Annotated in this window: 50 protein-coding genes, 8 tRNA genes, 1 rRNA gene and 1 riboswitch (2 of these 60 cut by a window edge); of the genes, 8 read left to right on the top strand and 51 right to left on the bottom strand. The window is 44.2% G+C overall.

Features of this window, described 5'->3' with window-relative positions; all coding sequences use genetic code 11:
* From NQ489_RS00685 to NQ489_RS00540, 30 genes are all read right to left on the bottom strand, one after another.
* Nucleotides 1-216: the 5' portion of a single-stranded DNA-binding protein gene (locus tag NQ489_RS00685; RefSeq protein ID WP_015526710.1), read on the bottom strand. The gene continues 195 nt to the left of window position 1, outside the view; only the first 216 of its 411 coding nucleotides appear in the window; it begins with the start codon at nt 214-216; its stop codon lies beyond the left edge, outside the window.
* 687 nt (nt 217-903) lie between these two features.
* A complete protein-coding gene (locus NQ489_RS00680; RefSeq protein ID WP_044961316.1) occupies nt 904-1,146 on the bottom strand; it encodes a hypothetical protein in 243 nt (80 codons plus the stop codon).
* Between the two features lie 71 nt (nt 1,147-1,217).
* Nucleotides 1,218-1,358, bottom strand: a complete 141-nt coding sequence (locus NQ489_RS00675; RefSeq protein WP_015526712.1) for a hypothetical protein — start codon at nt 1,356-1,358, stop codon at nt 1,218-1,220.
* A 198-nt stretch (nt 1,359-1,556) separates the two neighbouring features.
* Nucleotides 1,557-1,940, bottom strand: a complete 384-nt coding sequence (locus tag NQ489_RS00670; RefSeq protein WP_021651155.1) for a hypothetical protein — start codon at nt 1,938-1,940, stop codon at nt 1,557-1,559.
* Nucleotides 1,941-2,231: 291 nt separating this feature from the next.
* A complete protein-coding gene (locus NQ489_RS00665) occupies nt 2,232-5,045 on the bottom strand; it encodes a DNA methyltransferase (RefSeq protein ID WP_015526713.1) in 2,814 nt (937 codons plus the stop codon).
* Between the two features lie 255 nt (nt 5,046-5,300).
* Nucleotides 5,301-5,909: a recombinase family protein gene (locus NQ489_RS00660; protein WP_015526714.1), complete on the bottom strand. Its 609-nt coding sequence runs from the start codon at nt 5,907-5,909 to the stop codon at nt 5,301-5,303.
* Nucleotides 5,910-6,018: 109 nt separating this feature from the next.
* The gene (locus NQ489_RS00655) at nt 6,019-6,318 is read right to left on the bottom strand and encodes a hypothetical protein (RefSeq protein ID WP_021651153.1); all 300 of its coding nucleotides are present in this window, start codon (nt 6,316-6,318) and stop codon (nt 6,019-6,021) included.
* A 45-nt stretch (nt 6,319-6,363) separates the two neighbouring features.
* Entirely contained in the window at nt 6,364-6,747 is a 384-nt protein-coding gene (locus tag NQ489_RS00650; RefSeq protein WP_044961314.1) for a TnpV protein, read from the bottom strand.
* Nucleotides 6,748-6,760: 13 nt separating this feature from the next.
* Complete coding sequence (locus tag NQ489_RS00645; RefSeq protein ID WP_015526718.1) at nt 6,761-6,988, bottom strand: excisionase; 228 nt, start codon at nt 6,986-6,988, stop codon at nt 6,761-6,763.
* On the bottom strand, nt 6,978-7,247 hold the full coding sequence (locus NQ489_RS00640) for a DUF6462 family protein (protein WP_015526719.1): 270 nt from the start codon (nt 7,245-7,247) through the stop codon (nt 6,978-6,980). Before NQ489_RS00640 ends, NQ489_RS00645 begins: the two co-directional genes overlap by 11 nt.
* Nucleotides 7,248-7,492: 245 nt before the next feature.
* Entirely contained in the window at nt 7,493-9,265 is a 1,773-nt protein-coding gene (gene lysS / locus NQ489_RS00635) for a lysine--tRNA ligase (RefSeq protein WP_334303918.1), read from the bottom strand.
* Nucleotides 9,266-9,590: 325 nt separating this feature from the next.
* Nucleotides 9,591-10,076 (bottom strand): transcription elongation factor GreA, encoded by a 486-nt coding sequence (gene greA, locus NQ489_RS00630; RefSeq protein WP_015526720.1) that lies wholly within the window; start codon nt 10,074-10,076, stop codon nt 9,591-9,593.
* A 269-nt stretch (nt 10,077-10,345) separates the two neighbouring features.
* Nucleotides 10,346-11,296 carry a glycosyltransferase family 2 protein gene (locus NQ489_RS00625; protein ID WP_015526721.1) on the bottom strand — a complete coding sequence of 317 codons (951 nt, stop codon included), beginning with the start codon at nt 11,294-11,296 and terminating at the stop codon, nt 10,346-10,348.
* Nucleotides 11,297-11,411: 115 nt separating this feature from the next.
* Nucleotides 11,412-12,380: a tRNA dihydrouridine synthase DusB gene (gene dusB, locus NQ489_RS00620; protein WP_044962163.1), complete on the bottom strand. Its 969-nt coding sequence runs from the start codon at nt 12,378-12,380 to the stop codon at nt 11,412-11,414.
* A gap of 9 nt (nt 12,381-12,389) precedes the next feature.
* Nucleotides 12,390-12,758: a DUF6145 family protein gene (locus NQ489_RS00615; protein ID WP_015526724.1), complete on the bottom strand. Its 369-nt coding sequence runs from the start codon at nt 12,756-12,758 to the stop codon at nt 12,390-12,392.
* A gap of 131 nt (nt 12,759-12,889) precedes the next feature.
* Complete coding sequence (locus NQ489_RS00610) at nt 12,890-13,696, bottom strand: biotin--[acetyl-CoA-carboxylase] ligase (RefSeq protein ID WP_021652593.1); 807 nt, start codon at nt 13,694-13,696, stop codon at nt 12,890-12,892.
* Nucleotides 13,696-14,694: an ornithine carbamoyltransferase gene (gene argF / locus NQ489_RS00605; protein ID WP_021652592.1), complete on the bottom strand. Its 999-nt coding sequence runs from the start codon at nt 14,692-14,694 to the stop codon at nt 13,696-13,698. Before argF ends, NQ489_RS00610 begins: the two co-directional genes overlap by 1 nt.
* Before the next feature lie 26 nt (nt 14,695-14,720).
* Nucleotides 14,721-15,662, bottom strand: a complete 942-nt coding sequence (locus tag NQ489_RS00600; RefSeq protein WP_015526727.1) for an SPFH domain-containing protein — start codon at nt 15,660-15,662, stop codon at nt 14,721-14,723.
* A 3-nt stretch (nt 15,663-15,665) separates the two neighbouring features.
* Nucleotides 15,666-16,106 carry an NfeD family protein gene (locus tag NQ489_RS00595; protein WP_021652591.1) on the bottom strand — a complete coding sequence of 147 codons (441 nt, stop codon included), beginning with the start codon at nt 16,104-16,106 and terminating at the stop codon, nt 15,666-15,668.
* Between the two features lie 15 nt (nt 16,107-16,121).
* A complete protein-coding gene (locus tag NQ489_RS00590) occupies nt 16,122-16,898 on the bottom strand; it encodes a TrmH family RNA methyltransferase (RefSeq protein ID WP_021652590.1) in 777 nt (258 codons plus the stop codon).
* Between the two features lie 36 nt (nt 16,899-16,934).
* The gene (locus NQ489_RS00585; protein WP_015526730.1) at nt 16,935-17,594 is read right to left on the bottom strand and encodes a potassium channel family protein; all 660 of its coding nucleotides are present in this window, start codon (nt 17,592-17,594) and stop codon (nt 16,935-16,937) included.
* 13 nt (nt 17,595-17,607) lie between these two features.
* On the bottom strand, nt 17,608-19,002 hold the full coding sequence (locus NQ489_RS00580; RefSeq protein ID WP_021652589.1) for a TrkH family potassium uptake protein: 1,395 nt from the start codon (nt 19,000-19,002) through the stop codon (nt 17,608-17,610).
* Between the two features lie 8 nt (nt 19,003-19,010).
* A complete protein-coding gene (pfkA, locus tag NQ489_RS00575) occupies nt 19,011-20,000 on the bottom strand; it encodes a 6-phosphofructokinase (protein WP_015526732.1) in 990 nt (329 codons plus the stop codon).
* A 68-nt stretch (nt 20,001-20,068) separates the two neighbouring features.
* Entirely contained in the window at nt 20,069-23,536 is a 3,468-nt protein-coding gene (locus NQ489_RS00570) for a DNA polymerase III subunit alpha (protein WP_021652587.1), read from the bottom strand.
* A 105-nt stretch (nt 23,537-23,641) separates the two neighbouring features.
* Nucleotides 23,642-24,484 carry a CvfB family protein gene (locus NQ489_RS00565; RefSeq protein WP_021652585.1) on the bottom strand — a complete coding sequence of 281 codons (843 nt, stop codon included), beginning with the start codon at nt 24,482-24,484 and terminating at the stop codon, nt 23,642-23,644.
* 178 nt (nt 24,485-24,662) lie between these two features.
* The gene (locus NQ489_RS00560) at nt 24,663-26,249 is read right to left on the bottom strand and encodes a Na+/H+ antiporter NhaC family protein (protein WP_227945657.1); all 1,587 of its coding nucleotides are present in this window, start codon (nt 26,247-26,249) and stop codon (nt 24,663-24,665) included.
* 185 nt (nt 26,250-26,434) lie between these two features.
* Nucleotides 26,435-26,605: riboswitch (Lysine riboswitch) on the bottom strand.
* Between the two features lie 193 nt (nt 26,606-26,798).
* A complete protein-coding gene (locus tag NQ489_RS00555) occupies nt 26,799-27,041 on the bottom strand; it encodes a helix-turn-helix domain-containing protein (protein WP_015526736.1) in 243 nt (80 codons plus the stop codon).
* Nucleotides 27,042-27,245: 204 nt separating this feature from the next.
* Nucleotides 27,246-27,947, bottom strand: coding sequence for an L-ribulose-5-phosphate 4-epimerase (araD, locus tag NQ489_RS00550; protein WP_015526737.1), 702 nt, complete (start codon nt 27,945-27,947; stop codon nt 27,246-27,248).
* Nucleotides 27,948-28,011: 64 nt separating this feature from the next.
* On the bottom strand, nt 28,012-28,719 hold the full coding sequence (locus tag NQ489_RS00545) for an acyl-[acyl-carrier-protein] thioesterase (RefSeq protein ID WP_021652581.1): 708 nt from the start codon (nt 28,717-28,719) through the stop codon (nt 28,012-28,014).
* 146 nt (nt 28,720-28,865) lie between these two features.
* Nucleotides 28,866-28,937 (bottom strand) — tRNA-Gln (locus tag NQ489_RS00540).
* 274 nt (nt 28,938-29,211) lie between these two features.
* Between NQ489_RS00540 and NQ489_RS00535 the strand changes: the two genes are divergently transcribed.
* The gene (locus tag NQ489_RS00535) at nt 29,212-30,672 is read left to right on the top strand and encodes a nicotinate phosphoribosyltransferase (protein ID WP_015526739.1); all 1,461 of its coding nucleotides are present in this window, start codon (nt 29,212-29,214) and stop codon (nt 30,670-30,672) included.
* A 72-nt stretch (nt 30,673-30,744) separates the two neighbouring features.
* Nucleotides 30,745-31,308, top strand: coding sequence for a M15 family metallopeptidase (locus tag NQ489_RS00530; RefSeq protein ID WP_021652578.1), 564 nt, complete (start codon nt 30,745-30,747; stop codon nt 31,306-31,308).
* Nucleotides 31,309-31,383: 75 nt separating this feature from the next.
* Here the strand turns inward: NQ489_RS00530 and NQ489_RS00525 are convergent, their stop codons facing one another.
* Together NQ489_RS00525 and ppk1 are read right to left on the bottom strand one after the other, a co-directional pair.
* Complete coding sequence (locus NQ489_RS00525; protein ID WP_044962160.1) at nt 31,384-31,932, bottom strand: stage V sporulation T C-terminal domain-containing protein; 549 nt, start codon at nt 31,930-31,932, stop codon at nt 31,384-31,386.
* A gap of 113 nt (nt 31,933-32,045) precedes the next feature.
* Nucleotides 32,046-34,109, bottom strand: coding sequence for a polyphosphate kinase 1 (gene ppk1, locus NQ489_RS00520; RefSeq protein WP_044962158.1), 2,064 nt, complete (start codon nt 34,107-34,109; stop codon nt 32,046-32,048).
* A gap of 396 nt (nt 34,110-34,505) precedes the next feature.
* Here ppk1 and trhA point away from each other — a divergent pair, with 396 nt between their 5' ends.
* Nucleotides 34,506-35,171: a PAQR family membrane homeostasis protein TrhA gene (gene trhA / locus NQ489_RS00515; RefSeq protein WP_021652575.1), complete on the top strand. Its 666-nt coding sequence runs from the start codon at nt 34,506-34,508 to the stop codon at nt 35,169-35,171.
* Between the two features lie 350 nt (nt 35,172-35,521).
* Here trhA and NQ489_RS00510 read toward each other — a convergent pair whose 3' ends face one another.
* Both NQ489_RS00510 and NQ489_RS00505 read right to left on the bottom strand, forming a co-directional pair.
* Nucleotides 35,522-36,619, bottom strand: coding sequence for an RNA-guided endonuclease TnpB family protein (locus NQ489_RS00510; RefSeq protein WP_161206354.1), 1,098 nt, complete (start codon nt 36,617-36,619; stop codon nt 35,522-35,524).
* Nucleotides 36,582-36,719 carry a hypothetical protein gene (locus NQ489_RS00505; protein ID WP_199579967.1) on the bottom strand — a complete coding sequence of 46 codons (138 nt, stop codon included), beginning with the start codon at nt 36,717-36,719 and terminating at the stop codon, nt 36,582-36,584. Before NQ489_RS00505 ends, NQ489_RS00510 begins: the two co-directional genes overlap by 38 nt.
* 191 nt (nt 36,720-36,910) lie before the next feature.
* Here NQ489_RS00505 and NQ489_RS00500 point away from each other — a divergent pair, with 191 nt between their 5' ends.
* On the top strand, nt 36,911-37,237 hold the full coding sequence (locus tag NQ489_RS00500; RefSeq protein ID WP_156906943.1) for a hypothetical protein: 327 nt from the start codon (nt 36,911-36,913) through the stop codon (nt 37,235-37,237).
* Nucleotides 37,234-38,052 (top strand): ATP-binding protein, encoded by an 819-nt coding sequence (locus NQ489_RS00495; protein WP_021652893.1) that lies wholly within the window; start codon nt 37,234-37,236, stop codon nt 38,050-38,052. The genes NQ489_RS00500 and NQ489_RS00495 overlap by 4 nt, the downstream gene beginning before the upstream one ends.
* 96 nt (nt 38,053-38,148) lie before the next feature.
* Here NQ489_RS00495 and NQ489_RS00490 read toward each other — a convergent pair whose 3' ends face one another.
* The 6 genes from NQ489_RS00490 to NQ489_RS00465 all read right to left on the bottom strand — a co-directional run bounded on the left by NQ489_RS00490 (nt 38,149) and on the right by NQ489_RS00465 (nt 45,959).
* Complete coding sequence (locus NQ489_RS00490) at nt 38,149-38,391, bottom strand: GIY-YIG nuclease family protein (protein ID WP_044962352.1); 243 nt, start codon at nt 38,389-38,391, stop codon at nt 38,149-38,151.
* 436 nt (nt 38,392-38,827) lie between these two features.
* Nucleotides 38,828-40,255 carry a glycoside hydrolase family 32 protein gene (locus tag NQ489_RS00485; protein ID WP_021652890.1) on the bottom strand — a complete coding sequence of 476 codons (1,428 nt, stop codon included), beginning with the start codon at nt 40,253-40,255 and terminating at the stop codon, nt 38,828-38,830.
* Nucleotide 40,256: 1 nt separating this feature from the next.
* Nucleotides 40,257-42,176 carry a PTS beta-glucoside transporter subunit IIBCA gene (locus tag NQ489_RS00480; RefSeq protein WP_021652889.1) on the bottom strand — a complete coding sequence of 640 codons (1,920 nt, stop codon included), beginning with the start codon at nt 42,174-42,176 and terminating at the stop codon, nt 40,257-40,259.
* Nucleotides 42,177-42,719: 543 nt separating this feature from the next.
* Nucleotides 42,720-43,700: a LacI family DNA-binding transcriptional regulator gene (locus tag NQ489_RS00475; RefSeq protein ID WP_021652887.1), complete on the bottom strand. Its 981-nt coding sequence runs from the start codon at nt 43,698-43,700 to the stop codon at nt 42,720-42,722.
* A gap of 255 nt (nt 43,701-43,955) precedes the next feature.
* The gene (locus NQ489_RS00470; protein WP_084449199.1) at nt 43,956-44,924 is read right to left on the bottom strand and encodes a M23 family metallopeptidase; all 969 of its coding nucleotides are present in this window, start codon (nt 44,922-44,924) and stop codon (nt 43,956-43,958) included.
* Nucleotides 44,925-45,089: 165 nt separating this feature from the next.
* A complete protein-coding gene (locus NQ489_RS00465) occupies nt 45,090-45,959 on the bottom strand; it encodes a SpoIID/LytB domain-containing protein (protein WP_156906942.1) in 870 nt (289 codons plus the stop codon).
* Between the two features lie 246 nt (nt 45,960-46,205).
* On the opposite strand from NQ489_RS00465, the gene NQ489_RS00460 reads away from it, so the two are divergent.
* Nucleotides 46,206-47,351, top strand: coding sequence for a metallophosphoesterase (locus NQ489_RS00460; protein WP_326928999.1), 1,146 nt, complete (start codon nt 46,206-46,208; stop codon nt 47,349-47,351).
* On the opposite strand, the gene NQ489_RS00455 is transcribed toward NQ489_RS00460, so the two are convergent.
* A complete protein-coding gene (locus NQ489_RS00455; RefSeq protein ID WP_021652881.1) occupies nt 47,315-51,328 on the bottom strand; it encodes a carboxypeptidase regulatory-like domain-containing protein in 4,014 nt (1,337 codons plus the stop codon). The genes NQ489_RS00460 and NQ489_RS00455 overlap by 37 nt on opposite strands.
* A 1,267-nt stretch (nt 51,329-52,595) precedes the next feature.
* The gene (locus tag NQ489_RS00450) at nt 52,596-54,533 is read right to left on the bottom strand and encodes an Ig-like domain-containing protein (RefSeq protein ID WP_227945566.1); all 1,938 of its coding nucleotides are present in this window, start codon (nt 54,531-54,533) and stop codon (nt 52,596-52,598) included.
* A 163-nt stretch (nt 54,534-54,696) separates the two neighbouring features.
* On the opposite strand from NQ489_RS00450, the gene NQ489_RS17775 reads away from it, so the two are divergent.
* Nucleotides 54,697-54,900, top strand: coding sequence for a helix-turn-helix domain-containing protein (locus NQ489_RS17775; RefSeq protein ID WP_021652491.1), 204 nt, complete (start codon nt 54,697-54,699; stop codon nt 54,898-54,900).
* Nucleotides 54,901-54,941: 41 nt separating this feature from the next.
* Here the strand turns inward: NQ489_RS17775 and NQ489_RS00440 are convergent, their stop codons facing one another.
* Complete coding sequence (locus NQ489_RS00440; RefSeq protein ID WP_021652490.1) at nt 54,942-55,205, bottom strand: hypothetical protein; 264 nt, start codon at nt 55,203-55,205, stop codon at nt 54,942-54,944.
* Between the two features lie 34 nt (nt 55,206-55,239).
* Between NQ489_RS00440 and NQ489_RS00435 the strand changes: the two genes are divergently transcribed.
* Nucleotides 55,240-55,590, top strand: a complete 351-nt coding sequence (locus NQ489_RS00435) for a tyrosine-type recombinase/integrase (protein WP_021652489.1) — start codon at nt 55,240-55,242, stop codon at nt 55,588-55,590.
* A gap of 155 nt (nt 55,591-55,745) precedes the next feature.
* On the opposite strand, the gene NQ489_RS00430 is transcribed toward NQ489_RS00435, so the two are convergent.
* From NQ489_RS00430 to NQ489_RS00395, 8 genes are all read right to left on the bottom strand, one after another.
* A tRNA-Lys gene (locus NQ489_RS00430) sits at nt 55,746-55,818 on the bottom strand.
* A gap of 45 nt (nt 55,819-55,863) precedes the next feature.
* A tRNA-Phe gene (locus tag NQ489_RS00425) sits at nt 55,864-55,936 on the bottom strand.
* A gap of 5 nt (nt 55,937-55,941) precedes the next feature.
* A tRNA-Met gene (locus tag NQ489_RS00420) sits at nt 55,942-56,015 on the bottom strand.
* Between the two features lie 15 nt (nt 56,016-56,030).
* A tRNA-Thr gene (locus tag NQ489_RS00415) sits at nt 56,031-56,103 on the bottom strand.
* A gap of 7 nt (nt 56,104-56,110) precedes the next feature.
* Nucleotides 56,111-56,192, bottom strand: a tRNA-Tyr gene (locus NQ489_RS00410).
* A gap of 8 nt (nt 56,193-56,200) precedes the next feature.
* A tRNA-Val gene (locus tag NQ489_RS00405) sits at nt 56,201-56,273 on the bottom strand.
* A gap of 29 nt (nt 56,274-56,302) precedes the next feature.
* Nucleotides 56,303-56,376 (bottom strand) — tRNA-Asp (locus NQ489_RS00400).
* An 84-nt stretch (nt 56,377-56,460) separates the two neighbouring features.
* Nucleotides 56,461-57,671: ribosomal RNA gene (locus NQ489_RS00395) — 23S ribosomal RNA — on the bottom strand (it continues 1,676 nt past the right edge of the window).

Below are 57,671 nucleotides of genomic sequence, written 5' to 3'. Positions count from 1 at the left end.
CACAATCCGCATTCCTTTATGAAGATATTTCTGTGCAAACTCTGCACTCTTTCCAAATGTTACACAGGAAATAAAATCTGCTTCCTGTTCCCCATCACGTTTATATCTTCTGTTTACTGCCAGCATGTATCTTGCTACTGCCATATCATTATCTTTCCCGGCATATTTAATTTCCGGATTTTTTGTCAATCTTCCCATTAAAATAACCTTATTCATAGTCATTATCATCCTTTCCAGGCATTTCGCCCTGTGAATATTATTATCAGTTACTTTTTCGCCAGCGGTTTCCGTGCGTTTCCCTGTCACCTGCAGCCATCTCAGACTGCCTCTGCCTGCATATACAGGTCACTGACCATAAGGCTCCGGTCAGCCGCCCATCATCGGGAGTGTCATTATGATCTCGCTCACTTTCAGAAAAGAAAGGTCATGGCAAGACTCCTGGTAGACTTCCAGGGTGCACTTATCAGTTGTCAAGGTTCAACAAAGGAACATTTTCAAAACGTCCTCTAATTACTAAAGTCAAATGACCTGGCACGATGCAAAAAATTCGTGATATTTTTTTGCGTTTTTATTACCTTACCTTTTGTTTTCGTTAGTTCCTTCATATACTCTGTACTGAGGCGTATAAAAACGGACATGATTTTGAAAAATAATTGTTCCTCTACCTATAAAGCTTTAAAAACGGTATTTACCAACCCTCTTTTGCAAGTTTGTTATACATAAATGAAATATTTCTTCACTAATTACCTGTTACATAGAACGTGAGGGCAGATATTTTCTTAGAAAAATCATTTTTCCACTAATCACACGTGGCAGAGGATATAATGTCAGATGATTTTGAAAAAAAGCAAAAAAAATAGGCACTAACCATTTACGGTTAATGCCCTTTGGGATAATCATTATTTATCTGTTTTTATCTGATTGCGAAAGTACACTTGCAGCTAAACTCTTTGTTGTTCCAGAATACTTATTACTGTTCATTACCATAGATGCCTTTGTTTCCATAGCTTTACCAGTAATTTTTCCGGTGTTTCTCTGTGACAATACACTTGCAGCTAATGACTTCTGAATTTGAGAACTATTATTCGATCTCATAATTTTTGAAGCCTGTGTTGATAATTTCTGTCCACTTGATTTTTTATTCATGTTTTGTCTCTCTTTCTTTTTAAGAGAGAATGTGATCATCAAACATTCTCGAACATATTGTTACTTATAATTTATTTATCGTTCTTTTCTTTGGCTTCTTTACGTGGAAAGCAAAATACCTTTTTGCCAACCTGCTTAGCATATAAACGATTTCCATTTCTTAATGTAATATATGCTGTAAAAACCATGTCAGTCTGGTCACATTTTACCATGCAATCTGCCTCCTTTCCAAAAGATTTTTCTCAGACGAATCCGAAAAAGTATGGAAATTGGCAGAAACAAATACTAAAATATATTTGAAAGATATGGTTTTAGTAGATGATCTTTTGTCTCTGCTATTTCCGCCAGAGTTCGTTTGAGGCCCTAATCTCAAATGAACTCTTTTTTTGGAATCAGAAAAGTTGCAAGCCTTATACCATAGTGACTGCTTCATTCAAATCAAACAGCATTAAATTCATTTCTGGAACTAATACGCCATTTACTCGATACGACAACTGACTCAAATCCCAATCACAAATTCTTGCAATCGTGTTAATCAAATCTTTTGTATTCCATCGAACCGACAAAACACCATTTGATTTTTCCTTATAAAACTGTACTGACTTATCATCATGTTCATCACATGCTTGAACCGCAATCTGTTTATCAGATTCGTTTATCAGAAGCTTTACATATGTTGGGTATTTCATCTTCATGATTACAGATTTGTTGAATGTAATACCATTACTTGTAATCGAAATATATGGTACACCCTCGCTAAAGTCAAACGTCTTAAAATTTGATAAATCAATCACTCTGCTCGCCTCCTTTCTGTTTTCTATATGATTATAACATATTCATCCATTCTGTTCAATCCTATTTATTTTCTTGTTTTCTTTTCGTCTTTTATTTGTTTTTTATTCATCTTTTGTTCTTCTATTATTTTATTATTTATTCACTTGTCATTTTGTACATTTGTATTAAAACTCATGCGAATACTTTTTATTTAAAAGAATTTAACTGAAAACAGATACAATTTTTATAGTAGTCAAAACAAAAGGCACTAACCATTTGCGGGTAATGCCTTTTCGGTTAATCATTATTTTCTATTTTTCTTCTGTCAGCTTCTGATACATTTTCATCAATTCTGCCACACAATCGGCTTCCGACATTTTAGTGCTGAATCCATAAGCCTCCATCACAGCTCTGTTGTTTGCGTTATGTGCTTTAAGTAATTCCGGCGGCATAGTCAACGGGTCATAAAGATCTGCAAGACTGCTATTTGGATAAAGTGCTCTGGCATTTAAGATTGCCTGTGCAGTTTTCTTTATCTTTTCTTTTTGTTCATCCGTAGGTGACGGCCATGGGAAATTATTGTAAACAATCGTATTAGAATAACTATAATCACTCTTTAATCTGCCACATACAACTCTTGTCCATGCCATATGAACATTCGACATCAATATACCAAACTCATAGCTTGTTGCAGATGGCATTGTAAAAAGTTTATCACCCGGAATAATTTCACCATCCAGATAATCCATTGGAATATATCTTCTGTTTTGTGATGACACCTTCGGTATCGCTATATACGGAGAATCATATTCAAGTATTGATGCAAATAATCCTGGAGTATCTGCAGCTTTTCTTGTATTATTTCTCGTGCTTGCCATTCTAAATTCACGAACTTTATCAATTCTTTCTCTGACAAGCGGACACCGTTTCAATAATGATGGATCTGCCCCAACCAGCCATATACAATATCTTGGTTTTCTATCAATAAAATCTTTTCCCATCATATAATGTCTGATGAAAGATATTGCCTGTGGCTCTTTAGATATCAATTCTTCTTTTTCTTCTTCCGTAAGTATCAAATATCCGCCATCTATTGCCTGTCCTCCTAATGAAATAGGTGGAACATCTGATAAAGGTTTCATTCTTTTTTCAATTGAAATATTATCTGCATCCAGCAGATAACCATTAATATTTTTTGCTACTATTATATCGTCCTTGGAATATATCTTCTTCTGATACTCTGCACCATTTTTTCTACTAAATCCTATAATGACACAATGTACATGTGCTTTGATTGAAGCCTCACTATCCCATATAAATGTTCTATATGCATAATCAATTTGTATTCCATCTTCAAACAGTGGTTTCCACAAAATGGAAACGCTCTCTCCCTGAGTAATTGAATTAGTCGATACAAGAGCTGCTCTGATATTTATATTTTCCTTCATGTAATCAGATGCCTTTTTATACCAGCAACTTACATAATCGAGATTACCTACACTTTTCCATCCAGCAAATATATCAGCAACATCTTCTTTTTGTTTTTCTCCCATCCACCTTGCACCAACGAAAGGTGGATTCCCCATTATATAAGATAATGACTTAGCCAAAACAACGCTGTTCCAATCTATCTTCAGTGCATTACCTTCTGCAATATTTACATACGTCTTCAACGGAAGGAAATCATCATTGAACCCATATACAATATTTTTTGTTTCCTCCATCATCTGTGATTCTGCAATCCACAAAGCTGTCTTTGCTACTGTCACGGCAAAGTCATTGATCTCAATTCCATAAAATTGTTGAATGGATACTCTGATTGGATTATGAACATCTCCCAACGTCATCTGACCACCAACTTTTTCACGAATGACTTCATTTTCTAACCGTCGAAGTGATAAATATGTTTCCGTCAGAAAATTTCCCGAACCACAAGCCGGATCTAAAAATGTCAGTAAAGCCAGTTTATTCTGAAATTCATCCAGACGTTTTACTTTTGTCCTCTGCACCTGTATTTTCAAAATCTCATGAAATTCCGTCTGCAATTTATCGAGAAACAACGGATCAATCACTTTATGTATATTGGAAATACTTGTATAGTGCATTCCACCGGATCTTCTCGTTTCTGGATTTAACGTTGACTCAAACACTGCCCCAAAAATTGTAGGGGATATATCACTCCAGTCAAAATCTTCAGAAGCTTTGGTCAAAAGTAATTCTTTGATTTCTTCTGTCAACGGCGGAATCTCAATAGTTTCATCTGAAAACAATCCACCATTCACATACGGAAACTGTGCTAAATCTTCTTCTAAATATTCGTCTCTCTCAGAGACAGGTGTATCCAAGACTTTAAACAGTTCCAGTAATGCACGCCTACAGTCTTTCACTTCATATGCTTTCAGATAATCATGGAAAATATTCCGTTTTCCAAAAATCCCAGCATCCTCGGCATAAAGACAGAACACAATTCGAACACATAAAGCATTCAGACTTTTCAGTTTATGCTCTCTTTTCTCTTTTTGTTCAATGGTTTCCTCTTTCGCTTTTACTTCTGGAATCTTATACTGTGTAAGGAATGCTTCATAAAGCAGTCCAACAATATCTCCTGCTTTAATCGATACTTCCATCTCGTGAGAGATTTTCTGCACATCTTTCTTTATTAAAATATCAAGCAACGGATACTTACTCGGTATTTCATCCAATGATATTTTTACTGCCTCCGGTACTCTGGCATTCATATCATAAATCCATATATCAGAGAAATTGCTGGTAATGATCCAACGTGCCTTTTCATCATATGGGAGATTATCATTATATCGTTTTGCTTGATCATACGGCGTCAGTTCTATTGAACCAGAATTCATAATCTTATGGTCCAGTGCTTTACCAAGACTCTTTTGTTCAATCAATACATGCGTTTCTGGAATATACACATCAATTCTTTTTGTATTTCCATCTACCACAACTTTTTTCTCAAATTCCACACGATCTGTCACATTCTCCATTCCAAGAACGTTTGACAGAAAATCAATCCAATATGATCTTCCATCCTCATCTTCTCTTCCTCTCCCCTTCCATTTATTTGCAAATTGGCGGGCAGCTTCCCTCTGTTCTGCATCGGTCATCGTTTTTTTCCTCCTGCGTATCCGTAAGCTCTCATATTCATAATCTATTAACTCAGACAGGTAAAGTACCGATACTTATCATGTATCTGTATATCATCATTCATCTGCAAAAATGTGTACTTTCCTGTAAAATGCTCATTTTTTCTCTACTACTCCATAATATCATAAAACAGCCTATCTTCCAACGATAGAAGTTCGTTGACGATACCTCCAAAGCACTTGTCAAAAAGTACACTTTCATGTAAAACACCCACCTTACAATAATTTGGCTTTTTCGTAAATTTCTGCACGATACCGAAAAGTTGATAAGGGCATATTACATTCTTTCGCAGCAGACGTTCCAGTTATTTTCCCGTTTTTCCACCGCTGATACACATCGTGAAAATTATCTGGCAATCTGCTTGGTGGTCTACCGAACCGCACACCTCTGGCTTTTGCCGCTGCAATACCTTCTGCCTGCCTTTGCCGAATATTTGTTCTTTCGTTTTCTGCTACAAATGACAGTACCTGCAATACAATATCTGACAGAAACGTTCCCATCAAATCTTTTCCCCGGCGAGTGTCAAGTAAAGGCATATCAAGAACCACAATATCAATTCCTTTATCTTTTGTGAGAATTCTCCACTGTTCCAGTATTTCCGCATAGTTACGTCCTAAGCGATCAATACTTTTTATATAAAGAAGATCATCTTTCCGGACACGTCGAATCATTTTTCTGTATTGTGGGCGCTTGAAGTCTTTTCCAGACTGTTTATCAATAAAAATATTCTTTTCTGGGATAGCCAACTCCTTCAATGCAATCAATTGCCGATCTTCGTTTTGATCCCGACTACTGACACGTATATATCCAAATATATTTCCCATCCTTGTTTCCTCCTGCATAGTCTCTGATAGGTGAAAAGCTGTCTTCCCCAAAAGAAAGACAGCTCCCCATGTCTTCTCTGAACTTTTTCACTCTAAACTACTCTCTTATTCAGGACAATGCTTTAAGGATCTGTTTCATGCACTTTTTCAACTTCATCCCATCTTTTAATCCCAGTCGATAAAAGAATTCCTCTGTATCTGCTCCACTGTTGAATATAGCATCACAATATTTCGTAATCGCTTCTTCCTGCTCCGGCGAAAGTGAAACTATTACTTTTTCATATTCTTCCTCGACTTTATCTGGTTCTGTATCTGTTTGCTGTTTTAATTTCCAGTCCGTATATGCCTTTCCCATGTGTTCTGTTATTGCCAGATTTAAAAATTCTTCAATTTCTTTTGTCATTTTCATAGATTCCCACCTGCTCTTTCTCAATCCTGTATCTCATTTGCCCTCCTATACATACACCAATTCGTTCAATACAATTTCCTGTGCACGATTCCTGATATTATTTGCCCTGCGAACCCATTCCATAGGATTCTGTGCTTTCAAGTCCTCTGTTACGCCCTCAGCACTTCTCATCTGTGCTTCAATCAGCTCAAAGCGTTCCTGTGCCTGTTCATTCACATCTGCCAGATGACTGTCCAGCCTGACGGTCAGAAGAAGACAGCTATACATTCCTGATTTATGTTCTTTCAGATATTCCTTCCGTAGCATCCCCCAGCAGCCAATCGGTCTGGTTTCTTCCGGTAAGGATAACACTGGCAGATAATAATCTCCTACCAGTACATAATCCAATCCATTATTATCATCATGTATCTTTTTTCTTAATTCGCTCATGTGCTTGCCTCCCTCAGATTTTCCTTTGCTCACGTAAATATGCTTCAAATATACTTCTTCGAATCAAAACTTTCTTTCCAATCTTATAGACTGCTCCAGCTTCATGTGCCATGCGAATAACAGGTTTCATTCCCAACCGGTAATACTCACACGCCATATTGTAGGTCACATAGTCATGGCTCATAAATTCCAGATCTTCATCGTCAATCTCATCTGAAAACATCCATACATTACCGCTCATCTGTCTTCTTCTCCTTATCTTTTCCTGTTGCCGGTTCATGGAAACGTTCCAGGTAATCATCAAAAATATCACGACGAATCAGTACCGTTCCATCAATTCTGTAAATAGCTCCTGCATCACTGGCAAGCTCTAAGAGTTTCTTATGAGAGATACTGTAAATAATCTCTGCCTGTTGATATCGCAGATACTGTCGGCGTAATTTTCTTAAATGTTCCGGAACTTCCTTCATACTTGTAATCGGTTTGTACTTTTCATTCATAATGCTTTCCTCCAAAATTAGATTTACTGTTTTACAGAAGTTGACTGCCGGAATATAACTTTTCCACGAAAAAAAGCACCTCTTAGATCAACTCTAAGAAGTGCTCTTGCTTCATTGCCAAACCCGTGTCTTTCCACCTGAAATTCGTCATGCTTCATAACGATTCATTATTATCCCAAATTTTGTTGTCAAATTGTTGTCAAATGCGGTCTGACATCATGGTTTTAGACATTTTATATTTAATTTTAGTACAGCTTTGCACCAGCCGGAATGTGGTTATCAACCATCAGAAGATGAAGTTTTTCTTCTCCTTCTTCTTCGTGGATTGCACTAAGCAACATACCACAGGATTCAATTCCCATCATAGCTCTTGGAGGCAGATTTGTGATAGCGATCAGTGTCTTGCCTACCAGTTCTTCTGGCTCGTAATAAGCGTGAATACCGCTTAAAATCGTACGATCTGTGCCTGTTCCGTCATCCAGAGTGAACTGCAGAAGCTTCTTGGATTTCTTAACAGCTTCACATGCTTTTACCTTTACAGCTCTGAAATCAGACTTGCTAAAAGTATCGAAATCTACAAATTCTTCGAATAACGGCTCCACTTTTACCTTAGAGAAATCGATCACTTCTTCTTTCTCCGGTGCAGCTTCAGAAGTGCTGTTTGTTGTCTTGGAAACTTTCTTATCAGCGTCCAGGGACTTCATCGTCGGGAACAGAAGTACGTCACGAATAGCCTGGCTGTCTGTCAGGAGCATAACGAGACGGTCGATTCCGTATCCGATACCACCTGTTGGCGGCATACCGATCTCCAGTGCATTCAGGAAGTCTTCATCTGTGTGGTTGGCTTCCTCATCACCTGCGTCTGCAAGAGCATCCTGTGCTTTGAAACGCTCTCTCTGATCGATCGGGTCGTTGAGCTCGGAATATGCGTTACACATTTCCCATGTATTGATAAAGAGCTCGAAACGCTCTACCTTGTTCGGATCGGAAGGTTTCTTCTTGGTCAGCGGAGAAATCTCGATCGGATGATCCATGATAAATGTCGGCTGAATCAGCTCTTTCTCACAGTACTCCTCGAAGAAGAGGTTGATGATATCACCCTTCTTATGGCGATCCTCATACTCGATATGATGCTCGTCAGCAAGCTTCTTGGCTGCCTCATCATCTGCTACTTCGTCAAAGTCGATTCCTGCATATTTCTTGATGGCATCGTTCATGGTCAGACGTGCGAAAGGCTTTCCAAGATCGATCTCGATACCATTGTAGGAAATCTTTGTGGAACCGCAGACCTTCTCTGCAAGGTAACGGAACATGGACTCTGTCAGCTCCATCATTCCCTCATAATCAGTATATGCCTGATAAAGCTCCATCAGAGTGAACTCCGGATTGTGACGGGTATCAACACCCTCGTTACGGAATACACGGCCGATCTCGTAAACTCTCTCAAGTCCGCCTACGATCAGTCTCTTAAGATAAAGCTCCAGGGAAATACGAAGCTTAACGTCTTCGTTCAGTGCGTTGTAATGTGTCTCAAATGGTCTTGCAGCTGCACCGCCTGCGTTGGAAACCAGCATTGGTGTCTCAACTTCCATGAAGTCACGTCCTGCAAGGAAGTTACGGATCTCCTTAAGGATCTGGGAACGTTTGATAAATACATTCTTGCTGTCCTGGTTCATGATAAGATCCACATATCTCTGACGATAACGGGTATCTGTATCTGTCAGTCCGTGGAATTTCTCAGGAAGGATCTGTAAGCTCTTGGAAAGAAGAGTCATCTTCTCTGCATGAATGGAGATCTCACCTGTTCTTGTTCTGAAAGCAAATCCCTCCAGACCAAAAATATCGCCAATATCAGATTTCTTGAAATCTGCATAGGAATCGGTTCCAATGGCATCTCTTGCCACATAAACCTGAATGTTACCCTGTAAATCCTGGATATTGCAGAAAGAAGCTTTTCCCATTACACGCTTGAACATCATACGTCCTGCGATCGATACATGGATCGGGCTTGCGTCCATGATGCTTCTTCTTTCTTCATAATCCTTCTTCTGAGCCTCTTTTGCCTGCTCTTCATCAAGACCTGTTACATCAAGCTCCTTGCGATCTTTGAGAAGCTCTGCCTCATGTGCTTCATAGAGATTCTTTACCTCAAGGGAATGATGTGTCTGATCAAATTTTGTGATCTGAAACGGGTCCCTGCCATTTGCCTGAAGGTCTGCCAGTTTGTCACGACGTACCTTAAGCAGCTGGTTTACATCCTGCTTCTTCTGCTCTGCCACTTGTTGGCCTCCTTAATCTATCTGTCGTTCAAGCGGATCTGTGCGATCCGCTCCGTTGTCTGCTTTATACGTTTCTCTGGATCTCAAGAACCTTGTATTTCATGATTCCGGACGGCATCTCAACCTCAACGATATCGTTGGTGTGTGCACCGATCAGTGCTTTACCTACCGGAGACTCATTGGAGATCTTTCCCTCAAGGCTGTTAGCCTCTGTGGAACCTACGATCTTCAGCTCCATATCTTCCTCAAATTCATAATCATGAACCTTAACCTTGCAGCCTACGCTGATTCTGTCAAGATCGACTTCGTCCTCTACTACAACCTCAGCGTTCTTGAGGATCTTCTCGATCTCCTCGATACGTGCCTCGATATCTCTCTGCTCATCCTTTGCTGCATCGTACTCTGCGTTCTCAGAAAGGTCTCCCTGCTCTCTGGCCTCTTTGATCTTTCCTGCTACTTCTTTTCTCTTAACAACTTTCAGATCGTGCAGCTCGTCTTCCAGTTTTCTAAGTCCTGCGTATGTGAGTAAGTTCTTCTTTGCTTCTTCCATTTTGCCTTACTTCCTTTCAAAACCGTGCTGTTTTTTCTGAAAAAAATACAGCTTCGGATATTTCTGTTGCTACCATTCCCAAGAGCTCTTTTTTCTAAAAAAGGGCGTAAAAATCTCAGGATATTCACAATTCCTGTATTATACCGAAAAGCCCCAGTATTGTCAAGCATTCCACGTCGAAAAAGGGTCCCTGAAATATGCAAAAAAAGCCGCGCGAAATCTCAGATTTCAACACGGCTTTTCTGTATTATCCTGCCCGGTCTGATTCCTTATTTCTTCTCCGGAAAAAGATCTTTATAACGATTAGTCACCATCTGTGTCTGATACTCAAAATCCTGTTTATGCTGATTGACCAGTGTAGAAAGGATGATCCCGGAAAACCAGCAGATGATAGCTGTCAGGATCACAAACCCGCTGACGATCAATGTCGGGATCTTTTCCACTGTCCCAACCTCCAGAAAATGTACCAGCACCGGAATAAAGAATACCATTCCCACCACAAACAGCACTGCTGCGATAAGGGAGAAGAACTCCAGCGGCTTGTAATTCTTGAACATTTTCACAATAGTCTTCAGGACCTTAAATCCATCTGCATAAGTATTCAGCTTGGACTCACTTCCCTCCGGCCTGTCACGATATTCAATGACTACATTCTCAACCTGCATGTTCTTATCGATGGCGTGGATCGTCATCTCTGTCTCGATCTCAAAATTCCTGGAAAGTACCGGGAATGTTTTTACAAAGCGGTAACTCATGGCACGGTAACCTGTCATGATATCCTTGATGTTGCTTTTGAAAAGACGGTTAATGGAACCTCTTACGATGCTGTTTCCAAAGTTGTGGAAAGGTCTCTTGTTCTCTGTAAAATATGTAGAAGAAAGGCGGTCACCAACTACCATGTCTGTGCCTTTCTCCAGAACCTTGCTGCACATTTCAGCTGCAAACTCTGCCGGATAAGTATCGTCGCCATCTACCATAAGATAACACTGCGCATCGATATCCCGAAACATACTGCGGATCACGTTTCCTTTTCCCTGCTGATACTCATAACGGACAACTGCCCCTTCTTTTCTGGCGATCTCGTCTGTTCCATCTGTAGAGTTATTATCATATACGTAGATCACAGCCTCCGGAAGTGCTTTTTTCATATCGCGGATAACCTTTGCTACCGTCTTGCTTTCGTTGTAGCAAGGAATTAAAACTGCTATTTTATCTGCCATTATCTTTCTCCTGTAAAACAAAAAAACTTTCTGCGGATTCCCGCTAACTGACTGTAGCACGCGCCCCGTTCCTTGTCAATAGAACGTTTCGTTTTCTCCGGCATACTTTTCTCTTTTATCGCTCCAGTACCATATCTGTAAGCTTTTTCAGCTCTTCATAGCTTGAAATATTATTAGATTCTCTCCGGATTCCCGCACTGTGCCGCATACCGGCTGTATACCAGGCTACATGCTTCCGCATTTCGCGGATCCCGATATACTCACCCTTGATCGCGATCTGATCTTCGGCATGGCGCAGGATCATCTCGCAGACTTCCTCTGCGGTTGGCCTGGGAAGCTTTTCCCCGGTGCGGAAATAGTGGTTCAGCTCCCGGAAGATCCACGGGTTCCCACGTACTGCACGACCGATCATCACTGCATCGCAGCCAGTTTCTTTAAACATGGCTTCTGCAGTTTCCGGTGAAACGATATCTCCGTTTCCTATCACCGGAATAGTCACCGCTTCCTTCACCCTGCGGATAGCATCCCAGTCCGCCTGACCGGAATAATACTGCTGTCTGGTCCTTCCATGAACTGCGATGGCTGCTGCACCGGCATCCTCCACCCGTTTTGCGATCTCCACCACATCCACCGGCGTATTTTCATCAAAGCCAATGCGGACCTTCACCGTTACCGGCTTGGAAACTGCTCCGGAAACACTGCGGACGATCTCTTCGATCAGCTGAGGATCCTTCAGAAGAGCTGAGCCCTCGCCATTATTTACCACCTTGGGAACCGGACATCCCATATTGATATCGAGAATGTCAAAGGGACGCTCCTCAATGCTTTTTGCCACCTCTGCCATAAGGTCCGGCTCGCTGCCGAAAAGCTGCATGGATACCGGATGCTCCCCGGGATCGATCTCCATCAGCGCCTCTGTATTCTTATTATGAAAAGAGATTGCCTTGGCACTGACCATTTCCATACAGATCAGGCCTGCACCCTGCTCCTTGCAAAGTCTTCGAAATGCCAGATCCGTAACCCCTGCCATCGGTGCAAGCACAAAGGGGTTCGGTATCTCCACATTTCCGATCTTCCACTGCATCTTCATGGATCATTCCTCAACGGCATCTGCTTTTTTCTGCAGTTCCTCATCCGGGATATCTCCCAGGAAAAATACCTTGTAATACATTTCCAGAGATTCCAGAAGCTCTCTTTTGTCCCGCTGGAGTTCCTTGATCTTCAGTGCACTTCCGATCTCGTCAAAACGGGCATCTGCCTCCAGGGCCTCAGTCTTAAACTGCAGACTGCCGTCCTCATCAAATTCCAGTGTCAGGATCCCGCCTACATCCTCTGTGAAAAGCACACACATGATCTGCAGCTCCTGCTTTACCGTCTCAGGAAGAGACGCAAAATCCTGGTTAAAATAATATTTCTGCTCATAAGAGCTTGCTCCGCAGAGCACAATGTTATCCTGATACATAAAATCTCCTTTATTTATAACTTGACACTCCCCACAGCTAAAGCAGGGAGATTCTTGTTTTTTCCACTACTGCAATAAAACATCAACGGAAAATCGCTACCGGAAATTTTATCCGATCTGTGCTGCATGTTTTACACATAGCTGTATAAACCACGTACAGAAACCTCTCCGGAATTTACTTCCTCGACTGTACCGTCTGCACGCTCTACCAGAAGCTCTCCGCCGGCATTGATCCCTCTTGCGATCCCCTCATATGGATCATTCTGATCCAGTACACGTACCGGCTGGTTCAGATTGGCCAGCATTTTCTCATAATCCGGTTTCAGGCCGCTGAGATCCTCTGTCTGTACAAATCTCTCATAATTTTCCTCAAAATGCTTCATCACAAGTCCGACTACCTGTGCCCGGTCAAAGGGATGTCCGCTTTCCAGATACAGAGAGGTAGCCTTATCTGCCGTTTCTTCCGGAAAGCTTTCCATGTTTACGTTAATCCCGACTCCGATAACTGCACAGCCGATCTTATCCTGCTTCATGGTCATTTCGGTTAAGATACCGCAGATCTTTTTGCGGGAAACAACTACATCGTTAGGCCATTTGATCCCTACCTCAAGACCGAGCTCTGCTACTGCCTGTGCAACTGAAAGTCCCATAACAAGTGTCAGCATCGGCGCCTTCTGCGGAGAAAATTCCGGGCAGATAAGGATACTCATAGTAATGGCACTGTCCGGCGGCGCACTCCATCGTCTTGTAAAACGTCCGCGTCCTGCTGACTGATATTCTGCCACAAACAGCTCCCCGTGTCCTGCGCCTTCTTCCCTCCAGGCACGTTTTCCCCAGAGGTTTGTGGAATCTGTTTCTCTTGCAAAATGGACGGTTTTGCCCGCCCATTTTGTATGTGTTGCCTGTGAAATTATTTCTTCATTAAATAAATCTGACATTATTTCTCCGGCTCTCCTAATGTTGCAACGATCACAGCCTTAATGGTGTGCATACGGTTCTCAGCTTCGTCGAATACCTTGGACTGCGGAGACTCGAATACTTCGTCTGTAACCTCCATATCTGTAAGGTTGAAACGCTCGCCCATCTCTTTTCCGATCTTTGTCTTAAGATCATGGAATGCCGGCAGACAGTGAAGGAAGATCGCCTTTTCACCGGCGTTCTCCATTACATGTCTGGTAACCTTGTATGGTGTCAGGTCGTGGATACGCTCTGTCCATACTTCGTCAGGCTCGCCCATGGATACCCATACATCTGTGTAGATGATGTCCGCATCTTTTGTTCCTACCTCCACATCCTCTGTGAGAGTGATGGTGGAACCTGCCTCTTCTGCCCACTGCTGACACTGTGCTACAAGCTCATCATTCGGGAAATATTTCTTATTGGTGCAGGCTACGAAATCAAGACCAAGCTTGGAGCATACAACCATCAGGGAGTTACCCATGTTGTAACGGGCATCGCCCATGTATACAAGCTTCAGGCCTTTCAGTTTGCCGAAATGTTCACGTACTGTCAGCATATCTGCAAGCATCTGTGTCGGATGATACTCGTTTGTCAGGCCATTCCATACTGGTACACCTGCATGCTTCGCAAGCTCCTCAACAATATCCTGACCGAAGCCACGGTACTCGATTCCCTCATACATTCTTCCGAGAACTCTTGCAGTATCTGCGATGCTCTCCTTCTTTCCGATCTGGGATCCTGTGGGATCCAGATAGGTAGAACCCATTCCCAGATCATGAGCTGCCACTTCGAAGGAACAGCGTGTTCTTGTGCTTGTTTTTTCAAAGATCAGGGCAATATTCTTACCTCTGTAATACTCATGAAGCTCTCCTGCTTTTTTCTTTGCCTTCAGATCTGCTGCAAGGTCGATCATGTAAGTGATCTCTTCCGGTGTAAAGTCTTTCAGTGTCAGGAAATTTCTTCCTTTAAGATTCATAATATGTCCTCCTCATGGCTGCAGATTTATTTCTGCTCTGCCGGTTTATCTGTCATGATTTCCTTCAGGGATGTTGCCAGCCCTGCGATGCCCTGTATCTCGGACGGAATGATAATCTTCGTTGCCTTGCCGTCAGCAACCTTTGTAAGAGCCTCCAGGCTCTTCAGAGTAAGAACAGATTCATCTGCTCCTGCTTCCTTGATCATACGAAGTCCTTCTGCAGTTGCCTGCTGTACTTTAAGGACTGCCTGTGCCTGTCCTTCAGCCTCTTTGATCATACGCTCCTTCTGAGCCTCCGCATGAAGGATTGCCGCCTGCTTCTCAGCCTCAGCATCCAAGATAGCGGACTGTTTTTTACCCTCTGCAACAAGGATGGTGGAACGTTTCTCTCCTTCTGCTTTCAGAATGGCTTCTCGTCTCTCACGCTCAGCCTTCATCTGTTTCTCCATGGCATCCTGGATGGCTGCCGGAGGAATGATGTTCTTAAGCTCCACACGGTTAACCTTGATTCCCCATGGATCTGTAGCCACATCAAGGGAAGCACGCATCTTGGTATTGATAACCTCTCGGGATGTCAGTGTCTCATCCAGCTCCATATCACCGATGATGTTACGAAGTGTTGTAGCAGAAAGATTCTCGATCGCCATGATCGGATTCTCAACGCCATATGCGTAAAGCTTCGGATCTGTGATCTGGAAAAATACAACCGTATCGATCTGCATGGTTACATTATCTTTGGTAATTACCGGCTGCGGTGGAAAATCCACAACCTGTTCTTTCAGGTTTACTCTTCTTGCAACACGCTCAATGAACGGAACCTTGAAATGGATTCCTGTACTCCAGGTAGCCTTGTAAGCGCCAAGACGTTCCAGTACCACTGCATAGGCCTGCGGTACAATGCGGATACAGGATGCAAGTACCCACAGCACAAGAACGATGACTACAAGCAAAACAACAACTCCACCCATAATTTAGCCCTCCTTGCTAATTTCTTTTACGATCAGCTTCACTCCGCGGATCTCTTCGATCTCAACCACTGCACCTGTTGGAATTTCTTCCCCGTCATCTGCGGTCCGTGCAGTCCACTCGATGTCATTGATCCGCACCTGCCCGGTCTGGGCCAGGTTGTTGACCGGCTGTATCACTACGGCTCTTTTTCCCAGAAGGCTCTCTGCATTGGTCTTTTCCACGCCCTTGTTCATGTAGCGGACCGCCAGAGGTCTGGTAAAGATCAGAAGCACCACGGAAACTCCGAAAAATAAAAGGAGCTGTACAACAATTCCCCCACCAAGCCACGAGGCAATGCACGCCACAAGAGCACCGCCTGCAAACCAGACAGTGGTAAGTCCTACCGTGATTGCTTCAATTACCAGTAAAATTGCCAGTATTCCAAGCCAGGCCAAAGGTGTCATAAAACCCCTCCTCTCTTATTCTCTTCTCTGTCTTGCAGCTTCGTACATCAGAATTCCTGATGCCATGGCAGCATTCAGCGATTCTACCTTTCCGCACATGGGAATGCGGATCAGACAGTCTGCTGCCTCCGCCGCCTGATCAGTCAGGCCCTTTCCCTCGTTTCCGATGAAAAATGCGGTACCGCCCTTATAGGATTCCTGATCATAGGAATTCTCACCCTTCAGATGAGCTGCAAAACTGCGGATTCCCTTTTCTTTCAGCTTCTTTTCTAATGATACCACATCTTCCACGTATAGAAAAGGCATTCTGTAAATGGAGCCCATGGTAGAACGGATCACCTTGGGATTTGTGATATCCACGCAGGTTTTTGTGAGGAAAACTCCGCTTACGCCGGCGCCCTCACCGGTCCTGAGAATGGTTCCCGCATTTCCCGGATCCTGAAGATCCTCCAGAACCATGACCAGAGGATTTTTTCCCGCTAGTACCTCTTCCTCGCTCCAGGAAGGCAGCTTCAGAACTGTCAGGATCCCCTGGGGAGTCTTGGTATCACACATCTGACGGAATACGGAATCCTTCACGATCTCACAGGGATATTTTTCTGCCTGGGACATCAGCTCTTCATCCCGGGAAACGGCCTCGGAAACAAACACCTGGGAAACCCAGCTTTCCGGTGCTTCCAGAAACATTTTCCGGCCTTCTGCCACAAAAAGTCCCTGCTCTCTTCTGGCTTTTGCCTTCTGGTTCAGCTGCATGACATTTTTTATTTTTGCATTTGATACACTGGTTATCATACTTTTATTTCTCTCCTTCCGGCAATCCGTATTCGGTTAACGTAATTCCTCACGACTTGCATTCAGATCCTTGTTTTTTCCGATGGCGATTATGGAACAGTTGTCCGGAAGCGGTTCGGAAGGATCCAGATCTACCGTGACATTTTCACCCTGCTTGATGCCAATGATATTAATGTGAAAACGCTCCCGTACATTCAGATCTACCAGATTTTTTCCACTCCAGGATACCGGCATGGAAAACTCCGCCATACTGAACTCCGCTGAAAGCTCAAATACATCCAGATACCCGCCGGACATAAGATTTCTGGCAACCCGCAGTCCCATGGACTGTTCCGGATAAATGATCTTATCTGCACCAATTTTGTCGAGTATACGTCCATGAAGAGAATTCATACTTTTTGCAACTACAAAGGGCACTCCCAGATCCTTGGCCTGCATGGTTGCGGAAATACTGGCTTCCAGATTTTCGGCAACTGCGATAATGGCTACATCCACATTCTGAACTCCCAGAGCCTTCAGGATTCCCGGTTCACGGACATCTGCTTTTACCGCATAGGTTACTTTTTCGGAAATCTCTTCGATATTTTCTTCTTTGTCATCAATGGCAAGGACATCACAGTCTGACTCTGCCAGCGTCACCGCCAGAGTCATTCCAAACTGTCCAAGCCCGATCACGGCAAAAGATTTATTTTTCATTCTATTCTCCTGTTTAACCGATCATGATATCTTCTTCACCGAGATGCGTGGTGCTTCCCGGCCTGTTGCGTACACGCATCACAACTGCTGTTCCAAGTGTCAGCGGTCCGATACGTCCCAGATACATGGTAAGGATCACGATCCACTTGCCTGCCACATTCAGCTGAGGTGTCAGTCCTCTGGAAAGTCCTACTGTAGCCCCCGCAGAAGTGATCTCATATAAAACATCTGCCAGATCCACTCCCGGCATTACTGCGGACAAAAGCACCGTCATGGTAAAAAGGATCAGCACACTGGTTCCTGCAACAACCATGGCAGAACGGAGATAGCTCTCACGGATCCTGCGGCCGTATACCTCTACATCCTTTTTTCCCTGAAGATATGCTGCAATGGAAAGGATCAGAACCGCAATGGTAGTAGTCTTCACACCACCGGCAGTGCCCATGGGTGATCCTCCGATAAACATCCACAGCAGGGAAATGATCACGGTAGGTGTGGACAAAAGCGACTGATCCATGGTATAAAATCCCGCCGTACGTGTTGTCACTGACTGGAAAAAGGATGCCATGAGCTTTGTTCCCAGTGGTGCCCCCTTCAGCGTGGAAGGGTTTCCGGATTCAAAGATAAATACCAGAAATGCTCCTGAAAATACCAGGATCCCGGTCATCGTAAGGACCAGCTTGCTCTGAAGCCGCAGTACACGAAAAACTCTGGATGGGGAGAGCTCTTTTCTCAGAACCTTGCGGAATTTATCCCACAGATCCCACCAGACGATAAATCCAAGACCTGACACAATGATCAGGCCAATCGTAGTGATATTGACCAGCGGATTGCTCACATATACCGAAAGGCTTGTTTCCCCGAAAAGATCGATCCCAGCGTTGCAGAATGCAGATACCGCCAGAAATATGGCATGCACCAGACCTTTTTTTATTCCAAATTCCGGTACAAAGCAAAACGCATACAGGACCGCACCGATTCCTTCTGCAAGAAACACGCATTTCACCACACTGCGGACTACAGCCACGACTCCACCCATTTCATCCAGGTTATAGGATTCCTTGATGATCCGCCGGTTTTTCAGGGAAATTTTCCTCCGGAGGCTGATGAATATCATATTCGCCAGTGCGATCAGTCCGATCCCGCCGATCTGTATCAGGCACAGGATAACCGCTTTTCCAATGGGGCTCCACTGGACTGCCATAACAACTGTGGAAAGTCCTGTCACACATACGCTGGTCGCCGCTGTAAAAACAGCATCCGGGAAGGTAACAGCCTGCCCGGGTGCACTGCAGAACGGCATCCACAAAATAAGTCCACCTACAAAAATCACCCCCGCAAAGCCGAGGGCAATTATTTGTGACGTATTCAGTTTATGCAATCCGTCTGAAACTTTTTTTAAGTTCATAAATATCTTTATTTTCTGTAATTATGAGAAAGAGAATTGCAGACCTCCCACATGTAGGAATCTACATTCTTCTGCATTGCAAGAGCCTCATTGATGTCGAAATCGACAAACTCACCATGACGGTATCCAACCACACGGCTGCGTTTTCCGGCAACAAGAAGATCTACTGCAAGAGCACCCATCATGGACGCATATACACGGTCCTTACATGTAGGGCTTCCACCACGCTGCATGTGACCAAGGATCGTTGCACGTGTCTCGATACCTGTTGCAGCCTCGATACGCTTCGCCATAGCCTCTGAATGGCCGATACCCTCAGCATTTACGATGATATGGTGTTTCTTGCCTTTCTTACGGCTCTCTACGATATTGTCAATAAGCTTCTGCTCGTCGTAATCATATTTCTCCGGGATCAGGATATCCTCAGCACCGTTTGCGATACCGCACCATACTGCAAGGTATCCGGCGTTACGTCCCATAACCTCGATGATACTGCATCTCTCATGGGATGTGGATGTATCACGTACCTTATCAATAGCTTCCATAGCTGTATTTACAGCAGTATCGAAACCGATGGTGTACTCGGTACATGCGATATCAAGGTCAATAGTTCCCGGCAGGCCAATGGTATTGATTCCAAGGTTCGCAAGCTTCTGAGCACCTGCGAAGGATCCGTCTCCACCGATAACAACAAGGCCGTCGATCCCATGCTTTCTGCAGATCTCTGCAGCCTGCTGCTGTCCTTCCTCTGTTCTCATCTCTGCACATCTGGCAGTATAAAGAATTGTTCCGCCTCGCTCAATCGTATCGGAAACGTCCCTTGCTGTCATATCTCTGATCTCTTCATTTAAGAGACCGCTGTATCCTTTATAGATTCCCTTTACGTTCAGTCCGCTGCTTAATCCTCTTCTGACAACAGCACGGATTGCAGCATTCATTCCAGGTGCGTCACCGCCACTGGTCAAAACGCCGATCGTTTTGATTTTGTTCTCTGCCATATTGTTATCCTCCATCTTATGAAACAACCTATTGTAATACACATATTCGGGTATAGTTTATAGCATTTTTATAAGTTTTTCAATACTCTCTCCACAATTTTAACATTGGAACTTCCATATTTTTTACACATGCGCTCCAGCCAGGAATCCTCGATATGGACCTGATAAGCAGGGGGAAGTTTCTTCATTGCCTTGACATCTTTGAGATAAATAACCACCGTGCTGTTTCCTCTGGATTCCATCAGATCGTCTACCAGACCGGTCTCGGCTTTTGCGTACTCTTCCCGGCTTTCAAACTGGAGCCACAGTTCTCTTGGCATATCATCAAAAAGACGGACCTTTTCCAGGATCAGCTTGCTGGCTTTGTCGTCTTCTGCGGATACTCTTCCCTGAATAAAGAGCCGGGCATCTTCATTCAGGAACATCTGGCATTTTTCGTAATCACGTGGAAATACCACAACCTCCACGGTGCCTACCAGATCTTCCACTGTAAGGAACGCCATTACCTTATTATTCTTTGTATATTTTATGGTTTTATCCGTGATCATTCCACCCACGATCACTTTCTGGTTATCGTAAACCTCCGGTATCCCTGTTTCATCATCCGGCTGAAAATCAGAAGTTTTTGCAGAGATCATTTTTTCCATCATATTCCGGTAACGCTCCAGCGGATGACCGCTGAGATAGATGCCGAGAACTTCCTTCTCAAAGGTCAGTATCGTCTCCTTCGGATATTCTGCTGCCTGCGGCATACGGATCTCAAATTCCTTTTTATCTTCTTCAGGCGCAATATCAAAAAGACTCAGCTGTCCCGCCATGGTATGCTTCTTATCCTGGTTGATACTGTCTATGATCTGCGTATAAACCGTCATTTTCTGATTCCGGTTTCCCTCCAGGCAATCCAGCGCTCCGGCCTTGATCAGATTTTCCACAACTCTCTTGTTGATCTGGTCGATATTTCGCTCAATAAATGTTTTCAGGGAGGTATATTCTCCGTGCTCCTCACGCTCCCGCACAATCCCCTCGATTACCGGACGGCCGATACTCTTGATGGCAGAAAGTGCATAACGAATGGAACCATTGTCAACAGAAAAGCCATAAACACCATGATTGATATCCGGCGGAAGGATCCGGATCCCCATCTGGCGGCATACAGAAATATACTCGGCAACCTTGTTCGGCATTTCCACAACGGATGTCATCAGTGCAGCCATAAATTCTACCGGATAGTAATATTTGAGATATGCCGTCTGGTAGGAAACCACTGCATAAGCGGCAGCATGAGACTTATTGAAGGCATACTTTGCAAAATCTGTCATCTCATCGTAGATCTTGTTTGCGATCTCCTCGGAAATACCGTTGGCGATACATCCCGGTACTCCCTCTTCCACGTTTCCGTAAACGAAATTCTGACGTTCTTTTGCCATAACAGAAGCTTTTTTCTTGGACATGGCACGGCGCACCAGGTCACTTCGTCCAAGGGTGTAGCCTGCAAGCTCACGGACGATCTGCATAACCTGCTCCTGGTATACGATACAGCCATAGGTCGGCTTCAGAATCGGCTCCATCTGCGGACAGTCATAACGGATGGTATCCGGACGGTTTTTTCCGCGGATGTACTGCGGAATGAAATCCATGGGACCCGGACGGTAAAGCGAAATTCCCGCGATCACGTCCTCAAGGCTCTGAGGCTTCAGCTCCTTCATGAAGCTTTTCATTCCGGCACTCTCCAGCTGGAACACGCCGTCAGTACGTCCTGTTCCGAGAGAATCCAGTACCTTTTTGTCGTTGTAGTCGATCTTTTGCATATCCAGGAGCATACCGGTACTTTTTTCCACCATTTTCACAGCATTCTGGATAACCGTCAGGGTACGGAGACCCAAGAAATCCATTTTCAGAAGTCCCAGCTCTTCCAGTGTTGTCATGGTAAACTGCGTGACAATGGAACCATCCTGTGCTCTGGAAAGGGGTACGTATTCCGATACATCCTTCTGGCTGATCACAACACCTGCCGCATGCATGGAGGTATGCCTCGGAAGCCCCTCCAGACGTTTTGCCAGATCGATCAGACGATGGATATCGTCCTGTTCCTCGTAAGCCTTGCGAAACTCCGGATTCATTCCCAGTGCCTTGTCAATGGTGATATTCAGCTCCTGTGGGATCATCTTGGCGATGGTGTCCACCTGGGCATAAGGCATATCCAGAACACGGCCTACATCACGGATGACACCGCGGGCTGCCAGTGTACCGAAGGTAACGATCTGAACCACGCAGTCATCACCATATTTTCTTCTTACATAATCAATAACCTCCTGTCTCCGTTCGAAGCAGAAATCCACATCGATATCCGGCATGGATACTCGCTCCGGATTCAGGAAGCGTTCAAAGAGCAGATCATACCGGATCGGGTCCAGCTGGGTGATCCCAAGTGTATAGGCAACCAGGCTTCCTGCGGCAGAGCCTCGTCCCGGACCGACCATGATATCGTTGTCCCTGGCATATTTGATAAAATCCCATACAATGAGAAAGTAATCTACATATCCCATGTTTTTGATCGTAGACAGCTCATAATCCAGGCGCTTTTTCAGCTCCTCTGTTACCGGATGATAACGCTGCTCAAGTCCCTCATGGCAAAGCTTGTTCAGATATTCCCAGGAGGTAAGTCCGTCCGGCACATCATATTTCGGTAGCTTGGTCACACCAAATTCAATCTCCACATGACATCTCTCCGCGATCCTGTGCGTGTTTTCCAGCGCTTCCAGCGCATATGGGAAAAGCCGCGCCATCTCCTCCGGTGATTTCACATAATACTGGCCGCCCTCATAGCGCATTCTGTTCTCATCGCTGAGCTTTTTCTGAGTCTGCAGACAAAGAAGAACATCATGTGGTTCCGCATCCTCTGCCATAGTGTAATGCACATCATTGGTGGCAACCAGATCGATCCCCGTCTCTCTGTGCATACGGAGAAGCTGCTGGTTTACAGTCTGCTGCTCCGGGATCCCATGATCCTGAAGCTCCAGAAAGAAATTTCCTTTTCCGAAAATATCCTGGTAACGTAATGCCGCGATCTTGGCATCCTCATACATTCCACGTGCAAGATATCTGGCGACCTCTCCCGCCAGGCAGGCACTTAAGGCAATGATACCCTCGTGATATTTTTCCAGAAGCTCCAGATCCACACGTGGCTTGTAATAAAACCCTTCCACGAATGCCTTGGATACAATTTTCATCAGGTTGCTGTATCCCTGATTATTCTCAGCCAGCAGGACCAGATGATAATAACGGTCATCCCCACTTCCCACTTCTCTGTCAAAACGGGAGCCCGGAGCCACATAAACCTCACATCCGAGGATCGGATTGATCCCGGCTTCTCTTGCAGCTCTGTAAAAATCGATCACACCATACATAACGCCATGATCGGTGATCGCCGCACTGTCCATACCCAGTTCTTTTACTCTGGCTACATATTCTTTGATCTTATTGGAGCCATCCAGAAGGCTGTATTCTGTATGGACATGTAAATGTGTAAACTCCAAATTTATTCTCCTTATCGTAAAAAACAGGGCTCCAGATCCTCCCCGCTCTGCACTTTTCTCTGAACGTGCCGGAGCGTGTCTGATCCGGAGCCGGTCAACACCTTGTTATTTTTTAATGTAGATCCTCTTGTCACGGATCTCTACTTTTCCTTCCTTCATCAGATGACCGACTGCACGCTTGAATGCGTTCTTACTGAGGCCAAACTCTCTCTTGATGACTTCCGGTGAGGCATGATCATCAAATGGCAGCACCCCTGCAAATTCCTCGATCACGCTGAATACGCTCTCTGCATCCTCATTGATCTGGATGTAAGCCTTCTGGCGGTCACTGACGTTCATCTTGCCATCCTCTTTCACCTCTGTGACACGAAGATCAAGAATAGCTCCCGGTCTGTACTTGCCTGTTGCCTCCCGTGCCGGGATCAGAGCGGAATATTTATCATCTACCGCAACAAAAACGCCGAAATTCCCACTGATCTCATAGACACGCCCCTTTACCGAATCTCCCGGTACATAAGGAGTTCTGGTGGAAAGATAATGATACACCTTCATGGTTGCACAGAGTCTGCTGCTCTTATCTACATAAAGCGCTACCAGACACTCCTCGCCTTCACGGACCCGGTTGGTCTGCTCATGATACGGAAGAAGAAGATCCTTCTCCAGTCCCCAGTCAAGAAAAGCACCGATCCTGGTGACCTGTTTTACCTTAAGGACTGCGGTCTGTCCTACCTGAAGCATCGGCTCACGGGTAGTTGCGATCAGTCTGTCCTGGGAATCCTTATAGATGAATACTTCGATCTCATCACCTGCTTTGGTTCCTTCCGGTACCTGTTTGGACGGAAGAAGCACCCGCTCATTCTGAGGTGCGTTTCGGTCCTCTCCAAGATATATTCCGAAATCCACGGTTTTTACAACCAGTAATTTCTGTTTTTTACCTAATTCTATCATTCTTACTCCTGTTCCTTAAAACTATATATGATCATTTACTATTTGCTGTCTGTCCTGCATTATAACATAAGAGAATTATTATAGAAAGCACAAAAAAGGCAGCTTCGGAAATTTCTTTCCGTCACTGCCTTTTATTTGACATTCATGGGGGAATCTGCCCCCACATTGGGTCAGTCTGTTATTCTGTTGGTTTCTCAACCGGCATCGGGTTCATCATTTTAATGACAAAAAGTACGATCAGCATCAGCACGATTCCCACCGGAAGAGCGATCCATGCTGTTTTTACAAAGCCTGCAACAATATAAGTTACAAAGGATACTGCTGCAGCCAGGATCGCATACGGAAGCTGTGTGGAAACGTGAGTCACATGATCACACTGTGCTCCTGCGGAAGCCATGATCGTTGTATCGGAGATCGGTGAGCAGTGGTCTCCGCAAACTGCACCTGCCATGCAGGCGGACATGGAAATGATCATCATCTCAGGACTGGATTTCTCAAATACCGCAACAACGATCGGGATCAGGATACCAAAGGTTCCCCAGGAAGTACCTGTAGCAAATGCAAGTCCACATCCAACCAGGAAAATAATGGCCGGAAGGATAACTTCAATACCACCGGCAACAGAACGCATGGCTTCTTCTACGAATACCGCTGCACCAAGTGAGTCTGTCATAGCCTTCAGTGTCCATGCAAAGGTCAGGATCATGATCGCCGGTACCATAGCCTTGAATCCTTCCGGGATGCATCCCATACAGTCTCTGAAATTGACCACACGGCGGATCATATAGAAAATAATGGCAAACACCAGACCAAAAGCACTTCCCATTGCAAGGCCTGTAGAGGCATCACTCTGTGAAAATGCGGTAACAAAATCTGTTCCGCTGAAAAATCCTCCTGTGTAGATCATACTGATGACACAGCAGATAACAAGCACAACGATCGGGATCACAAGATCGATCACCTTTCCTCTCGGATTCGGTGTCTCATCATCCGTTGCATTCTCATACGGTCTTGCAGATGTTGTATAAAGATCTCCGTTCAGAGCATTGATCTCATGTGTTCTCATGGCACCAAACTCGGTTTTCATCAGTACCATGCCAACCATCATTACAATAGTAAGGATCGCGTAAAAGTTATACGGGATGGTTCTTACAAAAATCGCAAGTCCATCCTGTCCCTCTACGAATCCGCTGACTGCAGCAGCCCAGGATGAGATCGGTGCGATGATACATACCGGAGCAGCTGTTGCATCGATCAGGTATGCAAATTTCGCTCTGGATACGTGATGTCTGTCAGTTACCGGACGCATAACGCTTCCTACTGTCAGGCAGTTAAAATAATCGTCAATGAAGATCAGGATTCCAAGGATGATCGCTGCAAGTTCCGCGCCCACACGCGTGTGGATCTTTTTGCTGGCCCATCGTCCGAATGCGGCGGAGCCGCCGGCCTTGTTCATCATACATACCACAGATCCCAGGATAACCAGGAAGATCAGGATACCTACGTTATAGCTGTCAGCAAGAACCTTGATGATTCCTCCCTCAAAAATCTGTGTTACCGTTCCTTCAAATTTAAATCCGGAATAGATCAGTGCTCCTACTACAATTCCCACAAACAGAGAACTGTATACTTCTTTTGTGATCAGTGCAAGGACGATCGCAACAAGAGGTGGAAGCAGTGCCCAGATCGTTGCATACAGAGCAGGCTGGTAAGTCTCCTCCGCATCCGCAGCCAGCACAGTCAGGGGACTTGCCAGTGCGCCCATGAATACCATTGCCATAACAGACAATGCTGTTCCTGCTTTTTTACTCATTTTTCTCCTCCCTTTTCGGGGACAAAAAAACGGAGGCTGTCTCTTCTTAAGAACACCTCCGGTTAAATAATCCTTATTTAACTAATAGCCTGTCAGAAAATCTCCATTCAGCATATTAAATGCAGATCTCCCGAAGTGCTACCGATAGCGCTCCACATCCGTGACAGTACAACGCATATTCTGCGTTATCCCAGCACCCTGTCATCTGGCCTTCCAGAGCACTTCGGCAGATTTTCCTTTCTTTATGAACAGCCTGCCAGGGCCTTCCGTCCATAAATACTGATAAAATCCGCGCCTCTATCTTCTTATCCGTGACCGTTTGTCCTCCGCAGGACTTCCCGGCCATCTTTTTTTCTTTATACTGTAGCAGTTTCCGACATAAATATCAAGTAGTTTACACAGATTCCTGCCATTCAGACCAATATTGTTACTTTTCACTCCGTTTTCAGTAACACGCTTCGCGGAATATTACCAGCGAACTGTAATCCCATATTGCCTTATTTACTGCTCATTCAGCAGCCACTTCACATCCACTCCCAGCACCTTTGCAAACACCCGCAGTTCATAATCTGCCACAAAACGTTCTCCTCCTTCGATCCGGCTGATACTGTCACGCTCCAGCATCACTCCTTCCACCTGCATTTTTGCTGCCAGCGCAGATTGCGACATCCGTTTCATATTCCTCATCTGGCGTATTTTTTCTCCGGAAACGTTCTTTTTTCCCTGATAAGTGTATATTTTCATCCTGCCACCTATTTTAATAAATGTGTTAATGTTCTGCATTTTTCTTGACATTAGCATATATTTCGGCGGCACCTGTGTTAAAGGTCAGCAAATCTGACATTTTCTGCATTTTTCGACAAAAAATGCCGCGGTACTGTTCCGCGGCATTTCCACTCAAGCGGATATTGACGATCCACCATCGGGTTAAACTGTTTTTTCTTCTGATCAGTCTTCCTGTCCTACCTGACCATAATATGCATTTGCACCATGTTTTCTGTAGTAATGCTTATCCTGAAGCTCCTGCGGTGCCGGTTTTACATCCGGATTGATCAGCTCGCAGCGAGATGCCATCTTGGCAACCTCCTCAAGAACAACTGCGTTATGAACTGCCTCATGAGCATCCTTACCCCAGGTAAAAGGTCCGTGGTTCTTACACAGCACAGCCGGTACTGCTTCATAATCTTTGTTTTTGAAATAATCAGCAATAAGAACTCCCGTGTTCTTCTCATATGCCTCTTCGATCTCTCTTTTGGTCAGATTACGTACACATGGTACTTCTCCGTAAATGTAATCTGCATGTGTGGTTCCATAACACGGGATCGATCTGCCTGCCTGCGCCCAGCTTGTTGCCCAGGATGAGTGGGTATGTACGATGCCGCCGATATTCGGAAACGCTCTGTAAAGAACTGCATGTGTCGGTGTATCAGAGGATGGATTGTATCTTCCTTCTACTTTATTTCCGTCAAGATCTACCACTACCATGTCTTCCGGTGTCAGCTTGTCATAATCCACACCACTTGGCTTGATCACAAAAAGTCCCTGCTCCCTGTCGATCCCGCTGACATTTCCCCATGTAAAGGTAACAAGACCATATTTTGGCAGATCCATATTTGCTCTGTAAACTTCTTCTTTTAATTTTTCAAGCATAGCGCGCCCTCCTTTTACGGTATAGTTGTTTCAAAAACGATGTACTAATCTCTACCGCCTATATTTATTTTGTAAACTCAACTACTGCGTAAGGTTCTTTATCCTCCGCGTTGAGAACTACAGCTTCTTTATTTTCTGTCATATATACTTCCGGAATGATAACATTATCCAGTACTGCCTGACGTTTATATTCAGCACGAAGCTGACCAACTTTAAAATCCTCAGGCAGATGATCCGCTGCCATCCGGATATACTGACAGTTGTTCACATGATGATTGGTGTCCAGATGATGCTTCTGTACGGAAAAAGCATTCTGCACTTCCCGTTCCTTCGGAAGCGCGATCTTTCTTGGTGCATAATCCATCTCTATTTTTTCGCCCAGATCATAGGGATCTGTATCTGCCGGTGTTAGCTTTTCCGGAAGACCGGTTTCTGTATTGATAAAGGACCAGTAGGAATTGGCCCATGCCAGCTTCTCACCATCCATTGTCTCAAGAATAAAATTACGCATTCCGATAAATCCACGGAATCCATAAGGAATTGTTGTTACTTTTATATTTTCACCAAGCTTCGGATATCGCTTCACGATCACCTGCCATGCAGAAAGTACCCAGGCTCTTTTCTGTTCCTTTAATACTTCCATGCCGACTCCTGTCTGCTCGGATTCAAAGGTACAGCAATCCTGAAAATAATCCAAAACTCCCGGCAGCGTCAGACATCCATCTTCTCCGATCTCACTGAATCTTACTCGACTCTCAAAACTGTAACTCATTCATGCCTCCTGTCATACTGTCTATACTTTATTGTAACACTTGGCAGGAAGAAACGCACTTGTTTTTTTTGGGGCGCAGCGGATTGCGAATATCTTCTTATTTTTGAGTACAAAAAAAGTACCTCGTAACTGAGGTACTTAAGAAGCAGGGCTACAAGGATTCGAACCTTGAACTGACGGAGTCAGAGTCCGTTGCCTTACCGTTTGGCGATAGCCCTATGTGTTTTGTTTTTCGCTTGCCTTATCGCTTGCGACGGATGTTATTATATAACAGCTTTTTTGAAATTGCAACCCCTTTTTTTAATTTTTTTTATTTTTTTCAAAATTTCTTAAACTGCTGTTAAAACTCCTTATTATATGCGGGTTGACGCAGTAAAAAAAAATTTACAATCCACTCCTTTGTGTTATAATAAGCCGTATAATAAAAAGAACGGAAACAACCGTGTATTTCCCTCCGGTCACAATATCCGGAGGCATCCAAAGGAGAACGCTATGCGAGCAAATAACCTTACTCTGCTCACGGACCTCTATGAGCTTACCATGATGCAGGGATATTTCAAAAACCCTACCAACCAGACCGTTGTCTTTGACATGTTCTACCGCAACAATCCGTGCGATGGCGGTTTTGCCATCTGTGCAGGACTGGAGCAGATGATCGAATACATCGAAAATCTCCGTTTCTCAGAAGAAGACATTACCTATCTGAGAAGTCTTGGCATCTTTGAGGATGACTTCCTTGAGTATTTGAGCAACTTCAGATTCACCGGTGATATCTACGCAATTCCGGAGGGAACCGTGATCTTCCCGAGAGAGCCAATGGTCAAGGTTATCGCACCGATCATGGAAGCTCAGCTTGTAGAGACGGCCATCCTGAACATTATGAACCATCAGAGTCTTATTGCCACTAAGGCAGCACGTGTATGCCACGCAGCCAAGGGCGATCCCATCATGGAATTCGGTCTTCGCCGTGCCCAGGGTCCGGACGCCGGAATCTTCGGTGCCAGAGCTGCAGTGATCGGCGGATGTGCCGGTACTTCCAACGTACTGACCGGCCAGATGTTTAACGTTCCGGTTCTCGGAACACATGCTCATTCCTGGATCATGAGTTTCCCGGATGAGTACACAGCCTTTAAGACCTATGCGAGACTTTACCCGAATTCCTGTACTCTTCTGGTTGACACCTACGATGTCCTGAAATCCGGTGTTCCCAATGCGATCCGTGTATTTGAGGAGATGCGTGAGGAAGGTATCCAGCTGAAGAACTATGGAATCCGTATCGACAGCGGTGATCTTGCATATCTTTCCAAAAAAGCTTACAAGATGCTGGCTGCTGCCGGTTTCGATGATGCTACCATTTCCGCATCCAGCGATCTTGATGAATATCTTATCGAAAGCCTGAAGGCCCAGGATGCCAAGATCAATTCCTGGGGCGTCGGAACCAAGCTGATCACAGCCGATAACAATCCGGCATTCGGCGGCGTATACAAGCTTGCCGCTGTAAAGGACGCTGACAGCGATGCCTTCCAGCCGAAGATCAAGCTTTCCGAAAACACAGAAAAGGTTACCAACCCGGGCAACAAGACTGTATACCGTATCTACAGCAAGAAGACCGGCAAGATCAAGGCCGATCTGATCTGCCTTGCAGATGAGAAATTCGATCCGGAAGAAACTATGGTGATCTTCGACCCGGTTGACACCTGGAAAAAGACCAAGGTTCTTGGCGGAACCTACGAACTCCGTGAGCTCCTTGTTCCGGTAATTAAAGATGGTAAGAGCGTTTACAAGTCTCCATCTGTCATGGAACTCCGCGACTACTGCAAACAGGAGCAGAACACACTGTGGGATGAATCCAGACGTTTCGTTAATCCGCAGAAGGTTTATGTAGATCTCTCCCAGTCACTCTATGACATGAAGAAGGCTCTCCTGGAAGAAATGAGTGAAAAAGAGCTCTGATAAACAGAAATAAGCATTCATAAACCCTCCTTTCTTATCATAAGCTTATGGATAAGGAAAGGAGGGTTTTTATTGCACAGAGAATTTTATACCCGGCTGATCAGCAGGGAGCATCCTCTGCCGGAAGCCTTTGTGCCGGAACATCTTATCGATATCGGACTTCCATTTGAAGCAGCACCGGGAGATCCGAAGCGGCTTCTGGAGTATCAGGCTGCAAAAGCCGCTTCCCAGCTTTTCCATGCCTGTCACAGATGCGGTCTGAACCTGTGGGCAGTTTCCGGATATCGTTCCTACCAGCGACAGAAGGAGCTTTTTACAGGAAGTCCTTTCGTTACAGAGCCAGGAACAAGTGAGCACCAGAGCGGACTTGCTCTGGATGTATCCTGCCCTTCCATCCATATGGAGCTCTCCGAAAGGTTTTCCGCAACAGGAGAAGGCCGCTGGCTGAAAAAGAACGCTCCGCTCTATGGTTTTATCCTCCGGTATCCCAAAAGCAAAGAGGAGATCACCGGCATCCCTTACGAGCCATGGCACATCCGCTATGTGACCAAACCTCTGGCTTCCTGGCTCACTATCACAAATCTGACTCTGGAAGAATACTACTGCTTTCCTTCCCGGTGTCCGCACCCTCCCTGATCTGCAGCTCCTGGCATCTACATCTGATGTTTATATCTTGATCTGCACACATTTTTCTGTACATCTGATGCACTTTTACTGCTCCATCTGTCTGCCAAGAAAACCGGCTGCTGTGCGGACAAGGGCACGTTCTGTGTCTCCCAGTGCTGTTTTTTCACTTTTAGTCAAAAGAATCACTGCTCCAATGGCGTCACTCGCACACAGGATCGGCTGTATCATTTTCTGGCAAAATGAATCCATAGCGTCGGAAATGACTGATATATTTTCCCTGCTGTCCTGACTGACCATTCTGCCTTTCCTGCCGGCAATGACTGCATCCAGATCAGAACTGATCTCTTTTCCTTCCAGTTCCCGGCTTCCGCTGCCGCATGCCGCCACGACCTGATCACGATCTGTAATACAGGCAGTCAGTCCGGTGGTCTGTACCAGCGCTTCTGCATATTCCGCAGCAAACGTATTCAGCTCTCCAATGGGCGAATATTTTTTCAGGATGATCTGTCCTTCCCTGTCTGTAAAAATCTCCAGTGGCGTTCCTTCCTTGATCCGCAGTGTCTTTCGTATCTCTTTTGGAATCACAACCCTGCCCAGATCATCGATCCTGCGAACAATTCCCGTTGCTTTCATCTTCCTGAATTCCTCCTGTATTTTCTGTTCATTGTACGTCAATGTTATGTTAACTATTTGTTTTTCATATGGTTATTATGCGAAAAACTGGGAGAAATATGCATAAAAATCTCTTATTTATCTGTCGCTGCAGGAGCAGCATTGTCGTATGCCTGCTGCAGAAATACTTCCTGAGAGTTAAGCGGAGCATTATCGGATGGTTCGATCTTATAATTTCCCTTATTGTTCATGATCCTTGCTTTTCGATTATCACTGAGCATTGTCACAAACATTTCCTGGATCTGCATACGGATATCCGGATCCTCGATAGGCGCCGCAACTTCTACACGACGAAGAGTATTTCTTGTCATAAAGTCTGCAGAGGAAATATAGATCCTTGCTCTCTCCTGTGTTCCGAAAATATAAATACGGGAATGCTCCAGAAAACGTCCTACAATACTGATAATGTGGATATTTTCTGTCTGTCCTTTCACTCCCGGGATCAGACAGCAGATACCACGGATCACCATATCAATGTGTACTCCTGCACAGGATGCTTCTACAAGCTTGCTCATAATACGTTTATCTGTCAGAGAATTCATTTTCAGACCGATATATGCCTGTTCTCCGGCCTTCGCATGCTCGATCTCCTCATCGATCATGGCAAGCACTTTGTTCTGAAGACATCTTGGTGCCACAAGAAGATGCTCCATATCTTCAACAGTTTCTCCCATTGCCAGTGCCTGGAACACTCTGGCCGCTTCCGTTCCGATCTTCGGATCCGCAGTCATAAGAGAAAGGTCTGTATACAGACGGGCTGTTTTTTCATTGTAGTTTCCTGTTCCGATCTGTGTATAATATTCCACATTTCCGTCTTTTTTCTTCATGATCTGGCAAAGCTTGGAGTGTACCTTATAGCCGTCCAGACCGTAGATCACATGACAGCCTGCATCCTCCAGAAGTCGGGACCATCCGATATTGTTCTCCTCATCAAAACGTGCCTTCAGCTCCACCAGAACGAAAACTTCCTTTCCGTTTTCTGCTGCTTCGATCAGAGCTTCCACAACCTTACTCTGTTTTGCCACACGGTAAAGTGTCATCTTAATGGAAACTACATCCTCATCATTGGCAGCCTCATGGAGCATTGTAAGAAACGGCTTGATGCTTTCATATGGGTAGGAAAGAAAACGGTCCTTTTTCGCGATCTGGTCAAGGATCGGTTCGTGGCTGTTAAACAGAGGAGATTTCTGAGGAATTCTTTTTTCATAAAAAAGCTCTGTTCTTTTTCTCAGGCCGTCCTGGATCTGGAATACAAAAGAAAGATCCAGCGGTATATCTCCCCGGAACACATAATTCTTGTCCACTTCCAGATACTCGCAAAGTGTTTCAACAACATCTCCGTCCATTTCTCTTGACAGCTCCAGGCGGATCGGTGCCAGTTTCTTTCTTGCCTTGATCAGTTCTACCATAAACTCACGGTAATCCAGATCTTCATCATAAAGAGCATCTGCGTCAATATCCGCATTTCTGGTAATACGAAGCAGGGACTTTGCCTTGATGTGGTAGCCCTTGAAGATTTTTGAAACAAAGTGAAGGATCAGTTCTTCAGACAGCATGTAGGTGCCGGTTTTTCCCGGAACCGGGATCAGTCGCAGGATACCTGTACTGCTGCACGGAATGATACCCAGCTTTTCTTTTCCTTTTTTTGTTTCCAGAACTACTACCGCATAGATCTCCTTATTCCGGAGAAATGGAAACGGCTGTCTTTTTCCGACGATAGATGGAGAAATAACCGGAGCCACCTCTGCTTCAAAATAGCGTTCCAGATAATTGCGGTCCTCTTTTTCGATCTTATGGAAATTCAGCATATGTACGCCGTATTGTTCCAGATTTTCCATGATCTCTTCATAAACAACATCTCTTTTCCGGTTCAGCTTTTTTGTTCTGGCAAGGATCGCGTCCAGCTGTTCCTCCGGCGTCATATTGGTTTTATTTTCACGGATATCCTTTGCCAGAAGCATCTGATCCACCAGAGATCCCACACGTACCATGTAAAATTCATCCAGGTTGCTCTGATAGATAGACGCAAATGTGAGGCGTTCACACAGCGGATTTTCCGGATTCTCAGCCTCCTCAAGTACCCTTTCATTAAACTTCAGCCAGGATAATTCCCTGTTCATGTATATTGTATCTGCCATTTTTTCCTCCTGCGTCGCCATGTATTTTTCTTTTTCGGCCGACTTTGTCTGTATTTATCCGTATCATATCAAGCAGGCATCCAGATTTGCCTGAATGCAGGTTCATGAATGCTCTCTCTTCACGGTTTGCATACAAGTATACTGATCGAATGTTTATTCCATAACAAGACTTTGTAAAATCCTGATAAAATTTTTTTTGAAATTAGGGGTTGCATTTTTGAATAATAGTGGTATAGTATTCATATACTTGATATGTAGTTTTGAATACTACATGTTATTTTATCAATTTCTACATTGCTATATCGTGAAACGTCACTATGATCCATCATTGATGAACTGATCATGAAGTTGTCCATATGATATAAACAGCAGTTTTTTTGCAGGAGGTGTTTTTATATGAAATTTAAATTAAAAGATCCGGGAAGTGCCATAACCCACGGAATCGGCATGCTTCTTGCCGTGGCCGGAGCCACTCCGCTGATCGTGAAGGCGGCCAGAAGCGCAGACGTTCTCCATGTTTTTGCAGTAAGTGTTTTTATCCTTACCATGATCCTTCTTTACCTGGCAAGCACACTTTACCATTCCGTAAACTCTACAGCCAAGGTGAACCGCCGTCTGAAAAAAATGGATCACATGATGATCTTTGTGATGATTGCCGGCAGCTACACTCCTGTATGCCTGATCGTTCTCCACGGACGCATCGGCTATATCCTCTGTGCCCTCGTATGGACTGTTGCCATCATCGGAATGATCCTCAAGGGCTGCTGGATCAACTGCCCGAAATGGCTTTCCTCTGTGATCTACATTGGAATGGGCTGGCTGTGTGTACTTGCTTTTGTTCCGATTTTCCACAATCTGCCCCGCGCAGGCTTCGGATGGCTCCTTGCCGGCGGTATCATCTATACCATCGGCGGTGTGATCTATGCTCTGAAGCTTCCGATCTTCAATGCGAAGCATAAGAATTTCGGTTCCCACGAAGTATTTCATGTTTTTGTGATGCTGGGAAGTGTGTGCCATTTTGTTGTAATGTATTTCTTCGTAGCCGGTATGGCAATCCACTGAGTTACTCTGTAGTCAGATGGATAAAAGCCTCCTCGAATATCTGCAAAACTTAAAGCCCCGGAACACGGACAGACCTCAGGAAGTCGAAGTTATAACTTCTCTGAAGCAGCCTCGTGTTCCGGGGCTTCTTATTATGCCTGATCCAACCTGTGATCCCGATGATCTCAGCCTATGGTCAGTGTGGAAAGACCACTGCAGGTGACATGCTCCCACCACTTAAATCTTACGATTTTGAAGTGGGGGCTTCCTGTTCGATTACCCTTTAGGGCAAAGCTAAAACAGGCTATCCCCGCGTGTCCCGCGGTTTTGTTTTTTATGTTTATCCGGTTACGGATTTTTTTCTTGTGCCGTCAGGCACATTCTTTATAGATTCTTTTTCCTTCTTCACGGATGTTGACTGCTGCATTCACATCCCGGTCCATCCTATTTCCACATTCACAAACATACATTCTATCCGACAATGCCAGTTCCTTTTTCTTATGTCCGCATACACTGCAGATCTTGCTGGATGCAAAATAACGGTCTACTTTTATAAGATGTTTTCCACATTCTTCCAGCTTGTATCCCAGCATGAACAGAAACTGCCCGTACCCGTTATCCTGCACACCTTTCCCAAGGTGCAGCCCTCCGGACATTCCCTTCAGATTCAGATCTTCCACACATACTGCATCATATCTTTCCGCAAGCTCCCTACTGAGCTTATGCTGGAAATCTTTTCTCTGATTCTTTATCTTTTCATGACATAAAGCTACCCTTTTTTTCTGTTTCTGATAGTTCCGGCTTTCTTTTTCACAGTGAGAGAGCTTTCTCTGTTCTCTTGCAAGTTTTTTCTCTGCTTTTCTGTAAAACATAGGGTACCCGGCTCTTTCTCCTGTAGAAAATACACACATTCCCTGCATGGCAAAATCGATCCCAAGAAATCTCTCTGCCGGTCTTTTTTCCACTGTTTGGTTCTCACAGCAGAACAAAAGGCTGGCAAAATATTTCCCGGATGGCTCACGGCTCACAGTTACAGACTTCAGTTTCCAGTCTGATGGAATCTGACGGTGAAGTTTTATCCTTATGACGGACATCTTTGGAAGCTTCAGATGGGTATCCTGCAAAAGGATATTTCCGTTTAGTGCATTGGTCGTATATGAATTTCTTGCATGCTTCTTTGATTTATAACGTGGAAATCCGCAGGCTGGTTCCCGAAAAAACTTCCGGAACGCACTTTCCAGATGCAGCTGCGCATTCGCCAGGGCAAGGGAATCCACCTCCTTCAGCCATGGATATTCCTTTTTATATCCGGCCGGTGTGTTCCGGAGCATCTTTTTTTCTTTCTGGTAATAGCTGATCTTATCTGCAAGCATCTGGTTATAGATAAAGCGGCTGCAGCCGATTGTTTGCTCTATCTGAACTCTCTGCTCTTTATTTGGATAGATCCTTATTTTTACGGCGCGGTTCATTCTTCTCACCCTGGCTTTCTATATACTGCCGTATCGTTTCAATCGTTGCTCCGCCTGCACTGAGCAGACCGAAGATCTGACCCCAGAATGCATCTTTCATGGTCTAACTCCATTATATTTATCATCCTTTTTCTTATATCGACGGATATGTATTTATGAACTAATTGTTCTTTTCAGTATACTACATCAGGGAAGAGAGAACAAGTGTTTCTTTTATACTATAGAGATTTTTTTGAGCAGATATGCTCAGATGTGCAATTCATCTCACCACCTGAAGAGGTGGGAGAATTCTTGCTACATTTGTTAAAATGGCTGATCGTATTGTACTGGTTTCTCAATCTTCTCTGCTGTCTGATCATAGCCAGGGCTTTTCACAACATTTCTCTCAGAGAAAAAAGACACGAACTGTTGGTTCAGCAGATGAGTTTTCTTCAGAAACAGCTGGAATATACAACCGAAATGGAACAAGAATATCAATCTGTGCGAAAATGGAAGCACGATATGGAAAACCATCTCTTTTCACTGAATTATCTGATCCGCACCCAAAAATATCATGAGGCAGATGTATATCTGGAAACAATTCTTTCAGAACTTCCGCCGGAAAAGAGGACTTTATGAAACGAGGCTTTATTATTCTTTTTATAGAACTTTTCTGTGTTCAGGCATCTCTTTTCCTGGAAGCTTTGCTACAGGAATATGCTGTGTTCTGCCAGATAATGCTTCTCTTTTTTCTGGTCCTCACTTACCGCAGGATCTACCGTCTTGCCAGACGATCGCTCAAAAACGCTCAGGAAGAAGAAAAGTTTCAGGCTCTTCAGAAGCAGGAACAGTTACAGAAAGAACAGGAGCAGCTGTTTGTTTCCAGAAAACAGGAGACTCTTGCATTTCAGCAGGCTACCGTTCGGAAACTTGAGGCACTTCAGAATTACCTGAAAATAAACGAATACGATAAAATCCAGGACTACATTTCCACCATCACTGATGATTTTCAGAGGGAACGTTTCCACCCCATCTGTCAGGACAGCCTAATCAACGCCCTCCTTGCGGACAAAAGATTTCTTGCCATGCAGAAAAATATCAAAGTTACCTACGAGGTTCTTCTTCCGGAGAAATCCAATATTCCCTCTTCGGAACTGAGCAGTATATTTTTCAACCTGCTGGATAATGGAATAGAAAGCTGCAACGCTTCCGGTTCTGAAGCACCGTTTATCTCTGTAACATCAAAAATGTCCGCCGGTTTTCTTACTGTCCACATGCAAAACAGCAAAGATCCGGCACAACCATTCAACCACAAAACATCAAAAAAAGATATCCCCAACCATGGATTCGGTCTGTCCATAATTGAAGATATCTGTGCAAAAAATGATGGTAGCTGTCAGTGGATCGACAATGGAGATACCTTTGATTCAGTTGTTATGCTGAGATACCAATAAGATTCAGCAGAACATACATATCCTTATCTTTCAGTTCCGCTGCATAATGCTCCACACATTTGAAGCCTTTTGAAATATCAAAATGTTTATCAAAATTCAAAACCTCATCAACTCCAGCTTCTTCTCCCTGGTCAGCTGCTTAATCCGGTACTCCCGGCTCATGGCCTCCTCCTTTGTGGCAAAGCCTTCGTAATACACCAGCTTCACCGGCCTTTTGGCCCGGGTATATTTGGCGCCTGCTTTGCCTTCATTATGGGCTTTCATCCGCCTGGCAAGGCAGTTTGTCCAGCCGGTGTAGAACGTGCCGTCCGCACACTGTACGATGTATGTATAGTTCATAGCAGTCTCCTCTTCTGTAAAAAATTTATGCAATACAATGCCAAATGCCAGTACATCTTCAGTAACATCAACCCTGATATTTGCCTTCCTGTAAAACAAATATCTGAACACTTTTCTGGACAGTGTGATCTGTCTTCCGTGATATTTCCTCTCCTGTAAAACAAACATCCAGTCGACCGCATTCTTTCTATGTAAAGACAGCCACCAACATTTCTCCAGCAGCCATCCTTCTATACTCAAGCAGCCGGCACAATTCATGTATTTCACTTACATCAAAAAAATAAAAGCAGGTCGGGATTCCGGCTGCGGATTTTCCCACCTGCTTTATTATACGGTCATTTCTTATTTCTGTGAATATGGAATTCACTGCATAGCTGCTCTATAGGTATTCGTATTCTGATCTTGCTGTATTTCCCGATCAATCAATAAGCCCAGCCTACTCCATCACATAATTCTTCAGCACATAAATCTTCCCATCACACTCCACAGCCTCCACCTTCACAGCCTGTTCCTGCGTTTCCGGATAATATCTGGAAGAGAAAACAACCTCTCCGCCATTCACATAGATTTCCACAGCTGTAGTATCCGCAAGAACTCTGATGCTTTCGATCACACCGGACGGAACATGCGCCTTACGTACCTTTCGTCCGGCACCGGCCTTCTCGGAGAGAGTTAAGATCATATCTCCGTCCTGATATTCCAGGAAGAGATTTTCCTCAAGGCTCACTTTACCCTGCTCACCTTTTACCTGAACATCCAGATCAAACGGTCCATTCACCGGAATCTCCGCACTGGAACCGCTGACAGAAACGCCAGCCTTTCTCAGCCCGTTCAGTTCTTCCACCGGATACTGATAAAGCATTCCGTTTTTATACGTAACTTCCCTTGGAACAGTCAGGCAATGCTGCCAGCCTTCGCTCTCTGCTGTAGGATTCACATACTCCTCATCTGCATCCGGCATTCCCATCCAGCCGATCAGGATCCGTCTGCCCTTTACATCCTGGAATGTCTGGGGTGCATAGAAATCAAAGCCGTGGTCCCATTCCCGGAAAGCTTTTTCCTCCGGCTTTCCATCCTTCAGGATAAAGTATCCGGACTGATAGATGTTCTGAAAACGGAACTCTTCTCTGGTCAGTCCCTGGGGAGATACAGAAAGCACCTCCTGTCCCTCAAGAGTGAAAAAATCCGGGCACTCCCACATGTATCCGAATGCCTTCTCCGTAGTAAGCTCACCGTCAAATTTCCAGTTCTTCAGATCTTCGGATCTGTAAAAAAGTACGGCACCCTGGTCGCTTTTCTGACGGCCGCCAAGGATCATCCGGTACTCTTTCCCCTCCTTCCAGACCTTCGGGTCACGGATGTGGCAGGTGTAATTCTCCGGATAATCCTCACAGGAAACCGCAACCTCCTTTGTTCCGAAATGAAGGCCATCCGTACTCTCCACATGAAGAGTGCTGGACTGCCTTCCGTTATTGATATAATCATAATCTCCATCCATCTTGATGTTTCCTGTGTAGAAAAGATGAAGCTTATCTTTCTCCGCAATGGCAGAGCCTGAGTAAACACCATGACAGTCATAAATGCTGTCCGGCAGAAGCGGAACCCCTTCATATCTCCAGCTGATCATATCTTCACTGGAGTAATGTCCCCAGAATTTCAGTCCACCGTTAGCCTCAAACGGAGAATACTGGAAAAACACGTGATATCTTCCCTTGTACCAGCATAATCCGTTCGGGTCATTGAGCCATCCCACAGGCGGCATCAGATGATGGGTCAGACGGTTTGTCTGCATCGTCCTGGCAACTGCTGCCGTTTCCTCGATTTTTCGCACTTCCTCTGCAAGGACCTTGGTCAGAGAACTCATTTTATTTTACCTCCAGTACTTCAGAACCATTATTTACTGTTCCTTCTGCAAGCATTTTTACTTCTTCATAATCATCGGTATTGGTTACGATCAGCGGTGTGGTCACATCATAGCCGGCTGCCTTAATAGCATCCATATCAAAAGTGATCAGTGTCTGGCCTTTTTTGACCACGTCACCGTCCTTTACATGAGCGGTGTAGAATTTACCGCCAAGTTCAACGGTGTCAACGCCGATATGGATCAGCAGCTCCAGACCACTTTCTGTTGCAAGCCCGATGGCATGCTTTGTGTCAAAAATTGTAGAAACCGTAGCGTCACAGGGTGCTTTTACTTCACCTTTGGACGGAATCACTGCCATGCCCCTTCCAAGGACTTCAGATGCAAAGGTTGCATCCTTTACTTCTGAAAGCGGGATCGCAGTTCCCTCAAGCGGGCTGTAGAGGGTCTGTGCACCTATCTCTGAAGTTTTCTCCTGGGCAATTTCTGCCGGAGCATCTGATTTTTTCTCTGCTTCAATATTTTTTTCAGCTGTTTCCTGTACCTCATCCTTATATCCGAACATCCAAGTAAGCACAAAAGCCACACCAAATGCGATGGCAAACATCAGGATATAACCAACTGGATTATTCAGGCACAACAGGATTCCGAAGATACCGGTAACACCTGTTCCTGTGGCACCAAGACTGCTAATGGAGGCAAAAAGTGCTCCGCATGCACCACCCAGGCAGCCCATGATAAACGGCTTTCCGAAGCGGAGGTTTACACCGAAGATTGCCGGCTCTGTGATTCCCATGCATGCGCTTAAGGCAGAAGGAACAGCCATGGATTTGATCTTCTGATTTCTGGATTTCAGGCCTACAGCAAGAGCTGCACCACCCTGTGCAATGTTAGCTGCAGATGCAAGTGGCAGCCAGTAGGTAACGCCGAATTTGGCCAGCTGTCCAAGGTCAATGATAGTGTACATGTGATGAACACCGGCAACAACAGTCGGTGCATAAAAGGCACCCATGATAAAGCTTCCGATTCCAAATGGCAGTGCGATCAGCCACTGGATCCCATCCAGAAGTCCGTTCTCAACAGCTACGAAGATTGGTCCGATAATGGAAAGTGTAAGATAACCGGTTACAAAAACACTGACAAGTGGTGTTACAAAAAGATCGAACATTGCAGGTACGATCTTATGAAGTCTTTTCTCGATCTGTGCCAGTACCCATACTGCAATGATAACCGGGATCACATGTCCCTGATATCCCACCATGTCAATGGAGTAAAGTCCAAACCATACCTTCTGCGTTGCCTGCACACCCTCTGTTGCAACAGTCCAGGCATTCTGCAGATTTGGATGGATCATGATCATACCGATAACCGCACCCAGATAAGGGTTGGCACCGAATACCTTCGCACCACTGTAAGCGATAAGGATCGGCAGAAATGTATACGCTGTGTTACTGAAAAGCTGTGCAAATACATAAATGGAACCATTGGTGTTAATATTCAGGAAGCCGTTGTTTACCATGAAGTTCAGGGCTTCCATGATTCCCATCAAAAATCCGCTGGCTACGATAGCTGGGATGATCGGGACAAAAATATCTCCCAGTGTCTTGATCAGTCTCTGTATTGGATTGGCCTTGGATGCTGCCACCTTCTTAAGCTCATCCTTACTACTCTCTGATATTCCGGCGATCTGGATAAATTCATCATAAACCTTGTTTACAACTCCTGTTCCCAGGATGATCTGCATCTGTCCCTGTGCGAAAAACACGCCCTTCACACCGTCGATGTTCTCTACATATTCCTTATCCGCCTTGTCATTATCCGCAATGACCAGACGAAGCCTTGTTGCACAGTGCGCCGCGGAAATGATGTTTTCTTTCTTTCCTACATGATCATAGATTTCCTGTGCTGTCTTTCTGTAATCCATGTCCTTCCTCCTTTTCTGCTACTGTTCCCGGACAGTCATCTCTTTCTGCTTTCCCTTTCTTCGGATCAGATCTGTCTGTTCTTTCTTCAGCTTTCCGGGATTTATTATCTCTGATCCATTGTTTTTCATTTATTTATGAGATTGATTTCACACATCCATTCATACAAGGAACGGTAATCTTTCCATTTTTTTAAGTTTTTTGATGATTTTAGCACTTTTCAATGGTTTGTTTTATGTCGTTGCTTGTGTTCTTATGTGGAATCGTTCTCATATCTTACTTGTATTATAACTACTGCATTATTATTTGTAAATCCGCAACATCGCACAAATTTCTTCGGTCAAAATTGTACATATTCCATAAGAACAGATGCAAAACAGACAAACCAGTCAAGGTATCGCAGAAAAAATCTGGCATTTTTCTGTGTTTGCTCAGCCATAACACAGCACCACACAAAAAAGAAGCAGGTCTTTTTCTCCCAAAAGATCTGCTCCTGTTCCACAATAACTTATAATTTCTTCCTCTGTCTGCGAGGATATTCTCTGTTACCTGTGAGATTCCCGTTCCACAAGCTCACATCCCATTTTTATTTCCTTGCTGATCCCGGTATCGTTCTCAATAAGATCAGCCAGCATGGCTGCTGCCTCCATTCCGCTGGTCTTATAATAAAAATGTACCGTTGTCAGCTTCGGTTCCACGATCTTACCCGGAACTCCATCCCCAATCCCTGCGATCTGAACATCCTCGGGAATGCGAAGCCCGATCTCCTTCAAATAAGTCATGGCTCCCACCGCCATAGTATCCGTAGCACACACAAGAGAATCTATGGAAGGCTCCTCCTCAAAAAGCTCCTTCGCCATCTCATACCCGGAATCCATGGTAAAGCTTCCGATCTTCATCCTCTCCGGCACGACCTCCAGCTTAGCTTTATGGATAGCATCCATAAAACCCTTTTTCCTGCAGGCACCAACTGCCTCGTCCTTATCTGTAACGCCGATATAGGCAAACTTTTTCCCCTTCTCCGCCAGCTTCTCCGTGACCTGAAAAGCTGCTTTATGATCATCCTGATAAATACATGGATATCCGTCCAGATGCTGTCCCAGGATCACGATCGGTACCTTATAATCCTTCAGCATCTGTTTATGCTTTCTGGTAAACATGGTAGCAATAAAAACCACTCCGTCCACCTGACGTTCTTTAAACAGAGAAAGGTATTTCAGCTCTTCTTCCACATCATTATTGGTATTGGCCAGAATAAGCTGATATCCTCTCCGTGTAAGAATATCACTGATCCCTGTCACCTCACGGCTTATGGTATCTGAATTGATCTTTGGAAGGATGACACCGATGAGACTGGTTTTTTTGGTCCGCAGTGTCTGTGCCTGGGAGGATGGCTGATATCCTGTCTCCTGGATCACCCTGCGGATGACTTCCTTTTTTTCACTGCTGACATATCCATTATTCAGATATCTGGATACCGTAGCTCTGGAAACTCCGGCAAGCCTGGCTATTTCATTAATGTTCATAACTTATGTACCTCTTCTTTTGTCCTGTTATATCTGTCCTTGTATGCATATTTATAATATAGATTATACACGGTTTCTTTCCGGTAAAAAAGATTCTTTTCCTATGTAAATGGAAATTTTTATTACTGCTCACTCCGTTCTCACTAATACGCTTCACAACGCAGAGGATACGGGATGCATATATCTCCCATCCCGTATCCTCCATACTCTGTTTCTAAAAATCTCCCCGGCATATCTGTTTTTCGGTTTTCCCTGTCATTCCAGATATTCAAACGGATCTACCGGCACGCCATCCTTTTTCATTGCAAAATAAAGATTCGGGCCTTCTACAGAATAATATTTGGTAGGTGCGCTGATATTTCCGATCACTTCGCCCTCCTTTACTGTGTCACCTTCTGCCACAGTAAGGTCCTTCAGCTGCCCATATACTGCCTGATAACCATTTCCCAGCTCCATAGTCACAGTCGTTCCCGTACAGGCATCCTGTACAACAGAAAGCACCTGACCATCTGCCGCCGCATACACCGGCGCATCCTCCACTGCCTGCAAAGCAATGGCAGAGCTCACACGATACTGATCCAAAGTCGGATAATATACGGTTTCATCCATATTGTAATCCACAAGAACCGTTCCTCTGACCGGCCATTCCATAATAGAATCCTCCGTAAAATCCAAAGCCTGTGCCGCAATTCCGACAGCTGAGGTCTCTGCGGTATCTGTGGAAGCTCCAGCTCCGTTATTCACCGCTCCCTCTGCCGATGTATTTCCGGCATTATCTGCTGTATTTCCAGTGCCATCTGTGCGGCTTCTGTCTGCACCTGCCGCCGCAGACACGCTCCTATCATCCGTACCACTTCCATTATCTGCATCTGCCGCTGCATTTTCGGCTGTACCACTTCCTGCAGTCTCACGGATGCTTCCTGTCACTCCATCTGCTCCGGCTTCTGAAGCTCCTGACAGACCTGCTTCATCTCCGGTTTCTCCATCAGAGATCTCATCCTGTGCTACATCCTGCCAGCCATCTCCGGCAGCTGCCGCATCCTCTGCGTTTTCCCCGTCCGAAAGCTCCTCTTCCAGCCCGGTCTCTTCTACCTGTACAGAATTTTCCTCCTGGGGATTTTCTGCGATGGGCTTTGTTCCAAGCTGATAAACAGTAATCCCAAGTGCCGCCACTGCTGCCAGAACACCTCCGTTGATAATACCTCTCACAATTTTACTTTTCATATTCTTTCCACCTCTGTCTGATATGTTCATTTTCAGTAACAGAAAAAGCAGTAAAGCTGCCGTTTCGGTCACCATTTCTATATCTATAGAGTGTCCAGAATATGGCTGTCTATTCATTTTTTGAATATTTTTTTATCAGACGTTGCTTCGGATGCCTGACTTTCTTTAATCCTCAGCTTTCAGCTCCATCTCCGGAAAATATTTTTCCAGGATTTCCTCCGCACTGCTTCCGTTTTTTGCCATCTCATTTCCACCAAACTGGGAAAATCCCACACCATGACCGCTGCCACGCACTCGCAGATAATAAATATCATCCTTTTTCTTCAAACTGAAATTCGCGGATTCCAGTCCCATTCCCGCTGCAAAGCTTTCTCCCTCCAGGAGTGTTTCCCCAATCGTAAGCTCTGTCACATAACCGGCACTGTCCCGTTTTTTGATCTTCAGCTCCCCGGAAAGCTGCCCCGCAGGAATTTCCACGATTTTTATACGATCCGGAGATTTTTTGTCCGCACTGCTATCTGCCGATTTCAGATATGTATACGCCTCATCATGAAAAGCTTCTTCCCCGCTGCGGGTTTTCCCTGCGCTTCTCTTATGCCAGGGAGTCAGCCTCACTTTTCCTTCATATGTAAGTACCTGTCCATCCGTCTCTTTTACTGCCTGCTCATAGATCTGCCTTTTTTCTGCAAAAAAATATCTCCAGACTTCCTCTGTACTTCCGTTTTCCCTCAGGATCTCTGCCAGATTTTTCCCCTCGCCCAGCCACCTTTGAATATTCGACCGTGCGATCACAGTCTGCGCTTTTATGGTTTCTTTTTTCATATCCGGGGAAATCTGCGAAAAAACAATGACCGGGAGATATTCTTCCATATCCGGCACCCTCTCTGCCAGAACCCTCTCCGGTCCATTAATGGTTGCCGCCGAAAAATAAGGAAGAACAATTGCTAAAAACACCAGACAATATCGAAGAAGCGCATATTTTTTCATAAAAAGCACCATAAGCGTTCTTTTTCCTAATATATGTTCTTTTGCCAAAAATTATTATTTGCTGTATACTATAGCAGTTCTATGAATCAATGCATCAAAAAAAGTTATTCCGAACATGCTGCAGTAATTTATGGAAATGCTATGTATCAATCCAAAAAGTATCTGCAGCGATCAGTCCTGCTCACCGCTTATTGCTTGCCACGAATGGAGGTATCACACACCATGCTTGCCATCTTTCTCGCACCATTATATATTCTCATTAATATTTATATCGTCCGTTGGATGATTTTGTGGATGGGTGCCTGCACTCATTTTTTCCAGACCTTTGCGTTCCGGGCATGCTTTGCAGGTGTTTATATTTTTCTGTCCACTTCTCTTCTGACCTGTTTTCTCATCCGGAAGCCCCCTGCGCTCCATCGCTTCCTGAAAAATACGGCAAATTATTTTCAGGGAACATTTCTTTACATCCTGATCGTAATCGTAACTACAGATCTCTGCAGACTGATCCTGAAGCATACGCTTCATCCGGCCTGGATGTATTCCAGGAAAGCCTTCGTAGTCACAGGCGCTGTCTGCACCCTTCTGATCATTGGTGTCAGTCTCTATGGGATTTTTAATCAGTGGAATATTAAGACAAAAACTTATGATGTGAAAATAGACAAGCAGGTGAAGGGAATGGACTCCCTGAAGATTGTCCTGCTCGCAGACATTCATTTCGGTTACAGTATCGGAGAAAAACATGCCGGGCTTCTTGTAAAAAAGATCAACGCCGAAGATCCGGATCTGATCTGTATTGCCGGCGATATTTTTGATAACGAATATGAAGGGATCAAAAACCCGAAAAAAACAGCGGCCATTCTCCGTTCGCTGAAATCCAGATACGGCGTTTATGCCTGTTGGGGCAACCATGATCTCAGCGAACCGATTCTGGCCGGTTTTACCTTCCGCAATGCAAAAAAAGATTATGATGATCCCAGAATGCGGAATTTTCTGGAATCTGCCAACATCCGGCTTCTCGATGACGAAACCGTCCTCATAGATAAACGATTTTATCTGACAGGCCGTAAGGATCCTTCACGCTGCCGAAAAATGTCCGACACCCGTAAGGATCCTGACCAGCTTACAGCCTACCTTGACAAAACACTCCCGATTATTTTTATGGATCATCAGCCCGGTCAGCTGGATGAAGTGGCAGCCGCAGGCGCAGACCTTGATCTCTGCGGCCATACTCATGACGGCCAGCTGTTCCCTCTGAACATCATCACCGGCCTGATCTGGGAAAATTCCTGCGGCTACCTGAAAAAGGGGACTATGCACAACATCGTTACCTCCGGTGCCGGCATATGGGGCCCGAATATGCGTACTGCCACAAACAGCGAGATCTGTTCGATCACAGTACATTTTTATCCTGCCAGACCTAACTCCTCTGATTCCTCATAAATATCTTCCACCGGCAGCTCCTCCGCACTCTCACTATCCTCTTCTGTTATTTCTGTTCCGTCATTTTCTTCTTCCGTTTCAGAGTCCTTCGGAAACTCAATTACTTCAGCCGTATCACCACTTTCTGATATCTCCGGCTCTTCACTGGAATCATCAAATATCTCTTCCTCAGTATTATCGTCCGTCTTTCCTTCTTCAGAACTCATATTGAGTTCCTCGCTGCTCTCTTCTTCAGCTTTCTTTTCACTGTTTCGGATGATCTCAAGGGCTTCTGTTTCTGAAATAATGCCTGAACTATCTTCCATTGCATTTGCTTCCGGCACTTCATAATCATATACAAAGGTATTGACTGGCATAAGCTTGTTTGACTGCACATCATAGTCAAATACATGCCACAGGTATCCTTCCCTGTTAACCGGTACATTTGCCTGGTAGATCTGTTTTCCACCCCGGTAAACGGTTACTTTGGCTGACGAAGCAGATAATTCTGTACTCGCATCATCTTCACCGTTTGTATAATCGTATACATAAAAGCTATATTTTCTTCCGGTGAAGCCTTTGTATATGGTTGTTGTTTCCGGTCCATAGCTGCTTGTATCATCCAGATCCAGATTTGCTATTACATCTCCATCCTCTGAATATGCATTTTTATCCCTATAGTATACATGGAAGTAGTCATCTCCGTTTTCATCAGCAGGTCCCAGCAGATGAGAATCCAGGTCTCGCGGAGTTTCTCCCCATGTAAGCACGATCTGAAGAAGTCCCTCATCTCCTGCACTGATATTGGTCGGTGACATTGTTACATCACGTTCACTGCATGCATTTGCCTGAACTACAACATTGATATGGGCAGAAACAAAATCTTCATTGCTTGCATTCAGCGTATAGTTTCCGGCTGGCACGGTCAACGTATAGGTTCCATCTGCTGATACGCCTTCTTTCACAGTCTCTCCGATCACATTATCCCAGCCCTTACGTAATTCATAAGTTACATTTTCTATATTTCCACCGGTCATGGAATGAATAAATCTTCCACTCAGCTCACCATCTCCGGCTTCTGCTCTGGATACCATCAGGAAAGATTCTGCGTATGTGATCTGGTTCGCTGATACTCCCATGGAACTGCTTTCATATTTCTGGTAACCGGTTGCTGTGACAACAATTTTGTAGATTCCTTCATCAAGATCATTAAATGAATAAGTTCCATCTTCTTTCGTGAAAGTTTTTTCAACCTTGACTGTTCCGGAATATGCTTCCACGCTGGCATTTTTTACAGGAGCTTTACTGTTTGAATCCAAAACGCTTCCCTCAATGCTTCCGGCTCCGACTGTACATTTATCTACCAGTGTTCCATTTTCAAAATGAACCTTCAATTTTAGTGGATTATCGTCATCATCAGACAGAAAATCCTTGGACAACGTATAATGCCATACCGTTTTCAGGAACTTTCCGACCACCGTATCCGGATTCAACTCACCCGCTGCGTAAATATAGGTTCTTACATCAGAACAAAGCACATTTCCGGCATCACGAACTGTATAGGATACGCTTGCCTTTGCCGTAGGTCCTACCTTAATATCAATTCCTGCCAGATCCCATGTCTCCAATGCAGTCAGATTTAATCCAAACTGAAGACCGCATTTCGCAGATCCTTCTATTGTGACCGGTGTCAAAGTCTGACTGAAATCATGGATAAATCTTCCATTTCCATCTTTGAATTCATATCCGCCGGTTGCTTCAACGGAATATTTCACAACAAACTGCCCGGACACATCATAAAACAGAGAAACCACCAGATCTGCAGAAAGACCAGTTGTACCAAGCTTTATAGGAACTCGTCCCAGTTCAAGTACATCGCTGACTGTTTCCATAGTTCCACTTGCATGTTTGATCTGCTGCTCTGAATTCACGCCACTTATATAAAGTCCGCCTTCGAAATCAGCTTTTCCTGTAACTGACGCAATAAAATGCCTTACCTCTATCTTTCCCCAGCTAAATCCGGCATCCAGCTTACAGCTTACATCCGGAATCGTAACAGCAACAGAACCGGACAGCTTCACCTTATCATTAAATTTATGATTAAGATCAAATTTCAATTTACCTGGAACCGGAATACTTCCGCCGAGAGTAAGTCCTCCTGCCGGCACCTCACTTGAATTTTCCGGAATATACTCATATTGAACGCCCTCTGCAGTTACCTGCATATTTTCCGGATCTGCAATTCCTGCACCTTCAAAATCAATTGATTTGTAAACCTCTGAAATATCATCCGGTTTGCCGGCCTTAATGATCAGACGGCCCTGTCCGTCCTTTGTGATATTCTGGACTTTTAATGCAATATCTGTATCTGTTCCCATTTCCTTTGCAGAAAACAGTACAACCTTTCCGGTTTCCAGATTTTTATAAGCATTTCCATCTTTTACTGTGATCGTATAAGTTCCGTCACTGTTCTGGACAACATTGTATATATTTTTGGAAGTATCTTTGACTTCAACTACATTTGTTGCATAGGTAACCTTGCTGTCATAATTCTCATCGATTACTGAGTCCTCAGTGATCTGGTCGATAGCTTTTAAGATCTGAGCTGCATCATTTCCGTTAATTGCCTTCTCCGGTTCAAAGGTATCTCCATTCAGAGACAGCATATTCTTTTTCAGTGCAATAGCTACAACATTTTTATACCTGATCTGAGCCGCATCTGCACATGTCGGTTCTTCATCCGTAGTTTCATATCCCATAAGCATTACTGCTGTATATGCGGCAAACTCTCTTGTTGCATATTCGTCAGGATAAAAATATGGAACATCCTGCTCATCGGTTTCATCGGGAATGATTCCCATAGTTTTTGCAATTTCTGCTGCGATTCCATTTTCATTTTCTCTGGTATCAGCATAATAATAATTTTTGCTGTCAAACTGCTCTTCATACTTGCAGCCAACTTTACCCAGAAGAAGTTTTACCCATTCACCTCTGGTGTATTCATGTCCGGAATCCTGCACGTATTTTTTCGTAACAAAAATCCTTGCAAAGATTTTTATTCCTTTTACTTTGGCAACGATCGATGTATTTCCCTCTCCGACTGCCTGGACAACACCTGTTTTTGTTACTGTTGCAATTTTCTGATCAGCAGATGACCAGCTTACTTTAACACCCTTTTCCTTAAAACCAAGCTGGATACTTTCCCCTTCTTCCAGAGTAGCTTTTTGATTTTTCAGTGTTGGTTTCACAACTGTTATCTTACATCGATATGTTCTCTTCTTGGAATCTTTAAAGGTTACTGTACATGTTCCTGTTCCTGTTACAGAAACCGTACCATCTTTTTTTACCTTGGCAACCTTTGTATTTGAACTTGAGGCAGTTTTGATCACATCACCCTTTATCGAAAGTTTCCTGGATGTATTCGCTGTTCCCCATACAAATTTTAAGCTCTTTGCAGACAGATAAGGATTTTTTACAGTAACCTTACAGGTATACACTTTTTTTCCTATTTTAGCTTTAACCACGGTTGTTCCGGTTTTTACTGCTGTTATTTTTCCCTTAGAGCTGACTTTAACAATTTTTTTATTGGCAGAACTCCATACCGTCTTTCCCGAAACACCGTTTACTTTTAACTGCAGACTTTTTCCCTTTACATACAATACGGCTTTTTTCACTGACATTCCCGGGCTTTTTACTGTAACCTTACAGGTTAATGTCTTTTTGGCAATTCTGGCCTTTACTGTTGCGGTTCCGGTCTTCACAGCCGTTATCTTTCCCTTTGACGAAACCTTTACAACTTTATTATTGGAAGAAGACCATTTCACGGCTTTCTTCCAGTTTACAACCTTTAACTGTGATGTTTTTCCCACGTACAAAACCTTTTTTGTACTGTTCAGTCTGGGATTTACAGCTGCATTTGCTGGCATACTGATTCCTAAGATCAACATCAGGATCAGCATCAGCGGCAGCAATTTTTTTGACGCACTTTTTCTCTTCATAAGCACTTTTCCCTTCTGCTGTACTATGCTATAATGTTCATCAATTATAAATTTTCGAGATCATTCGAAATCATTTATAATTAATCCCCCGTAAATTATCAGACTATCAACCAAGAAAGGAGAAAAATCATGAATGTCACCGTAAATCCAAAAGCCCGACAAATTTTACCGGTTATTCTGGGCTGCTGCGTAATTGGAACTGTTTTTTTTCTGGCAATAACTATCTGTTCCGCCATAAAATATCATGATTACGTACCTGTAGATGCTGTTATATCATCTGTCAGCCGCTCAAATAATCCTAACAAGCCTCATAGTTCCAATTATCATAACTATGTAAAGTACTCTTACACCTACAAGGAACAAGACTACACAGCTGACCGAATCGAGTTTTTACGCCTCGGCAAAGCCCCCGGAAAGCATGTTCAGATTAAATGTGATCCGCAGAATCCAAACCAGATCCAGAATATCTATTCTATGACCATCTGTATTGTCTTCCTGGTAATCCTGATCATAACAGATTTCCTGCTCATTCTTATGATAAAGTCTTAATACTGTACAGCTATGCTCTAATTATATAACATTTTTATCTCTTGAACTTTGTCAAATTTGTCGCAAAGTGAACATTTTTTGTCGAAAATGTCCATAATATTTTTTTATCGCATTGACATACTCCTACCATTGAAATCCTACTCGATGGCTCTGCTGATTCGTTCGTCAGTAAGTAATTTTCTATGATATAAAAAAGACGGTTACGCTGAATCACAACGTAACCGTCTTCCTTTATACTATACTCGCACAGATATAAAACAAAATTCCCACCTACTGCCTTGAGCAATAAATGGGAATTTATCTGATCCACTTAAAAAGTGAGGCATCGGGGATTCGAACCCGATCACTCACCTGAAAAGCCTTAAAAGAAAGGAGTTTTCCGTGTCGCTTATATAAGTGTAACAAAAAGTGTAACACATAAAATCAGCACGAAAAAATACAATCCTATTTGCAAGAAATATTTTACAGGAAATTTCATAATATTACAAGCACAATGAAAAAATTTTTTATTAAATCCAGAAACACTCTGTTGTTTATATTTATGTTTGATTTTGGTTGACTACAAAAAACACAATGTCCCCCGGCAGTCAAGCCCGAAGCCGCCCAGCGGTGCGAAGCAGGTTTGACGGCTGGGGGATGTTGTGTATAATACTCAGGCCAAAATATAACATAAAAACTTCCCGACACCTTTAAACGATGCCGGGAATGAATTAATGGGTTATTCTGTTGCTTGCTTCGAAGGATCAGAAGAAGTATCGCCAAAATCAACATCCGTACTACCACCTTCTACTTCAGAAATTTCTAAATCACTCTGAACTGATTCAGGCTGATCAGATGAAAATTCCTCGGTTGAATCCGACATACTGTCAGAAAAGTCAACTACCGGACTATCACTGAAATCGTTAGGTACTAAAGACTGAGTAGCAGTAGAAGTTCCCTTAGGATGGTAGAACCATGAAGCATATTTATTTAATCTTTCCTTTGTATTAACAAAATCATCAGAACGTGCTATTATAGTATCGTCAATAAAATCATCTGTACAAGAATTTGCTTTTTCAACAGTACCTCTTGATAAAGTTACTTTTACAGATGTATAATCATATACCCTATCAGTCACTGGGTAATTGTACCCTCCTATAAAATAAGCACAAGCAATAGTATTCAATTTTTTATCAAGAATATTAGCATTATGAAGAGAAGAATTCTTCCAAGCATCCACAACATGCTTAGCATCATAACAAGGTCCAGTGCTTCCCCAACCAATCTGACAACTACCATGAGATGCAAGAGTCTCTACAACATGAGTACAATCAGACCTACAAGCCTGTAAAATAGAACAACCAGCATTAACATCAGCCTGTTTTAAACATAACCGTTCTTCATACTGTAAAGCGTTTAAGCCTTTCGATACACGGTACTCGTTGATAAGACGAATTACCTCATCAGCAAGGTCAGAACGGTCTACAATAGCCTTAGCAACGTCCTCCTCCGGTACAGTATCCCAATCGGCATCTAACCCTACAATCTCAATATAGCAAGATTTAGAATAACTACCCATGGAGAACATAACCTTAACTTTCTTTCCAACATTTCCACTATCAGCCCTAGCCACGTCCATCCATAAAACAGAATCATTATCAGCAGGTGGGTATACCTCTACGAGAGAAAGATCAGCAGACTCTACATAGCAATATCCACCTTTCTTAGCAAGTGACTTATCGGATGTGAATTTGAATGAAGAAGCACTGCACATATCCTTACTTACATAAGTATATGGTAACTTGTAATCCCTACTACACATAGCATCAATCTCAGCCTTCTGAGCATCACTAGGTTCTACAACTGGAATCGGTGTAGGTGTTGCAGTCGGAGTAGCTGTTGGTTTCGGCGTTGCAGTCGGCATTGGTGTAGCTGTCGGCTTCGGAGCAGTCGTTGGCTTTGGCGTTGCAGTCGGCATTGGTGTAGCTGTCGGCTTCGGAGCAGTCGTTGGCTTTGGCGTTGCGGTCGGTTTTGCTGTCGGCTTCGGAGTAGCCGTTGGTTTCACAACCGGAGTACTTGCCTGTTTTATGACTTTTACAACAACCGTTTTGGTTGTTTTTTTGTATACACTGGATTCTTTGGCTGTAATATAGATCTTAGCCGTTCCCACTTTCTTTCCTAAAATGTAGCCTTTTGAATTGACACTTACAACATTGCTGTTGGAAGATTTGTAAGTCAACCCTGTCTTTGCCTTTGCTCCAAGAGAACGTCCCTTTTTGTAATAAACAGACACATTCGAAGCTGTGATTTTTTGATTTTGTTTTACTACTTTTACGGTAATAACTTTTTTGACAGATTTGCGTTTTGCTTTTGAAGCGGTCACAGTGATTTTTGCTGTCCCGGCTTTTCTGCCTTTGATGTTACCTTTACTGTCTACGGTAACGATTTTTTTATTGGATGTCTTGTAAGACAGTTTTGCCCCCTTTGTAGCTTTAACATTCAGCTTTGCAGATGCACCAACATAAATATTTTTATTGGACACATTCAATGTCAGTGTGTTCGTTGCCGCTTCTACAGTGGAAACCATGCTCACAGGCTCAACAATTCCAGCCTGACTGGGAGCAACAATTCCCACGGCTAATATAAAAGCCAAAATCTTTTTCACTCTTTTCTTCATAAAAGAAATCCCTCCTTTTCCCTTCTATTTTACTTTCTTCATAGCTTGTGTCAATCCATAAGCAAAAAAAATCGTTATGAATAACAGCAAGAAATAGCCATTTATGGCTAATATGATTATAAGCCGTTAACGGGTATCATGCAAGTAGGAGGAACAATCTTGTATGATAACTTACGACCCTTTCTGGAACACATTAAAATCAAAAGGCATCAGCCAGTATCAGCTGATACATAAATACGGCATCTCTGCTGGCCAACTGTCCCGGATGCGAAGCAATTCCAATATTTCCACACATACAATCAACGCACTTTGTGAAATACTCGACTGTGAAGTGCAGGACATCATTTTATATAAGAAGAAAGTATAATGCCCCTCTACCAGATTAACAATCTAGTAAAGGGGTACTTTTTATTTAACATTTTCCCACATATCAGATATATTTTCTTTTGCTTCTACATACTCATCATACAATGCTTTAATCGCATTATAATATTCTTTGACCTCTTTATAATTGTGAACGATTCCGTTCTGAATATAGGAACGGCTTTTATCTCTTTTCTTCGAAAATGTATAGGAATATGGACTGCCATCATATAAAGCTCTTGTAATAGGTGCTACATTAAAAAGAGTCTGCACGTCTCCGACAGCATCATCATTCAGCCAGCCATTCAACGAACACGCCAAAACGGATTGTGGTGACAGGCAGGTGATATTGACCCAAAAGGCTAAGGAGATCATCGAAACAGCCCGGTCAAGGCAGAAAGAAACCGGGGCAGACAGTACCGGATATATTTTCTCAATGGATGGGAAACCACTTCCCCAGTATGCCGTTGCATACCGTTTCCGCAAGTATCGTAAGGAATATGGCACAACAGTAAAAAGTTCTCATAAGGTAAGAAAAACTTACATATCAACCCTGTTGGATGCTCATGTTAATATCAATACAGTAAGGGAGCTGGTCGGACACTCAGATGAGCGGACACCCCTGAAAAACTACTGTTTTGACCGGAATACTGAGGCGGAAAAACGGAAAAAGGTAGAAAAAGCACTCGCCTAAGGGAGTGTAACACAAGTGTAACAGTAAATCGCCAAAAAAATTCACTTTTGAACACACTTATAAAAAAAATAAAAAAGCACAGAAACCCGCATAAAACAAGGCTTTTCCGGGCACGAAAAAAGCACTGTCGAACTGACAGTGCTCTTAAAAAGTAGTGAGGCATCGGGGATTCGAACCCCGGACAACTTGATTAAAAGTCAAGTGCTCTACCGACTGAGCTAATACCCCATATTAAATTATGTTTATTGTATCCATATGTTTTACATTAAAACATGCCCAGAGCCGGAATCGAACCAGCGACACGAGGATTTTCAGTCCTCTGCTCTACCAACTGAGCTATCTGGGCATAAGTAGCGGGGACAGGATTTGAACCTATGACCTTCGGGTTATGAGCCCGACGAGCTTCCAGACTGCTCCACCCCGCGTTATTAAATGTTAAAAGCCGATGATCGGACTCGAACCGATAACCTGCTGATTACAAATCAGCTGCTCTGCCAATTGAGCCACATCGGCATTTAAGTGGATGGAGAAGGATTCGAACCTTCGAAGGCGGTGCCAACAGATTTACAGTCTGCCCCCTTTGGCCACTCGGGAATCCATCCATAATCTATGGGACCTATAGGGCTCGAACCTATGACCCTCTGCTTGTAAGGCAGATGCTCTCCCAGCTGAGCTAAGATCCCATATTTAATTCATTACAGCTAAGCTGTAACGACCCAGAAGAGACTCGAACTCTCGACCTCCGCCGTGACAGGGCGGCGCTCTAACCAACTGAGCCACTGGGCCATTTTAAGGTTTGTACCTTAAAAACTACATACATGCTTGTTGATCGTTAATCAAACTCTTGAATCAATTCTTAACCTGCGTTTCTTGGTCAAGCCCTCACCCGATTAGTAACAGTCAGCTCCATGTGTTACCACACTTCCACCTCTGCCCTATCTACCTCGTCGTCTTCAAGGGGGTTTACTTCATAAGAATGGGATATCTCATCTTGAGGGGGGCTTCACGCTTAGATGCCTTCAGCGTTTATCCCTTCCGGACTTGGCTACCCGGCCATGGCTTTGGCAAGCCAACCGGTCCACCAGCGGTCCGTCCATCCCGGTCCTCTCGTACTAAGGACAGCTCCTCTCAGATATCCTACGCCCACGCCGGATAGGGACCGAACTGTCTCACGACGTTCTGAACCCAGCTCGCGTACCGCTTTAATGGGCGAACAGCCCAACCCTTGGGACCTACTACAGCCCCAGGATGCGATGAGCCGACATCGAGGTGCCAAACCACTCCGTCGATGTGAACTCTTGGGAGTGATAAGCCTGTTATCCCCAGGGTAGCTTTTATCCGTTGAGCGATGGCATTCCCACTTAATACCACCGGATCACTAAGCCCTACTTTCGTACCTGCTCCACCCGTCGGTGTCGCAGTCAAGCTCCCTTCTGCCTTTGCACTCTTCGAATGGTTTCCGTCCATTCTGAGGGAACCTTTGGGCGCCTCCGATACCCTTTCGGAGGCGACCGCCCCAGTCAAACTCCCCGCCTGGCATTGTCCCACCGCCGGATTACGGCGGCTGGTTAGAAGCCCAATATCACAAGGGTGGTATCCCAACAGCGGCTCCGCGGCAACTGACGTTACCGTTTCTCAGCCTCCCACCTATCCTGTACATGCAACACCGGACCCCAGTGCCAAACTGGAGTAAAGCTCCATGGGGTCTTTCCGTCCTGGCGCGGGTAGCCAGCATCTTCACTGGCACTTCAATTTCACCGGATGTATTGCCGAGACAGCGCTCAAATCATTACGCCTTTCGTGCGGGTCGGAACTTACCCGACAAGGAATTTCGCTACCTTAGGACCGTTATAGTTACGGCCGCCGTTTACTGGGGCTTAAATTCAAAGCTTCGACTTACGTCTAACCTCTCCTCTTAACCTTCCAGCACCGGGCAGGCGTCAGCCCATATACCTCACCTTTCGGTTTCGCATAGACCTGTGTTTTTGCTAAACAGTTGCTTGAGCCTATTCTCTGCGGCCTGCTCTCGCAGGCACCCCTTCTCCCTAAGTTACGGGGCCATTTTGCCGAGTTCCTTGGCA

This window comes from Blautia sp. KLE_1732_HM_1032 (assembly GCF_025147905.1).
Taxonomy (GTDB): domain Bacteria; phylum Bacillota; class Clostridia; order Lachnospirales; family Lachnospiraceae; genus Blautia_A; species Blautia_A fusiformis.
This window is presented reverse-complemented; position numbering and strand designations above follow the sequence as displayed.

Coding starts and splice junctions, on each gene's coding strand:
- NQ489_RS00525 (WP_044962160.1), bottom strand. CDS start 31,932: ATGAAAGCAACGGGAATTGTTCGCAGGATCGATGATCTGGGCAGGGTT.
- NQ489_RS00650 (WP_044961314.1), bottom strand. CDS start 6,747: ATGAGCGAATTAAGAAAAAAGATACATGATGATAATAATGGATTGGAT.
- NQ489_RS00480 (WP_021652889.1), bottom strand. CDS start 42,176: ATGGATTACAGAAAGACAGCACAGGAAATCTATGATCATGTAGGAAAG.
- NQ489_RS00600 (WP_015526727.1), bottom strand. CDS start 15,662: ATGGGTGGAGTTGTTGTTTTGCTTGTAGTCATCGTTCTTGTGCTGTGG.
- pfkA (WP_015526732.1), bottom strand. CDS start 20,000: ATGGCAGAGAACAAAATCAAAACGATCGGCGTTTTGACCAGTGGCGGT.
- NQ489_RS00615 (WP_015526724.1), bottom strand. CDS start 12,758: ATGTATCAGGATAACATTGTGCTCTGCGGAGCAAGCTCTTATGAGCAG.
- NQ489_RS00470 (WP_084449199.1), bottom strand. CDS start 44,924: ATGAAAAGTAAAATTGTGAGAGGTATTATCAACGGAGGTGTTCTGGCA.
- NQ489_RS00495 (WP_021652893.1), top strand. CDS start 37,234: ATGAAACGAGGCTTTATTATTCTTTTTATAGAACTTTTCTGTGTTCAG.
- NQ489_RS00675 (WP_015526712.1), bottom strand. CDS start 1,358: ATGGTAAAATGTGACCAGACTGACATGGTTTTTACAGCATATATTACA.
- NQ489_RS00595 (WP_021652591.1), bottom strand. CDS start 16,106: ATGACACCTTTGGCCTGGCTTGGAATACTGGCAATTTTACTGGTAATT.
- NQ489_RS00545 (WP_021652581.1), bottom strand. CDS start 28,719: ATGAGTTACAGTTTTGAGAGTCGAGTAAGATTCAGTGAGATCGGAGAA.
- lysS (WP_334303918.1), bottom strand. CDS start 9,265: ATGGACGCAAGCCCGATCCATGTATCGATCGCAGGACGTATGATGTTC.
- NQ489_RS00535 (WP_015526739.1), top strand. CDS start 29,212: ATGCGAGCAAATAACCTTACTCTGCTCACGGACCTCTATGAGCTTACC.
- NQ489_RS00510 (WP_161206354.1), bottom strand. CDS start 36,619: ATGAACCGCGCCGTAAAAATAAGGATCTATCCAAATAAAGAGCAGAGA.
- NQ489_RS00645 (WP_015526718.1), bottom strand. CDS start 6,988: ATGAGCGGTAATGTATGGATGTTTTCAGATGAGATTGACGATGAAGAT.
- NQ489_RS00505 (WP_199579967.1), bottom strand. CDS start 36,719: ATGAAAGATGCATTCTGGGGTCAGATCTTCGGTCTGCTCAGTGCAGGC.
- NQ489_RS00580 (WP_021652589.1), bottom strand. CDS start 19,002: ATGAACTTAAAAAAAGTTTCAGACGGATTGCATAAACTGAATACGTCA.
- NQ489_RS00585 (WP_015526730.1), bottom strand. CDS start 17,594: ATGAAAAATAAATCTTTTGCCGTGATCGGGCTTGGACAGTTTGGAATG.
- NQ489_RS00590 (WP_021652590.1), bottom strand. CDS start 16,898: ATGATAACCAGTGTATCAAATGCAAAAATAAAAAATGTCATGCAGCTG.
- NQ489_RS00485 (WP_021652890.1), bottom strand. CDS start 40,255: ATGAGTTCTCTGACCAAGGTCCTTGCAGAGGAAGTGCGAAAAATCGAG.
- NQ489_RS00640 (WP_015526719.1), bottom strand. CDS start 7,247: ATGAATGAAAAGTACAAACCGATTACAAGTATGAAGGAAGTTCCGGAA.
- NQ489_RS00625 (WP_015526721.1), bottom strand. CDS start 11,296: ATGGCAGATAAAATAGCAGTTTTAATTCCTTGCTACAACGAAAGCAAG.
- araD (WP_015526737.1), bottom strand. CDS start 27,947: ATGCTTGAAAAATTAAAAGAAGAAGTTTACAGAGCAAATATGGATCTG.
- NQ489_RS00665 (WP_015526713.1), bottom strand. CDS start 5,045: ATGACCGATGCAGAACAGAGGGAAGCTGCCCGCCAATTTGCAAATAAA.
- NQ489_RS17775 (WP_021652491.1), top strand. CDS start 54,697: ATGATAACTTACGACCCTTTCTGGAACACATTAAAATCAAAAGGCATC.
- ppk1 (WP_044962158.1), bottom strand. CDS start 34,109: ATGGCAGATACAATATACATGAACAGGGAATTATCCTGGCTGAAGTTT.
- trhA (WP_021652575.1), top strand. CDS start 34,506: ATGAAATTTAAATTAAAAGATCCGGGAAGTGCCATAACCCACGGAATC.
- NQ489_RS00555 (WP_015526736.1), bottom strand. CDS start 27,041: ATGAAAATATACACTTATCAGGGAAAAAAGAACGTTTCCGGAGAAAAA.
- NQ489_RS00475 (WP_021652887.1), bottom strand. CDS start 43,700: ATGAACATTAATGAAATAGCCAGGCTTGCCGGAGTTTCCAGAGCTACG.
- NQ489_RS00660 (WP_015526714.1), bottom strand. CDS start 5,909: ATGGGAAATATATTTGGATATATACGTGTCAGTAGTCGGGATCAAAAC.
- NQ489_RS00610 (WP_021652593.1), bottom strand. CDS start 13,696: ATGTCAGATTTATTTAATGAAGAAATAATTTCACAGGCAACACATACA.
- greA (WP_015526720.1), bottom strand. CDS start 10,076: ATGGAAGAAGCAAAGAAGAACTTACTCACATACGCAGGACTTAGAAAA.
- NQ489_RS00460 (WP_326928999.1), top strand. CDS start 46,206: ATGGGTGCCTGCACTCATTTTTTCCAGACCTTTGCGTTCCGGGCATGC.
- NQ489_RS00490 (WP_044962352.1), bottom strand. CDS start 38,391: ATGAACTATACATACATCGTACAGTGTGCGGACGGCACGTTCTACACC.
- argF (WP_021652592.1), bottom strand. CDS start 14,694: ATGAATCTTAAAGGAAGAAATTTCCTGACACTGAAAGACTTTACACCG.
- NQ489_RS00680 (WP_044961316.1), bottom strand. CDS start 1,146: ATGAATAAAAAATCAAGTGGACAGAAATTATCAACACAGGCTTCAAAA.
- NQ489_RS00450 (WP_227945566.1), bottom strand. CDS start 54,533: ATGAAGAAAAGAGTGAAAAAGATTTTGGCTTTTATATTAGCCGTGGGA.
- NQ489_RS00565 (WP_021652585.1), bottom strand. CDS start 24,484: ATGATAGAATTAGGTAAAAAACAGAAATTACTGGTTGTAAAAACCGTG.
- NQ489_RS00455 (WP_021652881.1), bottom strand. CDS start 51,328: ATGAAGAGAAAAAGTGCGTCAAAAAAATTGCTGCCGCTGATGCTGATC.
- NQ489_RS00655 (WP_021651153.1), bottom strand. CDS start 6,318: ATGAAAATGACAAAAGAAATTGAAGAATTTTTAAATCTGGCAATAACA.
- dusB (WP_044962163.1), bottom strand. CDS start 12,380: ATGCAGTGGAAGATCGGAAATGTGGAGATACCGAACCCCTTTGTGCTT.
- NQ489_RS00560 (WP_227945657.1), bottom strand. CDS start 26,249: ATGGGCGCACTGGCAAGTCCCCTGACTGTGCTGGCTGCGGATGCGGAG.